The organism is Chloroflexus sp. MS-G (assembly GCF_000735195.1).
Classification (GTDB): domain Bacteria; phylum Chloroflexota; class Chloroflexia; order Chloroflexales; family Chloroflexaceae; genus Chloroflexus.
Genome location: NZ_JPIM01000015.1, coordinates 1 through 55,112, shown reverse-complemented (window position 1 = coordinate 55,112; position 55,112 = coordinate 1). Strand labels below are relative to the sequence as shown.

Here is a 55,112-nt window from a genome sequence, read left to right as displayed (position 1 = left end):
TAGATTGTCAGGAATCTTGTTAACGCGACGGTAATCGACGGCACGGCGACCGTTCCACGAGCGGAAGACTGCGGCAATCGCAGCGCGCAACTGCTCGAACGGGTCTTCGGGAAAATCTACGCCGACGTCTTCTTTGATAATCGCCTTGAATTTTTCTGCCAGCGCGAGCAGTTCCTCGGTGGTCAGATCGGTATCTTGCCGTTGCCCGTGGCCTTTTGCCTCCTCCATTTCGTGCTCGAAGCGGTCACCGTCAACGCCAAGCACAATCTTGCCGAAGAGTTGTACGAACCGGCGGTAGGCATCGGCGGCGAAACGTGGGTTATCGGTAAGACGGGCCAATCCTTCACGGGTCTCCTGGTTCAAACCGAGGTTCAGCACGGTATCCATCATACCGGGCATCGAAAACTTTGCCCCAGAACGGACTGATACCAGCAATGGGTTGGACGGATCACCGAATCGCTTGCCGGTTTGAGCCTCGATGTCTTTCAAGCCTTCCAACACCTGCTCCCACATCCCTTCGGGGAACTGTTGGCCGTTCTCATAGTAGGCATTGCATGCCTCTGTTGTAATAGTAAAACCCGGCGGCACCGGCACCCCGGTTCGTGTCATCTCGGCAACACCAGCCCCTTTGCCGCCCAAGAGATCGCGCATTGAAGCGTTTCCCTCACGGAAGAGGTAGACCCATTTCTTTGTCATAATCTGGTTCCTCCCTAATGCGTCTTTTGTTGAAATCGTGATAGCTGCGCACGCTAGAAAGTGCTCCCTTCCCCGGAACAACTCGGAAGTAGTCTCAAAACAAATTTTTCAGTTGGCCGGTTTGGTCGCACCCCCATGGTACGACGCTGATCTAAGAACGCAATTGTAGATAACGCAACTATACCGCGCTGTATCGCAACTGTCAAAAGATGAGGACGATGTTGGGAATGGGCAGGCAGCCTATACCGAGCGCTAAGGCACGTCAACGTTTTACCAGGTAGTGATAGCGAAGAGGGGAATAGGTGGATACGTTGCTGCCTGCGACCTTACTGATAATGGGAGTGTGAATCTCAAGCCCGTCCGGTGACGTATAATGTTTTCAAAAAGAAAGGAAAAGCTAGCCTATGCAACTCGATTGGGAACGCATCCGATTACCTGTCGGTACGATACAGTTAAGGACCATCGATGCCCACGCTGCTGGTGAGCCATTGCGTATTGTGACTGCAGGGTTACCAGAACTTGTCGGCCACACGATGCTAGAACGGCGTCGCTTCATGCGCGACCACTTTGATTATATTCGACGGGCTTTGATGTGGGAACCGCGCGGACACTACAACATGTATGGTTGTGTAATCACACCTCCGGTAAGTGCCGAAGCTGATCTCGGCGTGCTATTTATGCACAATGAGGGTTACAGCACGATGTGCGGCCATGGCGTGATCGCACTGGTTACCGTGCTCGTTGAGAGCGGTGCGGTGAAGGGAAATGACCACCATGCTTCAGTGACGCTCGACACTCCCGCTGGGTTAGTTCACGCAACGGCAGATATTGAGCAGGGCCATGTGACAAGGGTGTCGTTCCGCAATGTCCCATCATTTGTGTACAGGCGCGATCTCGTCATCGATGTGCCAGGCTACGGTCAGGTCACATGCGATATTGCCTGGGGTGGTGCGTTTTACGCTGTACTTCCCGCGGCACAGCTTGGTTTGCGCGTTGAGCCGACACAAACGGCAGCACTTGTTGCGGCAGGCGAAGCGATCAAACAAGCCGTCAATGCCGTATTACCAGTTCAGCATCCGTATGAACCTGATCTGAGCTTTCTGTACGGAACTATCTTGACCGATAACGCTGAAGACCCTACTCATCACAGTCGCAACATCTGCGTCTTTGCCAATGCCGAAGTTGATCGCTCACCAACGGGAACTGGTGTCTCGGCACGTCTGGCAATTCACTATGCCAGAGGTGAGATCGAGCTTGATCAGACGATAGCCGTGGAAAGTATTCTCGGTCGGCGTAGTATCTTCAGTGGGCGAGTTGTCGCACAGACCCAGATCGGCTCATATCCGGCTATTATTCCCGAAGTGAGCGGGAGAGCTTTCATTACCGGTCGCAGTGAATTTGTCATTGATCCGCGTGATCCACTCGGTGAAGGATTCTTAGTTGATCAGGTTATGATGTAACTTTTCAAGGCAGGTTCTCGCCTCTTTGATCGGGAGGTGAGTCAGCAGTTTACGCTTCCAGAGTACAGGTGCATCGTCTATTCCCTTCTTACGAGGGTGTATTCAACCGACGTGAAATCAGGCAAATAATTTCATCGGCGCTCTCTTCAATCGATTTATCGGTAACATCAATCGTCGTCCAACCATTCTTGCGGAATGTTTGTCTGGCCCATTCCACTTCCTCGTGGGCTGCTTCGAGATTGGTGTATGTGCCACCGAGGTTGACACCCATGCGGCGTTGGCGCCAGCGCCGACGGGCAGCAATCTGCTCGGCTTCGACGATTAACCCGATCACTCGCCGTCGATCAATCTGAAACAAGGTCTCAGGGAGCGGAATATTGCGTACCAGCGGCACATTGGCGACTTTCCACCCCAACACTGCCAGATACATACTGAGCGGGGTTTTGCCGACACGCGAAATCCCAACCAGCACAATATCGGCCTGATGGAGTTCGTGTGGTTTGTTGCCGTCGTCATGGGCAACGGTGTATTCAATTGCCTCCAACCGTTCAAAATAGGTCGAACGGCGTGGTTGATACAACCCCGGCTTGCCAATCGGTTCTTTTTGCAAGACGGTCGCTAATCGTGACAGGACACTTCCCACCAGATCGATTTCGGCTACCCCCATTTCGCGGGCCAGGCGCATCAGTTCACGTCGCAGCACCGGTTCCATCAGCGTATGTAAAATCGTGCCATTGTTTTGGGCAGCCTGTGTTACGACTTCGGTAATCTGATTCAGATCGCGGACATTAGGCACGATGATGAGTGGAACTTCAGCTCCTTCAAATTGGGAAAGTGTCAGGCGAGCAACCTGTTCACCAACCGCGCCCGCACCACCAGACACGATATAGAGGGGTGGCGCCGTTTGAGAGTTTGAGAGTTCGCTCATTCGCAAACGTTTCGTAATCTACAAATGGTCGCTTGTTCGGCACAATGACTCGTAGACGAAAGGGTATAGTTATTGGTATGATACCACTAAACTAGCGAGCTGCGCAGCGGGAATGAGGTATGGAAATCTTTTCAATTGACGGTGCACAGATTCATGCGATTGATGTCGGGCCGCGTCATGCGCAACTGGCCGTGCTCATTCATGGCTGGTCAAGTTCATCATTTGCAATGTCACCACTGATTCCCATACTGAGCCGTCGTTTCCGCTGTGTAGCTGTTGATCTTCCCGGCTATGGTGAGTCACCACCACTGCGTGAACGGGCTACCATTGGGCGATATGCGCAGATTATTGGTCGCCTGATCACCGGCTTGAGCGAGCACCCGGCAGTGTTAGTTGGTCACTCAATGGGTGGCATGATCAGCGCCACGCTTGCATTGCAGGTTCCGCAACTGGTTGATCGGATGGTCCTCCTCTGTCCAACCATCTCTGGTCGTTTATCGTTCTGGATCAATACATTCGTCTCACCGATCACGATGATCGAGCGTATTCCGCTCCTGGATCGGTTTCTTTCGTTGCTTGAACCATCGATGCTGTACGTCACCGATAGCCTAATGAAACCGGCGTCATTTGCCGAGCGTTCAGCAATCAGTGAAGCCGATTACTTGCGCCTGCGCGCTGATGCTCGCCGACCTGGGCAGGGTCGGGTACGGGCTGAATGTTTCGTTGCGATGCGCAATCAGGATTTAAGTGGGCGGTTACGTGAGCTTGAGACGCCAGCGTTAGTCATCTGGGGGGCAGAAGACAATACGGTGCCTTTGCGCGATGCTGGTGTCATTGCCGATGAGTGGACTTCTGCCGATCTCCGCATCATTCCGAAAGCGGGTCACTGGCCACATTTCGAGACACCAGAAGTGACAATGCGCTATATTGCCAGTTACCTGGGATTACCGTCAATTATCGGCGAACCGGATGTGTTAGTGCAACCGGCAGAAGTGACGACCCAGATCGCCGAGTTTCTCGCGAATTCGCAAATTGGTAATGGCTTAAACCTTGCGCAGCGTGTCCGGCTGGCGGCCCATTTAGAGCGCCGACGCTACGCACCAGGGACACTGGTGGATCGGACAAATCAGGAGTCAACCGATCTGTATCTGGTGCAAGAAGGATCATTAGAGATCTGGAGTCCGCCGATAGAAGGTGATCCCGATAGCCAGCGCTTGTTGATGACTGTTGTCAGTGGGCAAATTACTGGCGAGATGTCGTTACTCGATGGTGGCAGGCGGAGTGCTGATCTGCGGGCCGGTGAAGATGGGGTGACCCTGCTGGCATTGCGACGGGAACGACTACGGGCACTGGCTGAAGATGATCCTGCGCTCGGGAATGCGGTGCTGTGGAATATAGCCACTGCCCTTGCTTTACGATTACGCCTGGCTAACTGGCAACAACAAGGGTTGGTGCGGCAATTGCAGGTGCTGCGGCAGGAGGAGTTACAATAGTTTTGTCTAAAGCCAGAGCTGTCAGTTCGCTCGTCAAAGAGAAAAGGCACGATCCTATGGCAAAGTTAACGTATAAAACGGGTGAGCATTCGTGGTTGCAACAGGGGATTATGGTTGGTGGGGATGGGTTGGTCTTTCTGATCTTTGCCTTACTCGGCCGCAGTTCGCATGGCCTGGTCGGTGAGCATCCGCTGTTGGCAGCAGTGCGCGTAGCGTTCCCATTTTTCCTGAGCTGGCTGCTGGTTGCGCCGTGGATCGGTGTCTTTCGCCAACACCCGCCCTCGCGCATGATCAGGCTCACACTGCTAGCCTGGCTGATCGCCTTGCCGGTGGGTCTCGGTTTGCGGTGGTTTCAACTTGGACGGCCAAGCCCGTTCAGTTTTGCGCTGGTTACGTTCCTGACAGTGGCCATCTTGCTCGTGATCTGGCGTGGTGGCTACAGTTGGTGGATGACGCGCCGCACAGGGTGAACAGAAATAGTCATACCGACCACCACAGCGGGGTCTGGCAATCATAGAAAGAATAGGTGCAGGCGAACGATTAGGTACACCGGGGCGGGAAGCTTGGCAACCCGCCCCACGGAACGATCTAGGCAGCGCACTCATTTTTCAGCTACACACTTACCTCTAGTTCGAGCGGTAAGCGTTCATCGATCCAGTAGCGCAAACTGGGGTAACGCAGCTCGATTCCCAGATCATGGCGCATACGAGCGTTACTCAATCGCACCGAAGAAGTCAACGCCCCGATCACCGAGCGGTCGATACCGGCGCGGATACCGATGCTGGGATCAAAGGTGCGTGGCGGTAGCATACCGAGCCGACGACGTACCTCACTGACAATCTCAATCAGACGTAGAGGTTCGTCATCGCCAACGTTGTAAATAGCTCCGATCTGACCAACCTCGGCAGCACGAATGAGCACTTCCAGCGCATCATCAATGTGAATATGGGGAACAAAATTGCGCCCATTCCCATAAATCGTCAACTGACCGCTGGCAATCGCCTCTAGTGGATCGCGATCAGGTCCGTATACCGTTGCCATCCGCAAGATGATTGCTGGAAAGCGATACGCACGCACCGCTTGCAGCACCATCTGTTCGGCAGTGGCCAGAATCGTACCAAGAGGGTATGAAGGTGCAACCGGACTGTCCTCATCTACCCAACTTTCACCCTGATCACCGTAGGGGGCGATGCCCGACGTCCACAGATAGGTACGCACAGTGCGAGCACGGACAGACATCGCGATCAGGTGTTGGTTGCCATCAATGTACAGTGCACGGAGGAGCGCTGAGCCATCGATCAGCATCCGATTGGTGAGGTTGAAAACGACTTCTATGTCGTCGGTAATACCATCAATCGTTTCGGGGCGAGTAAGATCGCCGATCCAGACGGCCATTCCGCGAGCGGCAAGACGCTCAACAACCGGGTCTTCGGCGCTGGAGACAAGACCGCGCACGCGATGGCCGGCAGCCAGGAGGCGGGCAGCCAATCGCGAACCGATGTATCCCGCTGCGCCGGCAATCAGATAATTCGTCATACGTCACCTCGTCGTGTGGGGGCGGGTGACTTCGCTGACACCGCCCAACTTATAGCAGGCTGCACATCGGTAAGTGCGGTGCTTGTCTGTAAACGTGCAGCAGGTTAGTGTTCATTGTAACACCGGCAAGCGCGCATGGCTAGCGGAAATTTACCTGGCAAAAGGTGGGCAAAGAGTGAACGAACGATGAGGGATAGTATGATGGGTAGGCAAAGGCATGACCTCTGCCTCCCCATTGCAAGGTGCGGTAACGAAGGTTGTGCTTATCCTACGGGAGCCGCTCGTAAGCTGGGAGCGTCAAAAATTCAACAAACTCGGAGTCGGTTGTAATTTCATCAAACAGCTCGGCAGCTTCTTCATAGCGGCCATCTTCGTAGGCGGGGCCGAGAATCTCGCGTACTTTCGCCAATTCTTCAGGCAGCATCTGGCGGAAGAGTTCTACCGTAACCTTACGACCATCCTCGAGCACACCCTTCGGACTACGGATCCACTGCCAGATCTGGGCGCGCGAAATTTCAGCGGTAGCAGCATCTTCCATCAAGTTGAAGACGGGAACACAACCATTCCCGGCCAGCCAGGAACCGAGATACTGAATGCCAACATTGATGTTCAGACGCATGCCCTGTTCAGTAATCGGTCGTTCTGGCCCAAAGGCCAGCAGATCGGCTGCGGTCACCTGCACATCATCACGCTGGCGGTCAATCTGATTGGGTGTGGGCATCAAGCGATCAAAGACTTCCATTGCCACCGGTACCAGGCCGGGGTGCGCCACCCATGTACCATCGTGACCATCGGACGCTTCACGCTCTTTGTCAGCACGCACCTTCGCGAGAGCGGCTTCATTTGCAACTGGATCATTCTTAATCGGAATCTGAGCGGCCATGCCACCCATAGCGTGCGCACCGCGGCGATGACATGTCTTGATGGCAAGGAGTGAGTACGAACGCATAAAGTGTGTTGTCATCGTCACCAGGGCGCGGTCGGCCAGGCAGAAGTTAGGATCGTTGCGGAACTTCTTGATACACGAGAAGATATAGTCCCAGCGTCCACAATTCAGACCGGCCGAGTGCTCACGCAGCTCGTAGAGAATTTCATCCATCTCGAAGGCGGCGAGAATGGTTTCGATCAAGACAGTAGCCTTGATCGTACCACGTGGAATACCACGCAGCTCTTGAGCCAGCACAAAGATGTCGTTCCACAGTCGTGCTTCGAGATGGCTCTCTAACTTGGGTAGATAGAAATAGGGACCACCCTGGATGTCAATTGCAGTCTGGGCATTATGGAAAAAGTAGAGGCCGAAGTCGAAAATTGAACCAGAAATCGGTTCGCCATCAACCAGCATATGCTTTTCGTTGAGGTGCCAGCCACGGGGCCGTACAAACAGGATTGCCGGATTGTCGTTGAGGGCGTAGTACTTACCTTCGGGACTCGTGTAGGTAATGGTGCGACGGAGAGCATCACGCAGATTGATCTGACCTTCGATCTGGTTCTCCCAGGTCGGGGTATTGGCATCTTCGAAATCGGCCATAAACACCTTTGCCCCCGAATTGAGCGCATTGATAATCATCTTGCGGTCAACCGGACCGGTAATTTCGACCCGACGGTCTTCGATCTGGTGTGGAATCGGAGCGATCGTCCAATCACTCTCGCGAATATGGGCGGTTTCAGCGAGAAAATCGGGTCGCTCACCAGCATCAATAGCCCGTTGCCGTTCGGCGCGACGGGCGAGTAATTCGAGACGGCGGCCATTGAAGTGGCGGTGAAGCGTAGCGAGGAACTCGAGAGCCTCTGGTGTAAGTATTTCAGCGTATGCGGGTGTTATCGGCGCAGTAATCGTGACTCCGGCGGGGAGTGGTTGGGTGGTCATGAAACCCTCCTTTCATCATGCGGAAAACATTTCCGTTGGTTATTATACCAGAGAAAGAAACAGTCTATGTCGAGGTGATGTCAAGCAGGAAAAAAGGGAGAGAAGAAGCGATTGGGCGAACGAGGGATGCCGGGCACATTCCGCAGCACGAACCCTGGACTTCCAAAATGGGAATGCCCAAGACTCGTCGCTCAGGTCCGTCACCGACCGTCGGAGCGGCGTCTATACCCGATCTTCAACAGCGCTGACCGCATCATTGGCGCGAGAACGGGGGACTGACCATAGCCACCGCACGCTCCACAGGTTGCTCACTCCGCTCTTGTCTCTCTTCAATCCCACTACAGGATCAGGTAAAACGTTGAAAATCTCTGCAACCCAGGCAGATGGGCTTGACGGGTAACACGAAGAATGATAGGTTGTAGAACAAAAGTTCGTTCTTTCAGGAGGTGGATGATGAGTAGTCAAACCGTGATGACCACACCAATCGTCTACCCCGATAGTGATGGTATGCCGATGGCCGACAATACGAAACAATTCCGGGCAATCGTCACCATTCAGGGTAATCTCGATGCCATCTTTCGGGAACGGGATGATGTTTTTGTCGCCGGCGACCTGCTCTGGTACCCCGTCGAAGGTCGGCCTGACATTCGCCGTGCGCCTGATGTGATGGTTGTTTTTGGGCGACCGAAAGGTGATCGCGGTTCGTATCGCCAATGGGAGGAAGACGGAATTGCACCCCAAGTCGTGTTTGAGGTGTTATCGCCAAGTAATACGTTGACCGAACTGGCGGCTAAGCAGGAGTTCTACGATACATACGGGGTTGAAGAGTATTATCTGTACGATCCTGACCGTGGGGATATGAGTGGCTGGCAGCGGCGTGATGGGCGGTTACGAGTGATTCAAGAACTTGATGGTTGGGTCAGTCCGCGGTTGGGAATCCGGTTTGTTCGCACTGATCAGGGAATGCAACTGCACTGGCCGGATGGCCGCCCATTCGTCAGCTTCGTTGAGCTACAGGCACAAGCCGAGCAGGAACGCCAACGCGCTGAGCAGGAACGCCAACGTGCCGAGCAGGAACGTCAACGTGCCGAGCGCTTAGCTGCTCAACTGCGGGCACTCGGAATTGAACCGGCTGAGGAGTGAGTGCTGTCTCTTTGGATCAGTGCAGCATATCCGTAAGATGGGCAGGATGTCGTTCTAGTACTTCCCGGTTCGTGAATGGTAGAAGGAGCATAGCAGCACTATCCCGCTGTTATGATGGGTATAGTACATATACCGTCCAGCAGGGAAATGCTGCAAGCTACATCACGCTTATCTGAATATGGCTTCAGGCTCGTGGCGACGACATTTTCTCTTTCTCGTCCTGATCGTTGAGATCACGCAGAATATCGTCGTCACTAAGGTTGAGCGGTACCACCTTATCCCGCATCTCCGCCGGCTCCTCATCATCTGCAGGTTCATCCAACGGTGCGACAGTTGTATCTACTTGAGCAACGTACTTTTTGAGGGTCAACAATTGCTTCGCCAGAAGCGGCGCCTGTTCGGCAGTAAGTGCTCGTGCGAGTTCAACATCAAGCAACGCCGAGGTTCCGGCGCCAGGTAAGACCGTCGCACGTTTAACCGGTGCTCCGAGACGGGCAAGCGCATTAAGTGCCTTTCCAACAGCACGATTGTCATCGTGCAGATGAATACGCAATCGACTCACCGGACGACCAAAATTGAGCTTGGCTTCGAGCCATTCAAGTATCATCAGTGTGAAAAGAAAGAGAACTGTGCTGACAATTGCTAACCAACCTAATCCCGTTGCTACAGTCACACCAATACCGGCACATCCCCACAATGTGGCTGCTGTCGTCAGACCACGCACCGTCGTTCCGTGCCGCAGGATTGCACCAGCACCAAGGAATCCAATCCCTGAAACAACATAACTGGCAACTCGCAGTGCATCGCGCTCACCGGTTAGTTCGGGAAAGCCGTATGCACCCGCCATCGTTACCATACAGGCTCCTAAACCGACCAGAATATGGGGACGGAAACCGCTCGCTCGCTCGTGATTCGAGCGTTCGAGACCGATTAATCCGCAGAGGATCATGGTCAGAATGAGCCGAAAAATCAAGTCGAAATTAGCCGGTCCAAGTAAGCGCACTAACTCGATGACTACGTCTTGCATTAGTGTCTCTCCTCTACCTCGGAGTACTGCTATAGGCCACGACCTGCTGATACTATGCGAGGACCTCACGATTTTATGATAATCGATGATTTAACCCAACAATACCGAAAGTTGCATTCAGCAACGACTGAAGTGATTGCTTACGACCCAAAGTACAGCACTAATGACGGGCATGATGTCGTAACAAGTAGCAATTGCAGCGTTTCGATGACTAGAACTCTCTCTCGGAACATGGGTTCTGGCGAAATTCAGAACAGTTAACCGGCAGTGACGCATAGGATACGTGCAGGCAGTTTACCCTCCTGACACGAAGGTTATACAACGGTGCGGCATTATGCTATAAGAGCGTAATCAAAGATCGCGGTTCGTCGCCGCATCATACTGCCGATGGTCGTGCCTAGGCAGTGCCCACAAGTGGGCGCCGATGGGTATGATGCCAACCACGTGGTGCCGGACGCCGGAATGGGTACAGGGCAGGTGCAATGCTGAAACGGACGATGAACGGTAGGGGTGAAAAAATTTTTTTTCGCCCCTACTGTCCGTCCATCCCGCCAATCCCGTCCATCCGTTGACCCAATTGATACGGACGATGCAATGGGAACGATTGGAGCGACGATGTCAATACGATCACCCTGATTGGCGCCGCACCCACCAGCGACAGCGGATCACCATCATCCGATGACTGGATTGATCACTCGATGATTGCGTCGGATCGTATGTGACGAATGCCAGCACATCATATCGAAGTTTTTGATCAGGCTCTACCGATGTGTATCAGTATAAACCCGATAAACCTCATCGCCATAAAATCGAACGGCGTCATCCGCCATTCTCCGGCAACCGGAGCCGTCCCTCTCGTGCGTCATACTCAAACAGTTCGGCATAACGTCCCCATTCAATTGCAGTATCAAGGGTACGGGTAGCCTCTTCGGTACCCATAAAATCTTCCAGCTCCGTGAGGAATCTTTCACGGGGCGCACGGTGGTCGGGGCGTGTGGAGAGGACACGCCGGATGTGTGCTATCAACGGAACGCGGTTAATCAGGTGTTCAGCAAAGATCACTTTCCGTTCCTGAATATCGCTCCGGGCCAGTTTCACACCTTCCGGCAACAGGTTAATATCCCCCTCGCGAATCTGTGCAAAGCCCAGTAACTCGGCTGCATCGATAAGCGGGAACAGGTCATCCACGTCGAGTTGCATACCTGCAGCCAATGCTGGCAGATCGCCACGTCCCTGTCCTGAACCTGATTCTACCTGTTCGATGAGACCGATGATTTGCGCTACGTCTGCTTCCGGCAGACGCATTCCCAAGCTCGTATGCTCGCTCTCAACACCGACGGCGCCAACAACTGTTGCTATCGGGGTCGTCATTGCCCGATAGATTGTCTCGACCCTGGCGAGAAATGCAGAATCATTGCGATCACGTGGTCGAGGTAAATCAATCTGTTCGTTGCTGATGATCCGTCCGGGGTTGGAACTGAGAATGAGCACCCGGTCAGCCATCAGAACCGCTTCTTCAATGTTATGCGTCACCATCAGAATTGCCTGCGTCGGAATGAGCCGCGCTTCCCAGAGATCAAGCAGCTCGGTGCGCAGATTTTCCGCCGTCAGCACGTCGAGCGCTGAAAACGGCTCGTCCATCAGCAGGACGTCGGGGTTCGTCACCAGCGCGCGGGCGAAGCCGACCCGCTGGCGCATACCGCCTGACAGTTCTTTCGGGTAGGCGCTTTCAAACCCATCGAGACCGATCAGGTCGATTGCGGCCAGCGCCCGCCGACGGCGCTCCCCCTCTGGCACTCCCATCGTTTCCAGTCCCAATTCAACGTTCTCCAGCACCGTCAGCCACGGGAAGAGCGCAAAGGACTGGAACACCATCGCCATCCCTGGCATCGGACCGGTTACCAGTCGGTTGCGATAGCGTACTTCTCCGCTCGATGGTGAAATCAACCCGATCAGACAACGGAGCAGCGTTGATTTGCCGGATCCGGAACGTCCCAGGAGAGCGACAATTTCACCTTCCGCCAGGTCCAGATTGATGTTGTCGAGCACCAGCAGATCGTTGCCTTCGGGCGTTTTGAAGAGTTTATGCAGATTGCGGACGCTCAGGATCGTTTTCCCGACGCCAGCTGTCGTCTTCGGTATCAGGGTCGTCGCCATTGTGGTTCTCCTTTCGACTAATCCAGACGGAAGCGCGTCTCAGCCAGCGCGTAGAGTCGGCGCCAGAACAGACGGTTGAACGCCAGCACGAGCATGCCCATCACCAGCATGCCCAAACCGACGTGCGGGTTGAACTCGCCGGTGCTCCAGTAAGCGATATAGGCGCCCAGACCGGTCAGGGTGAGGGTCGTTGCGCCCCACGACACGACTTCAGAGACGATGGACGCATTCCAGGAACCGCCCGACGCTGTAATTCCGCCGGTGACGAACGCCGGAAAGATTGCCGGAATGATCAGTTTGCGCCACCATGCCCACCCTCGCAGACCAAGCACCCGGGCAGCCTCTTTCAGATCGTTTGGAATGCTGATCGTGCCAGCGATCACGTTGAACAGGATGTACCACTGCGCTCCCAGAATCATCAGCGGCGCCTGAAACAGGTTCTGCGGCAGCGCATAAGTGGCGATGAGCACCACCGCAATCGGAAAGAGCAGGTTGGCGGGGAAGGCAGCGGCAAACTGCGCCAGCGGCTGCACAAACTGGGCGACTCGCGGACGCAACCCGATCCAGACTCCAATCGGAGTCCAGACCAGCGTCGAGATGCCGATCCAGATCACCACGCGCATGGTCGTGAGCAAGCCAAGCCACAGGCACTCCAGGACCTCTGACCAGGATACTTTGCCCGCAGGAACCATGGGTGCAGCGCAGGCGGCGGCCAGATCGTCCGGCGCGCCGACGCGCTCATCACGCAGCACTTCCGTCATCTCCGCACCGACTCTCGTTCCGCCTGCGGTCGCTGCGCACACATCCGACAGCCAGACCGTGTGATCGGGGTTGACCGTGACTCCGACGGCAGCAAAACGGCGGGCAATCTCCGGATTGAGATCGGTATTGACATTTGGATTTGCCGCCAGAATCCGACCATTATCGAAACCCAGCCCCGGACCGAACATATACGTCGCCAGGAACCATACCGCCCACAGCGCCGCTGCGATCACGAGCGCATACCAGATCCGGTCAATCGCACGATCAATCGGTCGCAGCGATGGTTGCGGTTCGACGCGCGGACCAGGATGATCACCCGTCAGCCGAACCGGAATGCTCTGGCGGATCGCGGCGCCAAGCGCACCCAGGCTGCTGGCGGTCCCCGACCGCTGCAACAAACGCAGCATCCACGATTGTGCAACTTCCTGCGCCTCAGACTGCTCGAACTTGAATTTTTCAGACCAGGCGACGATAGGGCGGAAAATCAACTGGTCGTAGATCAGAATGATTATCAGTAACGTCAGACCGGCATACACCATCGCCGCAACATCCGCCTGCTCAATCGCCAGCCCGACATACGAGCCGACTCCAGGCAGATACTGATCATTGTCGCGCCCGACCACCGAGATGACCTCAGAGGCGACCACAAAGAACCACCCGCCCGATACTGACATCATCGTGTTCCACACCAGACCGGGCATTGCGAAAGGAACTTCCAGCTTCCAGAACTTTTTCCACGGCGAGAGCCGTAACACGGCAGCAGCCTCTTGTAGCTCTCTGGGCGTGGTGATCAACGAGTGATAGAAGCTAAAGGCCATATTCCACACCTGCGAGGTAAAGATTGCAAAGATACTGGCCGCCTCCAGACCGAGCAGGCTGCCGCGGAACATGCCGAGAAAAATCGCCGTTGTCACCGTCAGGAACCCCAGGATCGGCAGTGACTGGAGGAAATCCAGCGCTGGAATGATAACGATCTCAGCGCGCCGCGACTTGGCTGCCAGGGTCGCCACGGTGAACGTGAACAGCAGGCTCAACAGCACGGCAAGGAACATGCGGAACACCGTCCGCAACCCGTAATAGGGCAGGTTGGCAGGATTTAGAGAAACAGTTAGATCAGGCGTCGTCTCATCGAATGGCTGCGATGCGCCCTGAAACGCAACCGTCAGCAACAGGATCGCCACGATCACCAGCGGGACGACCACAAGGTCCCAGGGCGTCAGCTTGAAGCGCGGGCGCAGCACGCCAGCGTCAGGAAACGTCACGCGCATACGTGTCCTCCTGAGATAGTCAAGGATTTAGCAACGAGATTCCATCATCGAACACAACGTCGTCGTTGTCAGGAGGCTTCTCACAGCCGGTATGGTCTCCGATAGCTGCGCAGGATCAGTGCTGCGTTTAAGATTGCCTGCATATCGCGCTGCTCGATCCACTCAGCACAGCGCAGGGTGACTGCAATGCCACAGCGCGGCAACAGCCTGATGAGGAACCGGTCAAAAAGACTGGTCTCCGTCTGCGGCAGTGGTGCGTTGAGTCGCAGCAGCATCTGTTCGTAGCGTTGCTGTTGACGTACTTTTGCCGCCGCCACTTGAGCCAGCAAACTTGCATGCTGTTCATTGGTTGTTTGGGCAGCGAGGCGCTGGTAGAGCAGCGCAATGGTTTGATGGTGCAGCCAGGCACGCTGCAGTGCGTCGATCAGCAACCAGCGAATCGCTGCCCGGTGTCGGATGGAGACGACTGGCAACATGACATTTCCCCGTCGGAATACCTTACTGTTTCGCCCTAGTTGGTGCCGATCAGGATGCTGACCAGATAGAAATAGAGTGCCAGCCCGGTGAAGTCCTTGATGGTCGTGATAAACGGATCGGCGCCAGGTGCGTGATCCAGTCCAAGTTTCAACATCAGCCAAGGCAACATGAAACCCAGAAATGTGGCCAGTGTCACTACTGCGGCAAGCGATAGTCCCACTGCAATGCCAAGTTGTGGCAAACCATTTGGGAGACCCTGCCAGAAATATGCAACAGTGCCGCCGATCAAGCCCAGGACGATCCCCATCAGTGCACCGATTGAGACCTCGCGCACCAGATGCCGTCCGAAGCGTTGCATATTGATATGCCCAAGCGCCAGTCCGCGTGCAAAAATGGTGGTGGACTGGGTGCCCACATTACCGCCCATATCCATAACCAGTGGAATGAACACTGCTGCAGCAATAATAGATTCCAACACCTCCTGGAACTGTTCGATCAGGCCACCAACCGCAAGCCCACCGAGCAGCGTCACGAAGAGAAACACAATGCGTACCCGAATGGGATACAGGATTGAACCCTGGGTCAGCTTTCGGCTGTACACTTCGTCCTTACGGCGCAAAAGATCGCCCACGCCAGCTTTGAGGTACATCGTTTCGGATGTGTCACGTTCAATCAGATCGATGACATCATCGAACGTTACTGCACCAACCAGATGCTCTTCACTATCCACCACTGGGATGGCCGACAGTTCACTGAATTTGAGCAAACGCGCCGCTTCGAGATCTGGCGCAGTAGCTCGAACGAAGAGACCCGTGCCGGAAAGAAGTTCGCTCACTGATCGACTAGGTGTCTCTCTGATCAATTGACTCAGACGCACAGAGCCGCGATACCGCCGATCAGCGCCTATAACGAAAACAATATCAGTTTCGTCCTGGTGGCGCGGCGAGTCGCGCAACGCCGAGAGTGCATTAGCAACAGTCGCATCTTCACGAACTGCGATATAGTTTGGGGTCATGATCCGCCCGACGCTTCCTTCGGGATAGCCAAGCAATTCACTTACCGCCTGACGTGCATCTGGGGTCAGTGTCTCTAGCAGACGCTTTGCGACTTTTGCCGGTAGTTCTTCGATCAGGCGAGCACGATCATCCGGTTCGAGTTGCGTAAGCAGTTGGACACTCTCTGGATCGCCAAGCGCTTTGATCAGATCCGCCTGGTCGGGTGCATCGAGATGCTCGAAAAGTTCCAGCGCTTTCCGCTTCTCCAGCATACGAAAGATGGCGACTCTGGCGCGTACATCCAGCTTATTGAAGGTTTCGGCAAGTTCGACCAGTGACATGCCGTTGACGGTTGTCTTGATTTCTTCGGGTTTGCTCTTTGCGATGACCGCACTTGTCAGGTTCTGCATGGAAGTTCTCCTTTTATGTTCGTTGTTTAATGTAGCCGTAACGAAATTGTTGTTCTGAACGGAGGTGTAACGTTGTGTGCGTCCTTTCCCCGTTTTCTAGCAGCAAACGCCTGTGAGTTGCATTCAACAATGAGACGGCGCTGCCATACTCCGATCCGGCTGTGCGTCCAGCGTCTGCGTTGTCAGTCGATCATTGGTCGTCACACCGTCCGGTGTTGAGCCGTTCTGCGCAAGAGCATTCTTCTGGATCACCTGTCGTACTTCGGCATACGCAAGGCGATACGGTTTGTTCAAGCGAACAAAAGTCATAACCAGCCGTCCCTCCTGATCCAACGTCCAGCGAATGGTCAGCATTGTGGGTTCCTCCTCTCGCCTTCAAATCGAAAAAAGCTGCCCAAGTGGTTTGCTGAAAAGCACAATAAACCTTGCGCACGATCAGATGATCGGCGCCGACCGATATGCACGCCTGATAGAGAGCAAACACTCTCCCTTCGTCTGCGGGTGACGGGCAGACGATTGCAACGTACAATCGCAGATTGTTATCAGAAACTGGAGAGACAGCAGCGCAACGCCGAAGAAGGAAGGATGCAGATACGTTGGTGCGTATCCATCGGGCTTGCGCTCAACAAACAACCCTGGCGAACCCGTCTCGCCAGGGTATCAGGAGGGATGACAGTGAAGGCTATAAGATACTGGCGAGAGGGCGATGCGTCTGGATTGTTATTGCGGCGCGGCGCCGCTGACTACGATGACTACCGTCGTCCATATACACCTCGAACAAAAAACCCTCTGATTGCATCAGAGGGATTGAACGCTTGTGCGAACACTCCCCCTCCGCTTGATCTTAAGCTATCACACAACGTAACGGCCAAAGCGTAGTTACTTTGGCAAAGCCCTTAAGCCGAGCTTGCTGTATGCCCCTAAGCGTCTTTCGACGGGTCGGAGCAGTAACCTGTGTTTGTGTGAAGCCGCGCCTACCAGGGAGCAACTTCTCAGTTGGCGTGCTGAGTATATCACATGATAATATGCAGTGTCAATACTAATTTTTGACTCAATTTTGGGCCGCCTGATAAGATACTCCCTCCCTGACTAATGGTTTTGTTTGCGTGTCATCGTTCGCGTCACAGGTAGAAAAAACGGGTACAATAGAGGCGATGTACCATAACACGAGGAAGTCTATGACAGAGTATATCGCCACAATTGGCCTTGAAATTCATGCGCATGTGCGCACGCTCTCAAAGATGTTTGATGGATGTAGTACCGATTATGCCGGTGCGCCGCCAAACACGCGGGTGTCCGTTGTGAGTCTTGGTTTACCAGGCGCGCTACCGGTGCTGAATGCTCGCGCAGTGGAATTAGCTGCCCTCTGCGGATTGGCCCTGGGGTGTCGGATCAACGAACGCTCGATCTTTGCCCGCAAATCGTACCCCTATCCCGACCTACCAAAGGGTTTTCAGATCACCCAATATGATGAGCCGCTGTGTAGCGATGGCGCCATCGAAATTCGGACGGCTGCCGGTGAAGTGCGGCGGATCGGCATCGAACGACTCCACATCGAGGAGGATACCGGACGCCTGATCCACAGTCCTGATGGTTCTTCGCTAATCGATTACAACCGCAGTGGAATGCCGCTGATGGAAATCGTCACCCGTCCCGATATTCGCACTCCTGAAGAGGCACGGTTAACGTTTGAGAAGATTCGGCAGATTCTGGTCTGGATCGGCGCCAACAGCGGAAATCTTGAAGAGGGTGCTTTACGCTGTGATGCGAATGTGAGTGTACGCCGTGCCGATTCTGATCGTTTTGGTGCTAAGGTCGAGATCAAGAATATTAATTCGTTCCGTTTTGTTGAACGAGCACTGGCCTACGAGATCGAACGCCAGATTCGCATTCTGGAAGCTGGCGGTGTAGTTGAACAAGAAACGCGCGGCTGGCGCGAGGATCTTGGTCGGACCGAGGGGCAACGCTCAAAGGAGTACGCTCACGATTACCGCTATTTCCCTGAACCTGACATTCCGCCGCTGGTGCTTTCTCCCGATTGGATCGCTGCACGGAAGGCTGAACTGCCTGAATTGCCCGACGCCCGACGCATGCGCTTAATGGAGACTTACGGCCTGTCATGGCAGGACGCCGACTTGCTGACGCAAGAGCGACCGATTGCCGATTACTATGAGGCTGCCGTTGCTGCCGTTCAGCGACCTGACGGTGCGAAAGAGGTTGCTAACTGGGTGTTGAACGAAGGCTTTCGCCTGTTGAAAGATCGGGGTGAGCCACCAACAGCGCTCATTGAACGGATGCCGGTGCAGCGGTTGGCTGCGCTCATCGATCTGGTGCAGCGTGGAACGATCACCCGTGCCGTTGCTAAGCAATTGTTTGAAGAGGTGTTCAATACCGGCGCTGACCCAGAAATCCTGGTTGCAGAACGAGGGCTGACCCAGATCAGCGATGATGATGCGTTGCTGGCAGCGGTACGTGCAGCGCTGGCCGATGAAAAAGCTGCTAAAGCGATTGCCGAGTACCGCAAGGGGAAGACGACGGCAATTCAGTTTTTAGTGGGAATGGTTATGCGGGCAACCAAAGGCCAGGCCAACGCCCAGCGAGTACGTGAGTTGTTAGAGGCAGAGCTGCAATGACCCTAACCGGCGATGAGTCTGCCGCGCTGAATCCACTCACCCTAATGGAATCGGCGCGGGAAAAATATACACTAGCACGGGCGCGACGCGAGGTGCCGGAGCTGGCGTTACTCAGCATTCACGGCGCAATCGAGGATACTCTACGGGCACACTTGCTACGGATCGGCTCTCCGGTGGCACTTGGTTCGTTTGCTGGAGTCCTGGAGGCAATGCAAGAACTGTCTCAGGCACCGCTGAGCGCTGAAGAGGCTGATGCAGTGCGACGTCTGCACCGGTTACGTGGTCGCATCGCTCGTGGTGAACATCTCGCGGTGACCGGTGAGACTCTGGCGGCGTACCAACGTCTGGCAGCGATCATTTTGCCACGGTATGGTATCCAGGTACTGCCACCTGCCGAGCAACCATCGCGCTCACGGCCAACCCAGCCGATGCGTGCGCAAACGACGTTGCCCGACGATGAGCCGGTTCGGGTGCGCCTGCGTGACCGCCATACGGTCTATGACGAAGCACAACGTATTCGTTCACTCGGTGACCAGTACAGCACAACTTCTGCCACACGGGTACCGGTCGTTCCATCATGGGTTGCCCCGGTGCTGATCGTGGTCAGCATTTTCATCATTGGGATAGCCGTTGCGTTATTGATCCAGAATCCGGCCCCACAAACATTGCCAACGGTACCGCTAGTTGGTGTATCACCACTTCCAACCGAACAGGTATCGCTAGCAACGGAAACTTCGGTAGCGTTACCAACATCGGCGCCGGTACCGACATCGTCGGGGAGTTCTGGGCTAACAGAAGGCTCGTCAACCGCTGTACCGGGTGGTCTTTCAGTTGGCAGGAAAGCTATTGTCAGCCGCGACATCCCTGCCCTCAATCTGCGGGTTGAGCCGGGGATCAACGCTGCCATTCAAGTCATTCTGGCTCCGGGAACTGAAGTTGAAGTAATCGCTGGTCCACTTGAACGTGATGGCCTGACCTGGTGGCAGGTGCGAAGTGCAGGTATCGAAGGGTGGTGTGCTGGCGAATTTTTGCAGAGCATTGAGTGAGGGGAAATGGTACGAAGGTATGGACGCGACGGACGGCTAGCGATCTTCGTCGGTAGTATGCTAAGGATGGATAGATTTGGCAATCCGAGCCGATGATGCAGTGGCCGGATGTAACAGTCATACGTGTTTTAAAACTGGCCGGTATGATCCGCTTATAGGAATCTCACATTGCTACGGTCAGATAGCTGCGGAGCTGAACAGATTGGTCTTCATCCGCGAAGGGGGATCAATACGATTGAACGTCGTGAGTATCATTACCTTAGTATCTGTCTGATGGCACATTTGAGAACAGATTGGTAAGTTGCATTCTAACGCCTCTCTTCGCTATTGCTGCATGCCTATATTGCCAGATCGAATGGCAGATCAATAATGTCGCGCAATCGTTTACCATCAATCAGGCTCCGCAGCATCTCGTGCTGATCTTTGTTGGACATAACTACAATTTCCAGTTCGTGGAGTGCGATATGATACACACAGTCTAGATCACCGGTTCCGAGAGCCAGAGATGCAATACGTGTTGGTAGTGGTTCAGCAGTAACTGCAACAATGTGTGGGGTGTGACCTTTACGATTCCGGATCAAATTCATCGCCTCTGTTCTGATGTTCTGACTTCTATCACTTCTCATTGTCCACTTGCAGGAAATACTAGCGTGAAGAATTGGTTTTGAACCTTCTTTCTTCCTGAGGGGAGAATACTTAACTATAGCTTGAGCAGGGTCTAAAAGTGTTTCTTCTGCATTAATCTCGTCATCCGAAACTGGGACTCTGGCTATGATGATGTCGGGTTTAATAATATAGTCTACTCCAAAAATAGAAGCGAGTTCTCTATTTGCACGTACTATTCTTTCAATATCTGCTAAATGCTCATATTGATCAAAGTTTGATATAGTTTTCAGATGAGAAAATCCATTTTCCAGGTCTCAAATGGTTGAGGAGACTAAAAGCCTCTGAAATAAAATCCTTCGTAACCTCTTCAAATAGCTTACCGGTTTGTTGATCGGAAATGGGGTCTTGTCTGAAGACACGACACCCCATTTCTTGCAGAACAGCGGATGCAATGTCTTTGCTCGACCTGCTGCTTGCGTCGGCAAAGTTTGGGTAGGATCCTCCAGGTTTTATCCAGACAATCTGTGCACAGATCCGCTCGTGATACTTCTTTCGCAAATCAAAAAAGTTCAAACGTCTTGCGTTCTGCGAAGTTTATAACCCCTAGCCCCGTTCCGCTTCCCCACGGGAAGCGGAACGGGGCAAAGTGGGGGCTGGAGCAAAAGAATATTGAACCCCTCCCACGCAATGGTTGCACGGGCGCGGTACGCGCCCAATGAGAAATCTGGGTTCTTGATCAGGCTCTTAGATCTTACAAATCAGCAGAATGGCGTGATGGTTCATCAGTTCTTGTCTTCTTCTGTGCTCGGCTCTGGGTGCTTCTCCTATACTTTTATGGTAATCCAGGCGTAGCAATGTTCGCCGTTTGTCAACTCGCAAGAGTATACAATTGCCGGCGGGCAAGTTTGGAACCCAATAGGCGGATTGGGAAACCGACTTGCAGTAATCTGTACGCCGACTCACACTAATCTGGTATACTGGCGCCATAAGCGTGAGGAGTCACCTATGAAAAGAGTTGTCAGTATTAGTCTTGGCTCGGCCCAGCGTGATTATCACATCACTGTGCAGGTGCTGGGGCAGCACGTCGAGGTGCGCCGTATCGGTACCAATGGCGATGTAGCCCGGGCAATGGCACTGGTACGCGAGTTTGATGGCAAGGTCGATGCAATTGGTCTTGGGGGGCTGACACCGGTCTTTCGCATTGGTCGCGCTCGTTATCCGCATCAAGAGGCGATCCACATTGCGGCGCAAGCGCAACGAACTCCGGTAGTAGATGGGGGGGTCGTGAAGGCAACGCTTGAGCGGTGGGCGATTGCGCAGGCAGTACAGCAGATTCCTGCTCTGCTGCGGTATAAACGAGTATTAATTACCAGTGGCATCGAGCGGTACCAACTGGCCGCTGCGATCAGTCAGTATGAACCGGAACTGCGTTTTGCCGATCCGATCATTCACGCTGGCATACCCTTTCTACCACCGCCACGTTCAATCGCACAGCTCGAACTGTATGCTGCAACGGCGCTTCCGATTCTCGCGCTCCTGCCTTACCGCTTTATCCATCCTGTCGCACTCGGTCAGGAAGGTTTTGACGGACGTGCCGTCGATCTTTTCCGCTGGGCCGATGTGATTGCCGGTGATTTTGCTTTCATCCGGCGTTTTGCGCCAAATGATCTGACCCGCAAAACCATTATTACTGATGATCCATCACCTGCCGAGATTGAGGATTTACGGCGACGCGGCGTGACGACATTGGTAACGATGACCCCACCGCTGAACGATCAGCGACCGTTTTTGGCGGCTGATGTGCTAGAGGCGATCATCACGGCCATTACTGAAAGTCCTCGTCAGCCTGCTGATGGGGAGGTGATCGATTTTATCACTGCTGCGGGCTGGGAGCCGACGGTACAAGACCTCAATCCTCGCCCCAAGCCTCGCTTTGCATTTGTGATCCATCCGTTGCGCACTGAACTGATTGCGAGACATAAACTTTTTCGCTGGACGCGCTATCTCCCACCGCGTCTGGTAGAGGTGGTCGCTGCCCATTTCCCACCCCTGTACCTCTCGCGAATCCGTGGGATTCGCTCGAAAGCGACCGGTGAAGAGGTTGAGGGTATCTTGCTCACGTTGGGGGCAACGCCACGCGAAATGATGCTTCGCCCACCTGGCTTTACCTACCGTCGTTTGATTAAGGCGGCTCGCATGGCCGAGCGGATGGGCGCTCAGCTTATGGGGCTGGGTGCATTTACCTCGGTGGTGGGGGATGCCGGTATTACAGTCGCGCAGAAGGTGAATATCGGTATCACATCGGGCAATTCATTGACAGTGGCTGCCACGCTTGAGGCGGCAAAGCAGGCTGTATTGCTGATGAAAGGTGGTCGGCCAGAACACGTGCGAGCAGTGGTGATCGGTGCAACCGGTTCCATTGGCGCGGTGTGTGCCCGTTTGCTGGCGCAGGCAGTGCATGACGTGGTACTGGTGGCTCCGCGTGCTGAACGACTGATTGCCTTGAAGAAGCAGATTGAAGCCGAGACGCCCGGTGCTCGTGTGGTGGCGGCAACGTATGCCGATGCCTATCTCGGCGATGCCGATCTGATTATCACGACGACCAGTGCGCTGACCGGTAAGGTTATTAATATTGATAAAGTCAAACCTGGTGCTGTTATTTGCGATGTTGCGCGTCCGCCAGATGTAAAAGAAGAAGACGCCCGTCGGCGTCCTGATGTGCTGGTCATCGAGAGTGGAGAGATTATTCTCCCCGGTGAACCAGATTTTGGCTTCGATATCGATATGCCACCCGGTACCGCTTATGCCTGTTTGGCAGAGACGGCGCTCCTGGCGATGGAAGGCAAGTTTGAAGACTACACGTTGGGGCGCAATATCGAGATCGAGCGGGTTAAAGAGGTCTACCGGTTGTGGAAGAAGCACGGCTTGGAGCTGGCGCGTCTGCGTTCGTTTGGCGTGTATGTTACTGATGACATGATCGCCGAGAAGCGGCGGTTGGCCGAAGAACGCCGTCGCCAATTGGGCCTTCCTGCTGAGCGCGTGTTGGATCAGTCGTCGTGAAGTCGCCGCAGCTCGAGTGGTTGACCGTTCAGCCCCCATGCCCACACGCAGCACCGCCAGTGGTGTTGGTGCATGGCGCCTGGCACGGTGCCTGGTGTTGGGTCGAGCGTGCGCTACCTGATCTGGTAGCGCGGGGCTTGACGGCGCATGCCATCAGCCTGCGCGGTCACGGCTCTAGTTCACGAGCCGGACTGTTGACTACCATTTGCGATTACGTGCAAGATGTACGAACGGTGGTGAACGCACTACCTCAGCCACCAATATTAGTTGGACATAGTGCCGGTGGTTATGTTGTACAACTATGCTTAAGTGGTCGGTGCGGCTCGGCGCCTAGGGCTGCCGGTGCCGTGTTATTGTGCAGCTCACCAGTTTCCAGCCCAGCTTACTTTTTACGTCGTTGGCGCGAACGGAAACCAATGGTTGACATCCGCTCCCTGTTGCGACGAGAAATCAGTGCAGTACGAGCAGCTCTCTTTCGCCCAGATATTGCTTTAGACGATCTTGAGCGTTACCGCCGACAATTGGTCAGTGAGCCGCCGCTCGTAACCCTGACCAGTATGCTGATCCGCCCGCGTCCGCATGTCGTGCAGGTACCGGTATTGGTCATTGCAGCCGGAAATGATGCTATCTTCGATCTCCCTGCTCAGCAAGAGCTTGCTGCTGCATATCGTGCTGAATTGCTTGTTATCCCTGAAGCCGCGCACGATCTTATGCTCGACCCGGCCTGGCCAATGGCAGGTGCTGCAATTGCCCGCTTTGCAGTTACGGTTGGGCAGGCCATTCCAGGTGGTTAGAGTGGCTAAGCGATGTTCTTTTTTCCCGTAAGCTGGCCTACATCTTGTCGTGTCACCTGTGCATATTTTCACGAGTACGCTAGTAGCGGCGGGTGCCCAACCCGCCGCCGTCACTCGCTCACAACACCACTACCGGGCAGGGAAAAACGGTGAACACCGCTAGATGCTGGCAGAACACAGGGTATGCTCTTTGTCAGTCTTCCCGCTCTCCCTGGTTAAGTAAGTTGTTCAGCAGGTGTTCAGGGACCTGTACGGCCACGACTTCACCCTGCACCGTTGTCTCACCATTTGCTTCGATCCACGCTTCAACGATCACTTTGCGACCAGACATCTCTTTGACCCGTCCGTGAATGACCAGTTCGGGTCCGAGTGGTGTCGGGCGCAAGAAGTTTACTCGCAACGATGCCGTGAGATAGCGTAGGTACGGCGCAGTACCCGGTTCACGCCCGGCGGCAGCATAAGCTGCTGCTGCTGCCGTTCCGGTACCGTGACAGTCGATCAGTGAAGCCAATAGTCCACCGTAAACATAGCCGGGTACTGCTGTATGGTACGAGAAAGGTGTAAAGCGTGCAATGGCTTCACAACCGTTCCAGACACTTTTGATCTGTAAACCATCGAGATTAAGACGGCCACAACCGTAACAGTGACTCAGTTCATCGGGATAGCTGTCTTGAATGGCGTTCATGGTTTTTCCTAATGCTGATAACGACACATTAGGGTCGTCGGAGATAAATCCATGCTGAGGGGCCTCGTTGCCCCATAACAACAGTCTCACCAGGTACAAATTGTTCGATAATGAACCGCGATTGAAGTGCTGCTAGGAGTAATGTCTGTTCGATGTGAGTTTTCAATATCGCCGCATCAGGTGTGGTTGGGGTACGCAGATGGGCGAAGAACGCAAACAGGCCACCTGGTTTGAGCAACCGCCGCACTTCATCAAGGTAAGCGTTGAGTTCTGGTTCGCTGAAACCATGACCACAGCCGACGTCGATTGCCAGATCGTAGGGTTCGGTTAGAAAATCCAGACGAGTGGCATCGGCGACAAAGAGACGTACCTTATCAGCGACACCAGCGGCTGCCACCCGCTCGCGAGCGATAGCAATCGCTTCAGGAACAAAATCAATTCCGTCAACCTGCCAGCCGGCACGGGCCAACCAGATGCACGCTCGTCCGGTGCCACAACCGAGATCGATAGCCCGCCCAGGGGGTAACTCGTTGCTTAAGGTAATAATTTCAGGTGGTGGTTCTGAATGATCCCAGGGAATCTCTCCTGACAGGTAACGTTCACGCATGCGATGGAAACGATCAGACATACCTGTACCCTCTGAGCACTATTGGCGTGATCGCTTTAAGGCTCGCTCAATGTCTCTTGCCGCATCGCGGCGGGCAATATCCTCACGTTTATCGTAAATCTTCTTACCACGCGCCACTCCAAGCTCGACTTTGGCCCGTCGTCCTTTGAAATAGACCTTTAGCGGCACGAGGGTCATTCCCTTCATCCGTACCAGCCCATTGAGACGGTTGATCTCACGTCGGTGGAGTAAGAGCTTGCGTGGTCGGAGCGGATCGTGATTAAAGTACTTGCCCGACTGTTCGTAAGGAGCAATGTGAGCGTCGTATAAGAATACCTCGTCGTCAATCACACGGGCAAAACTGCCGCGCAGATTAACCCGTCCGGCGCGTACCGATTTGATTTCGCTGCCGGAAAGGACAATGCCGGCTTCAATTGTCTCTTCTATATCGTAATCGTGGCGTGCCTTGCGATTTTCGGCAACCACTCCCGAATGATGTGTTTTCGCTGCCACGTTTCACTCTCTCAAAATAACGTTTGATGTGTCAATGGTACCGATTACCTGTTCTCAGTAAGCATTCCTCGCCGTGATAGGTTTCCTATCCCACCTTCCTTCACTCATGCCAGGGAGATATGTTCCAATTATGGATTGGTAAAAGAGTTTTCGTTGTCTGCTCTGGCTCGATTGTGCGGATAGGCCCGCAACAGGTCAGAGGGAAGGGATGGGTGAACGCATGTCTCAATAGCACTCCCCAGGCCAACCGTTGCCCAAAAGAGGGTTGCCATATGGCTAAACTCGATATTGAAAAAGTAGTGGTCGGCCACTCCCACAGCCAGTGCTGCCACTAACGCGCCCTGACAACCAAGGAGCCAGCTAGCGAGTTCGTCGTCGAGTGCGGGCAACAATTGCAGACTGCGCGTAAACCAGAAGCCGATCAGACCGAGAAAGACTGCCAGCCCGACCAAACCCATACGCTGGGCAATTGCCAGATAGATACTGCTCACACCGGCTGAGAGATCGAGATCGGGTGCCTGACCAAAACCGATCCCGAATACTGGGTAGCGCTGGATAATGGCAATCGCATTGGCGTATTCGCCGAGTCGCATCTGTTGGGCCTGATCGCGAAATTGGATACCGGAGAGCACTCGTTGGATGAAATCATCAGCGTACCCCAAACCGACGAGGAGCACCGCACCGACGGTACCTACCACTATCATGTACCGCCAGAGACGAGGGTAGCGTACAGTGGCGAGAAACGCTGCTGCAATAATCAGACCAAACAGGGCTGCCCGTGAGAAGGTCAGCAAGAGGGCCAATACCTGTAATCCACCAAGCGTAGCCAGTACCCAGCGGGGGAGGATTGGTTGCGGTGTAGCCAGTTGCGTCAGCGTCAGCACTGCTACCAGCGCCAACATGCCACCAAAGCTGTTTGGGTCAACCCCCAACCCAATTGCGCGCTCCAGCCCATTAGGATCGTCTTCGATGTACCGTAGCACGCGACCGCTGGTCGGATAGCCGATCCGACCAAGTGAAACCAGGAATTGGAGCGCTACGGCATCTGGTAATGTCCATAAGACCAGCCCGATGAGCGCCGATATGCCGCTCACAACTATCAATGCACGTATCGTGAAACGGAGCGTAGCGCGATCCCGAATGCAATTAATTACACTGAAGTAACAACCTACCCCCAATACAAACTTCGCGTAATTATGGAGCGTTTGCGGGTCGGGCAAACCACGCGCACCCAATACCAGCGAGAAGAAGGTTAATCCTAAAAAGCCGATGAGCGGGACCCCCAGCGAGCCAAGCCGTACATCGTAGGTGTCAGAACGGGCCAGGGCACGGAAAAGCCAGACAGCATTCAGAGCCACCAAAACCAGGGTGAGAAAGTTCGGCGTAATGATGGCTTTAAAGGGCAACGTGCCAAAGGGGATAATGGTAGCAATTGCAAGCGTAGCGATCAGGCCGGTCTGGACACTCACCAGCAAAGCCGTAACGACGAAGAGAGCCAGCACACCGGCCGCAGCATAGAGCGGCCCGAGAGCGGTAATGCCCCCAATCAGGCCGCCGGTTATTAGAGCCAGGCAGGCTATCAGTATTGGCGATTGCACCAGCCGGTCACGCCAGGTTGGTTGGTGTAACAAAGGGTTAACGAACATACGGCATATCAGAAATGCGCATCAATTTATCCCAGCGGTGTGTTGCATCGATATACCGCACCGTTCCCGAACGCGAGCGCATCACTACGCTGTGCGTGCGTGCACCGCCGCCAAAATATTCTACGCCGCGCAAGAACTCGCCCGACGTAATACCGGTTGCTGCGACAACAACATTTTCTCCGCGCACCAGATCGCGAGTCGTCAGCACTTGCTTCGGATCGATGCCCAACTCGGCGAGCCGTGCCCGTTCTTCGTCGTTACGCGGCCAGACTTTGCACTGAATCTCACCGCCTAGACACTTAAGCGCAGCAGCGGTCAAGACTGCTTCTGGAGCGCCGCCGATCCCCATCAGGAGGTCGGCAGGTGGATTTTCAATACTGGTCATAATACCGGCGCTCACATCGCCGTGGGGTATCAGCTTGATGCGGGCGCCGACCTCACGAATCTGACGAATCAGATCACGGTGGCGGGGACGATCAAGTACAACTACCGTCACATCTTCGACTTGCTTGTTGAGGGTGCGGGCTACGGCACGAATGTTGTACGCTACCGGAGCATTAATATCGATGACGCCTTTAGCCCGTTCGCCAACGGCCAGCTTATCCATGTATGGAATGCCGCGCCAGTTGTAGAATGAATGGCGTTCAGCAACTGCGACGATGGCAATTGCGCCGGGCATTCCTTCTGCTAACAATGTAGTTCCTTCCACTGGATCGACCGCAACATCGAACTCTTCGCCTTCACCGGTACCTACCCGTTCACCGATGTAAAGCATCGGTGCCTCATCTTTTTCGCCTTCACCAATAACGACAATCCCATTCATCGGTACGCTGTTTAGCGCCATCCGCATTGCATCAACTGCAGCCTGATCGGCGCCATTCTTATCGCCCCGACCCATCCAGCGCCCCGAACGTAGTGCCGCAGCTTCCGTTGCACGTACTAAATCCATGCCAAGGTTACGCTCCATCGCGAACCTCCGTTCTCTTGCCGGCAATCCCTGCATACTGGCGCGCCGACTTCACGCCTGACGTTAATCTGAATTGTAGCATAGATGAAACGGTTTTGAGATCAGCGACACCGGGCGAGACAGCGCTACGTGGTGTTTTCAGGTGATGTTCGCCGAAAGACGTTGTTCACCCTCGTCATCGGAAAGCGCTTTTGTGCGATGTGTTTTGTCTGATGAACTTCTTGACGGTTACGTGTTATAATCTTGCCGTAGAGGAATAGGTTTAGATGTGTTTGGTAAGTGAGGCTACCGATGCAGAACTTGTGGCACGATCTGGAACCCGGACCAGACGTTCCGAATGTAATTCATGTCGTGGTCGAAATCCCTAAAGGGTCTCGCAACAAATATGAATTTGATAAGCGAATTGGTGCATTTCGCCTTGACCGGGTGCTCTATTCCGCAGTACAGTATCCCGGTGACTATGGCTTTATGCCACAAACGTACTATGATGACGGTGATCCGCTCGATGTTTTGGTCATGACAAACCTGCCGACCTTTCCCGGTTGTATTGTCGAAGCACGACCGTTAGGTCTGTTCCGCATGCTCGACAAAGGTGAACCTGATGATAAAGTGCTGGCAGTGTTGCAATACGATCCCTTTTTTGCCGATTATCACAACTATACTGCCCTGCCGGCGCACTATCTGCGTGAAGTTGAGCACTTTTTTACCGTTTACAAAGACCTCGAAGGATCGCGGGTTGAACCGGTTGGCTGGGAGTCGGCAGATGTCGCTCGCGAGCGGATTCAATACTCAATTGATCGCTACTGGGACATGCGTGCCGGTCGCGTGCTCAAACGTGCCTGAGCAAACATCCATGACGTCACGCCGTTCACTTTCGCATCGTACAGCCTATTCGGCTGGCGGTGTTATATACCGAATCGTTGCCACGCAGATCGAAGTGGTGCTTATTGCAACCGACCGTGGTGAGCGTTGGGGCCTGCCAAAGGGGCACGTCAACCGTGGCGAAACAGCGGAGGCAGCGGCCGTGCGTGAAATTGCCGAAGAGACGGGGTTGGAAGGTGTGGTCGAGCGCCATCTAGCTACAATTGAATACTGGTTTCGCTCGGGCGCTAGTCGAATCCACAAGTATGTCGATCTGTTTTTAATTCGGTACGTGCGGGGTGAGGTGCGTCCTCAGACTGGTGAAGTTGATGATGCGCGCTGGTTTCCGCTTGATGAAGCCCTTCGACGGGTTTCCTTCGAGCGAGAGCGCGAGGTGTTACTGTTGGCCGGGCAGTTGCTCGGTAGGGCGACCGATCATTCGTAATTGATGTCCGGTAGACCGGCGTAAAAAAGATTGAGCGAGTAACATCTGGACTGCTGAAGCATCGCTCTAGCAGTCCAGAAAATCTGATGCTACATCCCGACGTAGCTCAGGCAAGAGATCATGTTTTAAACTCACGTTAAAACCGTTCTGCGTTGGCAGGGTGTTGGCAAGAGTATCATCGCTCCTGCGGACTAGTACGTATGCAGTATATCATTGAAGTTCAACTTGATGAGGGCATTTCTGCCGATACGGCACTCATCGAACGCGCCGCGACTGCCGTGCTGACGGCTGAACAGGTTCCTTACGGTTGCGAGATCGGTATTCGGGTAACGACCGATGCGGAACTGCATCGGCTTAACCGCGATTTTCGGGGAGTTGATGCGCCAACTGATGTGCTTTCGTTCGCCGATGATGGTGGCGCCAGTCCTTTTGTGACTGCACCTGATCAACCCCGGTATCTCGGTGATATTGCGATTTCGTTCGAGCGCGTTTTGGCTCAAGCTGTTGAGCATGGTCATAGCCCGGCGCGTGAACTGGCCTATCTGACCGTTCATGGTGTACTTCATCTGCTCGGTTACGATCACGAGCGCAGCCCTGCTGAAGCGGCACGCATGCGCGAGCGTGAAGAGGCTGTTATGGCAATCCTCGGCTTACCTCGTGTATAGTTGGCTTACCTGCTATCGCTACGAAGGTGGCCGACGTGTAGCGTGGCTAACGTCGGCCAAAGAGTTTGTCTACCCCGTAGTCAATAACCAGGTATATTCCAACCGCCAACAAGAGCAACCCCCACCACGGCATCTGCACAAAGATCACGACGTGCAGCCGCGACCAGATGAGCCAGAAGACAAACAGAATGATTAGGGTGCTGATCAATGAACGAAGTTGGTGTGGCATAGAGTGTTATCTCCACCAGTATAATATCAACCCTTATCATACCCTATATTCCAAAGAGATGGTTGAAAGGGTGTGCAGTTGCGTTCGTTCTAGGTGTTTACGTTCATTCCGTATAGCAGAGAAGGTGAGGGTGATCGATCACCAGCATGGTTAGAGGTGCGCCAGCTCGCGTTAGCACCGATCCGAAATCCCTTGTTCCGAGCAATGTAAGGTCAGCGCAGGTCGTGCTCAGCCAGATCAGTGTGTTATCCGAAAGCGTCATCTCTCTGTGGTCTGTGGTGCGACAACGTTCGGTAGCACCGGCGCCGTGATCATCGTCGTGGACACCGGTAGGGGTGAGGCGTCGCCTCATCCCTACCGGTAAATCGTCTTGCCTCCATCGACAAGGTTCATCCGTCGTGAGGTGATGATGGATTGTTTAGGTAGGCTCTTCATTGCGCTTCGTAGCGGTAAATGCAAGCGTGTGTCGGGTGGTTCTCTTTACCGCCTGTTCAGCACAAACGTTGTTACTGATCTTGGTGTCGTTTTCCTGACAAGTGCTCAGGCAGGCTGGCCGCTTACTACTCGCACAACTGACCATATAACAGCGATAATGATCACAAGCCAGATGGCAACCACCATGATTGCTCCGGCCCGACTGATCGGTTTTCCTTGCTGCAACAACACTTCAGCTTTCTGCCGGGCATCACTCATTACTTCAGATGGTATCATTCTTAGGGCCAGTGCAATTCCCAGCGGTGTGATAACTATGTCATCGAGGTAGCCAAGGACAGGAATAAAGTCTGGGATCAAGTCTATGGGGCTAAACGTATGTGCTACCACCAGACCTACGAAAACCTTGACGTACCAGGGAACTCGTGGATCACGAGTGGCTATGTACAGAGCGTAAGCTTCTCGTTTTAGAGCACGAGCACGATGTTTCAGTTTGGTAAGCAAAGCGCTTCTCCGGGTGCGGGTAAGTCACCGTTGGTCTGCCAGATTTCGGCAACGTTTTCAGTTTTTGGTCAGGGTTGATACGCCGATCATCTCCAGCCTGTGGTTTTTTCTGAGGTTATGATCAAAAACCCAGATTTCTCATTGGGCACGTACCATACCCATGCGACTATTGCGTAAGGGGGTACCAACATGCTTTCGCGCCAGCCACACTCCTTGCCCTCTTCCTCACTCTCAATCAGCTTCTTCATCTGGCGTTGGTGTCGATAGTGATTTCACCTCACCGGCCACCCGAATATGTTCACAAATAGTAGCTCGCTGACCGAGCACGAACACCCGATGCCGTGCAACCGGACGCAATACCGGTGCTGCCTGTGCCCGTACTTTATCAAGCAGTTGCTGATCGGCAACGAGGGTTACCAATCGTCCGCCGGGCTTCAGCACTCGTGCAATGTGGTATAGCACGTCACGGTAGAGTTCACCCAGGTCCTCCCCCTCGCTAATCTGATTGCCAAAGGGTAAATTGACCGCCACCTTATTCACACTGGCGTCGGGTAACGGTAATCTGATCGCGTTCCAACGTCGGATCACGACGTGACCGCGAACATGCCGAAGATTAGCATTCATTGCAGTCACCGCCGCCGGACTAATATCGCCGCCGTAAAGTGTGGTAAAAGGCCCGGCTGCTGCTCGTTCTAGCAGCAGTGTGCCGGCGCCGGCCATCGGATCGAGAAAGATGTCATCAGCTTCGGGATGGGTAAGCATCACCATCGCCGCCGCCAGTGCTGGACGCAGCGAGGCCGGTAGGTGTGCAACCTTCTCACGTTGTCGCATTGAGCTGTCTGTTAACCGAATTGCGATGATCAGCTCTTGTTCAAGCAGTGTGGCCCACACTTCCAGTTCGGCTTCTTCATCTACCAGTTGCCAGTGTCCAGGCCAGCCGTCACGGATCGCATCGGCTACCGCCCGGCCAACCTCATACCGGTGGAAGTTGTGTTTGCCTACCATACGGGTAACGACGCGAAAACGCCCGTTGCGTTTCTTACCGTTGAGGCGCTGCCAGAGTTCCAGTGCCGGTTTGATCGTTTCTTCGTTGCGCGTAGCGGCGTGTATCTGGCGTAACCCCCGTTGATCGGGTGCGATTTTGAAGCCGCGTGCAGCGACTACGAAGACATCTTCGATGGTTCGTAGTGCCATAAGCGAACGGATTGAACCGCGATGATCGAGCAAGATGAGATCGTTGCGTGCTGGTACACCACGCACACCGAGCTGACGGGGTGCCGGTCGGTCGGCGGTGGGCCGAATCGTCTGTTCCACTTCTCGCCACGTGAGCGGGGCCAGTCCAGGCAGAGTTTGTAATATGTAGAGCATAAGAAGCTGTGATCCTACAATGTGTCAATATAATCGGTGATGATGTGATACAGCGTAGTCAAACTGGCAATGTCAACCCATTCTTCTGCCGAATGCAAGCCAGCGCCAATCGGGCCAAGGCAGATTGCCGGAACGCCAATGTGTGAATAGTAACGGGCGTCGGTTGCAAAGTGTTCGCGGTAGAAACGTGGTGACTGGCCGGTGTGGCGCTCAATAATGTCGGCTATTCGCTCAACATCGGGGTGTTCAGGGTCAGTACGTAAGCCAGCACTTGCCATCACGCTAACAAATTCCGCATCTGGGAAGGCTACTGCTAAATCCGCTTGAATGGCTTCTGGCGTGGTGTCGGCTGTCCAGCGAATGTCGAAAGTTACCAGCGCCTCTGCCGGTACCTGATTACGCGAACCGGCGCCAACCCGAATTTCGGTGGGGGTTACCGACGTGCGCCAGTCGTTCGGGCCAACCGGTGGTGGATACCGTTCATGGATCGTTTGAATACCCCGGGTCAGTCGGTAGATCGGATTATCACCTTCCCAGGGCCGCGATCCATGAGCAGCGCGACCGGGGATCCGTAGTTGTGCCCACATGCCTCCTTTGTGCTCGAACATAATACCGAGATCGGTTGGTTCAAGGCAAAGCATAAAATCGCACCGCCAACCCTCGTCGCGCAACCGTCCTGTACCCTGGCGTCCACCTATCTCTTCATCGGTCACGAACTGAAAGCCAATATCCGGTGGCTGCGGTAGTTGCGCTAGATCGCGGATCAGCCGCATCATAACTGCGATACTGCCTTTCATGTCCTGGCTACCACGTCCGTAAATACGGCCATCGCGAACTTCGGGTATAAATTGGTTCGCTTGACCGACTACCACATCCAGATGACCGTTGATCATCAGCCGTGGTGAGCGGGTAGGTTGTAGTGTCACGACCAGCGCTGGCTTATCATTGGCACTACTTCGTTCAAGATGAACCTTCGGAATATTAGCCAGATAGGTGGCAACGTAATCAATCGCTGCCTGTAATTGATCGGGCCGGTCGGCAATCGTCTCAAACCGGATCAGGTCACAGGTGAGACGGGTTAGTTCAAGATCAAGATCATTCATAGAGTGTTCCTGTCTTTATATCATATCAAGTCTGGATTATAGTATGTTTTTCTGAAATGCACTACCTGGCGGTACAAGCGAGAGGGGGGCAATGTCCTTAGCTTCGGTTTGGCTTCAAAATGCCTCTCCGGCAATGCTCCCTCTTCCTCAGCCCGTGTAGAAGCTGAAGGGAGAATGTGAGGGGCAGCAACTGCATCTACCGTAACACTCCCCCTTTCTTATCATAAAGGGAGCGAAAGGGGGAAGGTGTTGTGTGCTGGCTTCACTTACCCTGCGACCAATCGACTGAACGGAGGCAGGATTCCAGGCGCAATTTCAGCAGTCACTCCATAAAGACGGGCCTTCCAACTGGGATATATATCGCGCTGACGGGCAGCGATCCCGTTCAGACTGGCTTGTACAACAGGCGCCGGTTGATCGAGCAACCAGGTCGGTACACGTCGTTTGGAGCTAACTCCGTACTGTGGTGCATCGAGGATGTCGGTTTGGGTGAAGAAGGGATACACTGTACTGACACAATAGCCGTCGGCGGCAAGACCGTTGGCAAAACCGCGGAGCCCAAATTTTGCCGCGCAGTAAATGCTGATATTCGGTAGTGCTGCACGACCGAGAATTGACGAGATAAACACTATCTGACTACGTGGCTTAGTGCGCAGGGTTGGCAAGAGTGCAGCGGTGAGGCGGATTGGTGCATACAAGTTGATCCGCAACAGACGCTCGGCAGCGTCTATCGGAATTGCGTCAAGTGGTCCGTACAGCCCAATACCGGCGTTATGAATGATCAACTCGAGATCAGGCGCTATCTGTTTGACTTGCTGAGCCAGTCGATCACAATCGTCAGCATCGCTGAGATCAGCCGGCAACAAGGCACGAATCCGCCCCGCGCCTGGTTGTAATTGATGTTGGGCTGCGAATTCTGCGGCAGTGCGTAACCGGTGTGGGTTATGACTACTCAAGATGAGTTCTGCTCCTGCGGCTAGTAACTGACGGCTGAACTCACGCCCAAGTCCACCACCGGCACCGGTAATTAGCACCACTCGCCGGGCAAATGCCTTCATGCCACATCCTCATCATCGGTTGTCAGACTATCGATCTCCACCAGACTCTGTTGGCACGCCATTTCAAGCCGGTTGAGGCGACGTTGGAACTGATTGATCGCGAAGGTACTGAAGGTTTCAATCTGTAAATTGAACGGCATCGGTTCATAACTGGCGAAAATCTCGTCGATGACCCCCATTGCGTAGAGCACTAGCTCGTTCATTCGTTCGACAATATGATCCCAAATACTCCGGTCGGTCGCGATCAGTCGTGAGAGGAGATAAATGCCGTAAGCGATATGACGTGACTCATCTTGTTTAAGTAGCCGAATCCCTTCACGAGTGCCGGGCATGATCTTTTGGGTATCGAGAATGGTGAAATAGGCGTGGTAGCCGGTTTCGGCCAGCACACCCTCGACAATCATGTTGTACGTGAGCGATGCCTCGGCGAGATTGCGCGGCGAGGGGTCTTGATCGAGGCGGTGCATAGTTGCCGGTAATGCTTCATAGATGAGTGCACGATAATTGGCGGTGTGATAGCGGCTGAGATCAGGGTCAACGCGGGCTACTTCACTGATGAATCGGGCAAAGAAGTCGGTATGTTTGGCTTCTTCAAATAGAAAGGTGGTGAGGTACAGTTCCTCTTCGAGTCGACCTTCGCTGGCGATAGTCCGAATGAGCGGCAACAGATCGAGAGTAACGGCCTCTTCACCAGCCTGGAACAGGGCAGTCAGTCGGAGCAGCAGATCGCGTTCGTCGTCTTGTAGCTGTTCCCAATCGCGGGCATCACGGCTCAAATCGATAAGTGACGGATTCCAGATGCCAAAGCGCTTGGCTTTCTCGAACAGGCGCATTGGCGGACTGTGACGCTTCAGGCCACGGCTTGTCGTAATGAAATCGGTGTGGGTCACTTTGTTTTCCTCCTGTTCACATGGGGCTGCCTTATCGTTCAGCTTGCTCAATTGGTATCAGACAGGTGAGTAAAGCGCTACCTGCCCAGAGGTCAATTTCAGGAATTGACGAAGTTGCCAGGTTCGTTAAGGCATTGCGTGCAGCAGTATTGCCTGCTGTGCAGTTGCTGACGATCGCCATTACTGCTGCATATCGAACTGAAAGCGGTTGGGTTTCTGCCTCGGTGGCAAGTTGGGCTAAATCCTTGATCGTTGCTTCATCGGCTTGCTGCGCGAGTGCTCTGATAGCAAGACAGCGCAACTGCTCTGAGTGTTCAGGATGGATGGCCACTGCCCGGATCAGCGGATCAGACGGTGTATGTGTACTCAGGTGTTGGACAGCCAGACTCTTAAGTACTTCGGGCGTATTTGGATCGGCAAGCACCTGGCGTAAGGCCGGATGATGCGGATCGATGGTTGCCAGCAGCGTAAACGCCTGGGTTTGCAACGCCGGGTATGGTGCGAGCAGCCCTTCAATGAAAACAGGGAGAACGTCTTCGGTTGCGGTATCACGCAATGCTGCCGCAGCGGCCAATCGAATGCTCAGATCGGGGTGACTGCGAACAATACGCAACAGGATTGGGGTCGTAGTTGGGATTTGACCGGCGAGCGCATCAACCGCAGCTAGGGCACAGGTTCGGTCGGCGTCGAATGCCATGCGATGGAGGAGGTTCACTGGCGCCGGGCGATCACTGCGCTTGAGCGCATAGAGGGCAGCACTCCGCAGTGGTTCTGGGTGCGTTGTGATAATGTCAATGAGGCGTGTAACTGGAATCGCAGTAGCTGCGTGGAGTGCAGCTATCCGAATGTCTACCGCTTCATGCTCGTTATCAACAATGGTCATCAGAGTCGGCGTTACTGTCGGATCGGAGCTTCGCCCCAGTGCCTGCAATGCGGTAAGCCGTATAACCGTCTCAGATGAGCTGTTGGCGAGCCGTAGCAATGCGTCACGAACCTCAGTGGAAAATGGTGGTCGTATCTGGTCAAGTGCGTTGCACGCTAGATCGCGGTCGGTCGCTTCAGCCAATTGGATCAGTGTTTGGGCACCATCAGGGCGGTCGGCAATAGCACGCAGGGCAATCATGCGGAGGGGATGATCGTGCACTGCCTCGCGGGCCAGGCGTGCCAATTCAGGCGTAGTGAAAACGGCCAGTAAATCGGTTAATGGTCGCGGAGCACTTGCATCGTACAACACGATCTCAAGTAGAGCTTTGGTCGCCGGGTAGAGGTGTGGGTGAAGTTGACCGATCTGCGTAACCGCACGAACAGCAGCACTGCTTACCCGCAACACGTGATGGGCAACGAGGACAGAGGGTCGATCAAGAATGCAACAACTTCTATTAGCAACCGTATCTGAGTGGACGATTAAGTCGGCCAGGATGGCGCGCGTTGACTCAGTAGCCGCCGACAGCCAGCGTTCCGCCGGGCCAATCAGGGCTGGCAGAGTTTTGATCCATTCTTGCAGGACATGCACACCGTAAATCGGTGCCAGCAGGTACCCAAGCGTCGTGATTGCTTCAGCGCCACCGTACTGTCCGAGGGCAGCAATGATTGTGATCGTCAATTCGCTATCGATGTCGGGCTGGTAAGCAAGGTCGTGCAATATCTTGCGGGCTGCTGCCGCCGCCGCATGATTCTGAGCGGCTATCTGAGCGAGGGTCTGGACTACTGCTCGTCGCAGCAGTGGTGGGTGCTGATAGCTTACATACGATTGTAAGAACGGTACTGCTTGTGGATAATGCACAAACTGATAGGCAGCCGCTGCGCGTACTATCGTCAGTTCGCTTTCAGTGTCTAACAGGCGTTTGAGCAGCATCTGCCCGCTGTCTAAACGGTGGAGGAAGCGAATGGCCCGCAACCGTACATCGAGTGACAACCGGTTACTCAGGGCAAAGCCAATCAGAAAAGACTGTCCATCCTTATCGAGCGTTAGGTCAGCCAACGCTTCATCGCGGGCAACCCACGGTTGATGGGTTTGCATAATAAATCGTGCTACGTGACCAACCTGTCCTGTACGTAGCCAGACGGCGCGGGCTGCCCGACGGACTTCAGCCGCCGGATCGGCCGCTGCCCGTTCGAGGTCGGTCGTAGAAAGGGCAGCGGGTGCCAGTGCCCGGATAGGGGCCGGCAGTTCGGTATGTTGCAAGAGATAGTGTGCGATAGTACGCTGACGTTCTGTACCGGCAGCGCCACTCAACAGTAATCGCAAGCCGAGCTGGAGGGCCGGATTGGTCAACCACGAATAAGCATTGCCACTGCTCACAGCCAGAAGACAACGCCCTGCCTGACCGATCAGATCGGTGTACTCTGGTAGTGGTGGAGGCGTCATCTGCTGCTGACATAGCAGGTCAATTGCATGCCAGCGGAGTGGTGGTGGGGCATCGGTCGCATCAAGGAAGGTCATGAGCAGTTTATGGCTGGCTTTCGGTGCTAATTGTGCCACAATCCGTTCCAGCAACAGTGTTACCTGACCAGACTGCGTGCGGCCAATATCGGTCAGAATAATTGGCAATGCCGGCACCAGCATGTTCAGTGCCTCACCGCCGTAGTGACACATCTCTTCGAGTAGGGGGCGGCTCAGGGCAGGATCAAGCCGCGGTCGTTCGCGGAGTGCTCGTGCCAGTAGCAGGAGTCGCTCTCCGTTTGGCAGTTCAGATGCGGCGAGGGCTGTGATCAGTGGTTGCGGGTCAAGTGTCACCCCAAATGCTAACGGCAGGCAAAAAGCCCGCCATTGCGCGCCGGCACTCCGAATCGTTTTCGGTTCTAGCCGCGACTGGGCGGCCAGTTCGACGGCTTGCTGATAGACATGACGAGCGCTAGCTCCAATCCGCCAGCCTGCCTGATCGTTTGTTGTAGCCAGAATTGGTGTCGCAAACGCTGCCATCCGCTCATAAAGCGCTGCGCGCGAAACCGGCCATCCACTGAGCGGTTGCGTCAGGGCGAGCATAATGAGCTCTGCCGGTCGTTCACGGAGCATCACGAGCGGATCACGCTCGAACAGCGGGAATAATGTCTGCGGATCGCTGTGTGGAAAGAGGATCTGAATCCATGTCGCAAGCTGTTCGTCTGAAAGCGGAGCAATCGCTCGATGGGTAAAGCCTGGCCATAGCTCACCGGAAGGCAGGGCAATGACCACACGTGCTTTCGGCCAACGCTCAGACAGATTCACCAGAAATCGTTGCCAGATTGCACGACGGGCAAGCGGCAATTCTTCCCAATCATCAATGATCAGCAAACAGGGCAGATTATGCTCAAGCGGATTAGGGGCCAGATTTCGTCGGGCCAGTGCCCGCACAACGATAGCGCGCGGCGTCAGACTCGGAATATCAATGTCGCTCAGTAGCAGCCGTACCAGTGGTACTGTCGTCTGGCTATTCAGCCATTGCCGGGCAATCTGCGCTAAGGCCAGACTTCTCCCACTCGCCGGTGGCCCCACAATTGCCAGATGTCGTGCGTCAGCCAGTATGTGTGTCAGATTGAGTTCGGGTAGCAGTGGAAGCTCGAAGGCAGCAGGGAGCAACCGTGAGAGTGGCTCGGCCTCGAGCCACTGCTCAATTGCTATCCGTACTTCGCGAGGCAGCCGACGTGGTAAAAAGAGATCACGGAACGCCCGCGGAACAAATTGTAGTTCAGGACGTTCGGCGCTCCGTTCACTCATAGGTTACCCTTCATGCTGACGCAGGCATCGTGTAGAGACATACAGGAACAAATGCCTAGAAAAATCCACGACCGGCACTCTTCGAGAGGCGCGGATCAAGTGTACCGGCAAAGGCTTTCAAGCTCTCTGCGTCGAGACGCTCGAGCGCCTCAAGCTCTTCCTCAGTGAGATCGTACCCGGCGCAGGCAGCCCGTGCGTCCGCGATGAGTTTTTCGCGAAACTCCGGATCGACCACTGCACGACCGATGATCTGTTCTACGGCGGATTGTGACACGGTACCCCTCCTTTGTCATTGTGTTCATCGGGCTAATCGGCGCAACTCGCCGTGCGCGCCGATGGATGCCAGTTCTTGTCTGGCCTGTTCTATGTACGTATCTGCTTCGGAGAAGTTTCGCCTCTGTAGGGCAAGCCCAAAACGTGCAATTGTGCATGCGTGCTCAAAACGACAATTAATATGGCGAAAGATCGTGATCGCTTTGGTGAAATAATCTTCAAACGGCTCATCACGTTCAGAGGCAATTTCACCGATTAAGCGTAACGCCATTGCTTCATCGAAACGACTGCCGATCTGACCGGCCAACGTTGCCGATCTGAAAGCGTAACTCCCGGCTTGTTCGAGGAGCGATGCCTGCGACAGCGGATCGTTTAACTGCTTACTCTGCACCAGTAATGCCTCTGCCGCTGCCCATAGTGCTTCGACCGTCAATTGTGGTACCTGAATCTGCTCGCCGATCTGGCAGGCCTCTTCTGCGTAAGCGAATGCTGTTTTCGGATCACCGTTGGCAGTCGCGGCTAGTGCTGCCAGCGCCAGTGTGTTTCCGTACTGGTATTTACTCTGTTGCCTGGTATAGATGGCTAGTGCCTGCTGATAAACATCCAGCGCACGCCGATATTCGCCACGGGCATACGCAATGATACCGAGCGTATCGTTCGCTTGCGCGACACCGAGCTGATCACCCATCTCTTCACAGAGCATCAGGGCATCACGGCAAGCTGCTTCCGCTGCATCGTAACGTGCCAGACGATAATAGGCATACGCTTCATTGAGTAAAACGCTTGACAGCGCATATTTTGCACTGACGCGGCGAGCTAGCTCTTCGGCCTGGGTATAGTGCTCGACTGCCGCCGCATAATTGCTCTGTAATTGTGCTAGATAACCCAAGTTGTTGTGGGTTCGCGCCTGACCGTAGAGATCGTCAATGGCCTCTTGAGCACTGAGTGCGTTCAGGAAGTGGTAGCGGGCCAGATCGTAACGTCCCCGCATGCCGTAGATCATGCCTAATTGTTGTTGAAGCTCGGCTTCAATCCGTTCATCCTCAATACTGCGTTGATCATTGCGAATTCGGGCCAATCCGGCTTCGCACATCGCCAGTGCTTCATCGAAGTTGGCCAGGCGGGTCAGAGTTTGCGCCAGATCAGCAGCAATTGCCGCCAGCAGCAACGGTGGTACTTGATTAATCGCTGTGTTGGCAATAGTCTCGGCGCGGCGAAGTTGGGCAAGGGCTTCCTGATACCGACCTTGCTTTTCAAGGGCTGCGCCCCATGATCGCAGCACTTCCGCCTGCACAACCGGTGGGATACGCTCACCACCTAACGAGAGGATCTGTCGGTAAACCGTTTGCGCCTCGTCGTATTGACCAATTGCGGCCAGCGTTTCCCCCAGTGCCTCCATCGCTTCCCACAGTCGCGGGTCATCACCGTGTTCGCCAATAATGTCAATCGCCCAGCGGTAATAGGTGATAGCCTGTTGATTGGCATACTCGTCGCGGGCCAGATGACCGGCCAGCAGAAGGTACTGGATTGCCCGTTCTGGTGTGTCGCTCAGTCGGTAGTGATGGGCCAGCAGGAAGATAGGGTTGGCTATCGCCCGTACTGTGCGCGTCGTTAATGGCCCATTACGTCCAATCTGCACAATCTGGTATTGGCGAACAGAGGCAAATTCATGGCGCAGCCGTGCCAGCTCGTCACTGTACTGTTGCTCGAGGTATTCGCCGATCCGACGGTGTAACTCACGCCGACGGGCAAACAGCATGCTCTGATAGGTTACTTCGTGCAACAAAGCATGCCGAAAAGAGTGTACTCGTTCGGGTGCTTCCCGCTCGAGCATAGTTAATTCCTGGGCATCGAGCTGTGCGATAGCATGAATCAGTCGGCTTGGCTCCTCACCGTACACTGATTGCAGGACCGGAATCGGAAAGCGCTGCCCAACCACGGCGGCGACGCGCAGGAGTGCTCGTGAACGTTCGTCGAGTTGATCGAGACGAGCGAGCAATAGTCCGCTCAGACTATCCGGCAATTCGTCAAGCGAAGTGTGCCCTCGCTGCACTGCACGTACCAGCTCTTCGATGAACAGCGGATTACCAGCAGCACGTTCGATGATTTGCGTCCGTACCTCTGCTGGAAGTTGGGCACCGGCGAGAATAGCAGCGATCAGATCGGCGCTGTCACTTGCCGATAAGGGCGACAGAGTCAGTATTTCAGCGCCATCACCGACCGGATCATCATTCCAGTACAGCGTGTCACGATGCATGCCCAGCATCAAGATTGGTTTGTGGGTCAGCGAACCGGCAATATAGCGCCATAAATCGAGCGAAATCTGATCGGCCCACTGGAGGTTATCGAATACAATCACCAATCCACGGCTGCGTGCAGCGGCATGGACGATGGCCCGGATCATTTCAAACCGACGCTCCTGACGTTGCTGTGGGTCAAGAGTACGGGTGAGCGGATTATCATCGAGATCGAGCTTAACCAGATCGGCAATAATGGGTAACCAGTCATCACTGATCCCGGCACTCGCCAGGCTCTGCCGTAACTGCGTGGCGCGTGTCATCTGATCGGCACCGGCTGGGATCGTACAGAGCGCCTGGAGAAGGTCACTCCATGGTGCGTAGGGTGTGCTTTGCTGGTAAGACAGACAACGGACGCTCACAATCCGTGGCTGATGTGGCGCACTGGTGATCAGGAGTTCGGCGACCAACCGCGTTTTGCCAATACCTGCTTCGCCGTTTATCCGTACTACCCGCCCTTGACCACCAAGCGCAGCGATGAGCCGTTCTTGCAACCAGGCCAGCTCGCGCCGCCGGCCTAACAGGGCATGCTTGACAACCGGTGGCGGTGCTTCTCGTTCACCGACTACTCTGAGCAGTTCGAGCGGCTCTCGTTTGCCACGCGCACTAACAATTCGTGGATCGGTGAATGTGATGGTAGTGCCTACATTCACCGCGAAGGTTGTCGGCGCACGGATTTCCCCCCAATCACTGTGCGCCATCACTCGGGCTGCCACATTCACGGCGTCGCCCATAACGGTGTACTCTTTGCGTTCTACATCACCAACATTCCCGGCAAAGACGTTGCCGCTGTTTAGCCCAATCCGTAACCGCAACTGACCAAGGTTGATCCCTGCCGGTTGGGTGTTAATCAGGGTAGCAAACGCACGCTGGAGATCAAGGGCCGCACGGGCCGCACGTTCGCTGTGATCCTCTTGTGCAATGGGGGCACCGAAGATCGCTAACAATTTGTTGCCCTCGGTTGAAAGGTCAATTTTGTTGACATAACCACCGTAACGTTCGATTGCTGTAAAACAGACCCGCCATACTGCATCAATAAGGTGTGCTGCCGTCTGGGGTGACAGACGCTCAACAAGCGATGTCAGTCCTTCGATTTGGGCAAACAGGATCGATACTGGCCGTAAATCAGCTTCCAGATGGGGCCGTTGTGGATCGTCAAGTATCCGATCCACGAGAATCGCCGGCAAGTAGGGACTGAGCCGTTCTATCATCCAGAGCAGATGAAGCGCGGTCTCACGACTCGGTGGCGGCAATTCAGTGTGGGTTGACGTGGTAGACACTGCACCTTGCCCGGCAACTGCATGAATTTTTACATAACCGTCTGCCAGTGGTTCACCCTGGGCCTGCCCGACCAGCGCCGACCATGCGTGTGGCCCGACGACAATCTCGCCACGACCGCCCAATTCTTCTGCCCGCGCAACCCGCTCAACGCAAGCACCCATAGCACAATAGCGCAGCGACTCCGGACGACCGGCACTGACCAGCGCAATCTGGCCACTCTCAACACCGATGTGCATCGTGAGGGGAAACGAGCCAACACCCGGTACTTCACGCACGAAATTTGCCTGTGATTGCAGAAGATCATGGGCCACGATGGTTGCGGTGTAGGCGTGATCGGGATCGGTAAATAAGACCAGTAGCGCATCGCCACCGAACGTTATCAGATCGCCGCCAGCGTGTTGAATACGCCGAATCAGAGTGCCAAAGTAGGTGTTGAGAGTATCGGTAACAATCTCAATGCCTTCCCGACCAAGACTACTGAGTCGTTCGGCAAGGGCAGTTGAACCGCTTATATCGGCAAAGAGTAACGAACCATTCACCACCTCTACCCAGGGTTGATTATCGGTCGTTGACAATCGATACGCAACCACCCGTCGGGGTAAATACGTTGTCAAGGCATATTGAGCACTGGTGAGTCGGGCGCACAAGGTGTAGAGTTCGTGTGGACGCATGCGACCCTGCCAGAGTGCCTGTGCCTGATCAGCACCGATGTATCGTGCGATACGCTGCTGATCGATCTGAAAAGAGCTATATTCCGACATCGGTAAGCCGATCCTTGTTGCGTAGAAACGCTTGACTGATCACTACTAGTTGGCAGTTTCTGAACAGGCTTAACCTATGATAATGGTGCGTTGCTCTCTCATTATAGCAGAGGCAGGTGCGGAAACATAGGGCAGATTGAGAAGGAATAAGGGGATTCAACATTTTCACTCTACCCGGCAAGAGGATAAAGGTGAGAGGAAAGAGGAGAAACGCGGGCGGACAGATAGATTGCCAATATATTTGCAGCGCGTAAGGCGCCACTCTGCTTCCCACTCCGACGGATGGCTACAGCCGCGCCCCTGCTGTCTCTTGGGTTCTGCCCATCAGTGCAGCGGTAGGGGCGCATTCATCCTCCCCGCTTGCGGTGTGCTGGGAGGTGCCAGGGGGGATGTGTGATGCTGATACGCCAACCGATGAGACCTAACCGTACAACTGCATAACACGGGCCAGCGTCCCATGTTCCTGGGAATCCGCCTGGGTCGGGATTCAGTGAGTGCGTAATGTTCGTCGGTGTCACTCCGACTCTGCATTGTTGGGTCATCTTCGATGACCCAACACTGAGCACTCTGAAAATCTTTAGCTAAAGGAAGAGAAGCTCGGTTAACCCCGTTCTCAATAGACAAATTCTTCAATGTGGTAAATCACCACTTTGGCGCCGGGGCCAGCGACCATTCGTGCTCCCTGTTTAAGCTGATTGAACTGTTCGAGGATAGCATCCTCGCTCAACGGTGGGCTGTCGAAGGCCTGCAATTGGGCAAGATAGGGCGTGTCAGTTGGGATAATCAGTGGTGATAGATACACGATGTCTTCCGGTCCCAGGTTCATCGCGGCAATTGCGGCCAGCGAACGTTGTACATGATCATGGGCGAAGCGTTCACCACCGGCGCCAACCAGCAGGATAATCCCCACCGCAATCCCAGCCGCTTTAATGGTCCGAACTGCCTCAATGGCTTCTGCTGGTGAACCAGGCTTGTTGAGGAGCCGAAAGACCGTCTCATCACCACTTTCCAGACCCAGATAAATGCGGCGCACACCGGCTGCCGCCAGTTCCCGATACTCGTCCAGGGTTTTGCGTTCGGCGCCGAAAATATCGAGAAAGGCGTAAATGCCTTTGAAGTCGGCCTGTGGGCCGATTCTGAACTCTTCGTGTACCACTCGCAAGAGTTCACGCAGACGCGGCTGAGGAATGATCAGTGCATTAGCATCACCGAGAAAGATTGCCCTGCGCAAACCGATACCGGCGCCGACAAATTCCTTCACTCGTTGAATATGGGTGCGAAACGAGCCAGGTGAATGGATGCGAAATGCCCGGTCGCGGTAGAAGGTACAGAAATGGCAGCGATTCCAGCTACATCCTTCGGTTGCTTGTAAGACCAGCGCTCGATACTGATCAGGAGGGAGAATACTGATCGGTTTGTAGACCTTCCGAAACCGTTCACGCTCGGCTTCTAACCGATCGACATCCCAACGCCGAATCCGCTCAAACCAGTCGCGTTCGGTTGATGAGGCCGTCGCCGCGATGTGCTCGATCATCTGTTGGCTCCACGTGAGCAGCTCGGCAAGTACGCGCCGTCGTTCTTCATCGGGTAGTTTGCGCCGCTCTTTCTGACCGGGTGCCAGGACTCGTTTTTGCAGTACGTCACCGCTGAGGCCGCGTACATAATTGATCCCGTCGCGAAACGCAACAATTAGTCGACCTTCACCATCGAACGAAACAATCGTGCGCATCGCTTCGGCGATGGTCAGATGGTATGGTTGCACGTTGATGGTGATATTGGCTGCCATAAGACTGTTGCTGCTAAAGCTATTCTGGCAACAGGGTATCCCACCACAGACGGCCCTGGCGACGTTGCATCAGATCGACGTGAATATGTTTGATTTCCGTATACTCATCGAGTCCGTAACGTCCCATTTCTCGTCCGAAACCACTCTGCCGATACCCACCAAACGGTGCGTGCGGGTTGAGAACGTGGTGCTCGTTGATCCAGACGGTACCGGCGCGAATGCGGCGGGCTACTGTCAGTGCGTGCTGTAAATCACGTGACCAGACCGACGCAGCGAGACCGTAGATGCTATAGTTTGCAATCCGAATCGCTTCGCCAATGTCATGGTAGGCAATAACCGACAGCACCGGACCAAAGATTTCTTCCTGTGCAATTCGCATCTCTGGCCGCACACCGGTAAAGATGGTCGGTTCGATGTAATGGCCGTGAGCAAAGGCATCACCAAGTGGTCTGCCACCGCCAACAACCACCGTCGCACCTTCTTCGCGACCAATGGCAATGTATCGTTCGACCTTCTCACGCTGTCGTTCACTAATCAGTGGCCCAATGTCGGTTTCCAGATCCATCGGGTCGCCGATCCGCATCCCACGGACTCGTTCGACAAGACGATCAACCAGGGTGTCGTGTAACGTGTGCGGTACGAGCAACCGTGAACCGGCTTCGCACAGTTGCCCGGAGTGATAGAATGCCCCCCATAAGACACCATCAACGACCAGATCGAGATCGGCATCGGGCAAGACCAGCATTGCATTCTTCCCACCCAGTTCTAGCGTCACCCGTTTGACATGCGGCGCCGCCAGGGCCATAATCTTGCGGCCAACTTCCGTGCTACCGGTAAATGCTACTTTATCTACGGCTGGGTGAGCAACCAGATATTCGCCGACCTCTCCACCTGGTCCGAGCACGAGATTGACAACACCTTTCGGGAGGAGATTGAGTTCGTGAATCGTTTGGAAAATCGCTAGCGTGCTTAGCGGTGCCAGCGACGAAGGTTTAAAGACCACTGTGTTACCGGTTGCCAGTGCCGGGCCGAGTTTCCATGCGGCCATACAAAAAGCGTAGTTCCACGGAATAATCTGGGCGCAGACACCAATTGGTTCGCGCCAGACAAAATTCCACGATACTGTCGGCAGCTCGTTCCACGGCAGCGGTTCGTAAGGATGTTTGCGGGCCAGTTCGGCACAACCACGCAAAATTTCTAGCCCCAGGGTAATGTCGTTGTAGGTGGTTTTCCGTAATGGAACCCCGGCATCTCGCGATTCGATCTCGGCAAGTTCAAAGTTCCGTGCTTCCAGGGCATCGGCAATTGCGTGGAGAATTTCGGCCCGCTGTGCCGGTGAGGTGTGGGGCCATGGCCCATGGTCGAAAGCGGTACGGGCCGCTGTTACTGCCCGATCAACGTCGTGAGTAGTCGCACTTGTACATGTTGCAAGGGGCTGGCCGTTGGCCGGATCGTAAACGGTAAAGGTCTGACCGTTCGTAGCCGGTTGCCATTCGCCATTAATATACAAATTGTAATGGGGTAGTTCGCCTGTGGAGTGTTCTTGCACCATTGCATGACTCCTTGAATATCCGGTGGGGGTTGCTCAAATGCTGCTGTGCGTCAATAGTGTAACACGCCGCGTTATAAAACTCAAGTACGATACCGGTGATAGATGACTTTTCAACGTGCTCAGCCGTCCGACAGCAGTGAGATGAGAGGGGAGCGGTTGAGGAGCGAGCGCAGTAGTGCAATTCGCAGGCTATCCGAGATACGTGTCGAGGCGCGATGCGACCCGTACTGACGAATAGCTACCATGCCCGTCGCCGTATGGCAGGGGTAGTCCCACGAGTAGGAGATAGCGTGCCGCAAAGATGGATACACCTGCTACCACTGCTCCCAAAGGTTGTGGACTGCAAACCTGTACCCGCAGGGAAACCGAACCTCAGCACGTGAATGCCCTTCATCGCTGTTATTCCGTCCGCGGCTGAAAACGTTAAGAATCACATAGGGCGAAGGTGAAGGGTTCGAGCCGCTCTCGAACCGGAATTAGGGTATAGCGCAACAGTTACAATTCACGGGCAGTAGCGATAATGTCTCCTAACACACCGGCTGCGGTTACTTCAACACCGGCCCCCGGCCCTCGCACGACAAGTGGGCGATCGTGGTAGCGCCTGGTTGTGAAACTAATCATATTGTCCGGTCCGCGTAAACTGGCTAGCGGATGGTCGAGAGAAAGTTCGCGCAGACCAACTTCAACCCCGTTGTTACGGCTGATGCGGGTCATGTAGCGTATGACTTTACCGTTTGCCCGCGCGGCCTGGAAGCGACTCGTAATCTCGCTTTCAGCTTCATCAAGACGTTGCAGAAATTCAGTGATACTGATTTCTGACAGTGCTGGCGGGAAGAGTGCTTCTGCGCTTACCGCGTGCGCCGGGATGTTCATTCCACAGGTACGAGCCAGGATGAGTGCTTTGCGGGCGACATCAGCTCCGCTCAGATCATCACGTGGGTCTGGTTCGGTGTAGCCAAGCCGGTGTGCCGTTCGTACTGCCTCAGCGAAGCCAGCTCCCTGTTCGAGTTCACTGATCAGGAAGCCGAGCGTTCCACTCAACGCTGCCTCGATGGAGACGATCTCGTCGCCACTGTCAATCAGGTTTTGTAGCACACTGATCACCGGTAGACCGGCACCGACCGTTGCTTCATAGCGCGTTGCACCGCGTTCGGTCAGGGCGGCGAAGAGATCAAAACCTTCGCATAGTGGTCGCTTGTTCGCTAGGACAACTCGATGTCCGGCTGAGATAGCAGCCGCTAGCGGTGCAGCGTGATTGCCAGCCGCCGTTACATCAACGACAATGGCAATGGTTGCCGGTAACAACTCAAGCCAGTGTCGGTCAGTGATGGCGCCGGTAAGACTATCAAGATGCTGTCCAGCCTCTTTGGCTGCCAGAATGTTGTGTACCTGTGTATCGGTAAGCGCTGGATCACCGGCGAGAGCGCCGTGACTGTCAACCAGCGCAACATAACGCAAGTCGATACCGTATCGGCGACGGATCGTGGGCGCGACGGTCAGCATTTGTCGGGCAAGTGCCCGGCCAACGCCACCCAGCCCCAGTTGAATAATTGGAGTCATACTGCCCCCTGCTTACGCTGCAATCTGCGCCTATTGTATCACAGGGTATCTGCTGCTTCGACAGGTTGTAGCGCGTTGTTCGATTTGACGGGCTACCGGTGCCAACGTACAATAACAATCTGTAAAAAATGACTCGTCAGCTTTCAGAGGTTTCTATGCAGTGTGAAGTACAGAATGGCGACCTTCTGGCGGTAGCATCCGACCTGGCAGTGCTACTCTATGCTGAAGATGAGGCGTTACCGGCTGCGGTGACTGCCCTGTGTGAACCGACTGACGTAACCGGGCGTTGGAAACAGCAGACGCTCATTTATCCTCACGGCACGTTGCCGGCCCGTCGGTTGTTGTTGATTGGTATGGGTAAGCGTCAGTCGATCACGTCCGATACGGTGCGGCAGGCGGCGGCGCTGGCTGCTCAGCGTGCGCAAGAGGTGAAAGTTGCAACCTACCACGTGGGGTTCAACGGTGATTTACCCCTTACGCCCGCCGTGTTTGGTCAGGCATTTGCTGAAGGAAGTGTGTTAGGTTCGTATCGGTATACTCGATACAAGAGTGATCGAGAAGAAGTACCAACGGCCAACGCAGTGCTTCTGCTCGGTGCCGATGGTGATGAGGTGGTTGCTGGGGTGCGCCGTGGTCAGATTATTGCGCGGGCAACAGCTTTTGCTCGTGACCTGGCTAACGGCCCTGGTAACGAGGTGACACCGGCTTTTCTCGGCCAGACTGCCCTCGCATTAGGTGAGCGGCTCGGTCTAAAAACGATGGTGCTTGATAAACCTCAACTGATCGAGCAAGGTTTCGGGGGCATTCTTGCGGTCGGTCAGGGATCGGCTAACGAGCCGCGCTTTATTGTGATGGAGTACGGTTCGGCTGATCAAGGTCCTACGATCTGTTTGGTTGGAAAAGGGATAACCTTTGACACTGGCGGGATCAGTATCAAACCGGCCGAGAAGATGGACGAAATGAAGATGGACATGAGCGGTGCGGCAGCGGTATTCGGTGCTATGCAGGCCGTCGCTGAATTGCAGTTACCGCTTCATGTGGTAGGGATCGTCTGTGCAGCGGAAAATATGCCGAGTTCAACAGCGTATCGCCCTGGTGATATTATTCGCACCCTGAGCGGCAAGACGGTTGAAATTCTTAATACCGATGCTGAAGGTCGGATCGTGCTGGCCGATGGTCTATTCTACGCACAGCGCTATCAACCCGCTGCCATTGTCGATCTGGCTACCCTGACCGGTGCGATTATGATTGCCCTTGGTCCACACGCAATCGGATTGATGGGGAATAATCAAGAGCTGGCAAACCGTCTGATTGCTGCTGGTGAAGCGACAGCCGAGCGTGTCTGGCAGTTGCCGCTGTGGGATGAGTACCGCGAAGCAATGAAGAGTGAGATTGCCGACCTCAAGAATACCGGTGGGCGTTACGGTGGCGCTATTACGGCAGCAGGTTTTCTGGCCGCATTTGTTGGTGATTATCCCTGGGCGCACCTTGACATTGCCGGGACTGCCTGGGTCGAGAAACCGAATCGCGCCTATCAATCGCGTGGCGCTACGGGTGTCGGTGTTCGCCTGCTGGTCGAGTTGCTGCAAGGATACGTTGGGTAGGAAGCGAACGAAACTCAGCGTTGGCCCGCGTTCCGGGTATTCAGGTCTTCTGCTGAATGCCTCAGAACGCGGGCCTCTGGCCTGTTCGTCCAGGTGATTTTCAGACATCCTCTACGATGAGCCGGCTAATTCGGACGTAACACTAACCGTTCTCCCTCAATCTCGCCGCTAAAGCGCATCGGAACATCTTCACCTCGCTGCCATAGTGCAAGATAGTCACTGTACCGGTTGCTCAGTACGTTCCCTGACTGACCGGTGGTGTGAATGAAGCGTGATGCGTTCAGATCGCCAAGATCGATGATCTGACGGTACGAAGGTGCATTGTATTGCAGGTAGCCTTCGTTCAGTCGCAGAGGGGCAACGTTAATGGTAAAACCATCGCCACCTGTCGGTATTCGTCGCTCGAAGATGCCGCGTAGCGCACCAACCTGGCTAAACGGATTGTGGGGGAAGACTGCCTGATGGACCCGATCCCACCGCCAGCGTGTTGGATCTTGTTCGCCTTGCGCCGTTGCCATGGCATCTAAGCCCCGACGCAATGCAGTGGCAAGCACTGTTGCACAATCCTCATTGGTGTCAATCGTCGTCACATTATCACACCAATCGTAGTGCCCTTCCAGCAACACTTGTCTTAATGCCATCGCTGCGAAATTGTGCCGATGACGATAGGTAGCAGCAAAGAAATCACGTAGCTCATCAGCAAATACTTCTTCAAGCACAGCATTATAATAACCCTGATAGATTGCTGCGGCAGGGCTATCACCGGTCATGGTGCCATCCCAATTGCGGAGGAGTTCTAAGGCGACAGTCTCACGCGGTCCGGCCGGTGTAACATCACGCAAGATCGGCAACAACTCACGGGCTTGAATCGAAAGCACATCACTGAGCATAAGACGCATATCGGCAATCGTTAGTGATGATTTCTGCTCGATCAGTTCGATGATCCGCTGAGCACGGAACGGAGCTGCCCACGAGGTTCCCAGCAGGTATGGATAGTCATCTCCTACAACTCGGTTGTTCGCCGTTACAATATAGTCTTGCGGTGGATTGTACACGTGAGGAAGGTCTTCAAATGGAATGTAGCCGATCCACTCGAACTCATCGGTCCATCCTGGTACCGGCATACGGCCATCACCATTGCGCCGGATTGGCACCGATCCCGGTGCATAGAAGCCAATGTTGCCATCCACATCGGCGTAGACAAAGTTTTGCATCGGCGCTTTGTAATCACGGAGTGCAGCAGTAAATTCCGTCCAGTTTTTGGCACGGTTAAGATTGATGAACGCACGTATTGTTGTGTCTCTATTATCAAGAGCGGTCCAGCGAAATGCCAGCGTCTCTTTTGCATCTGGTAAAACATCACTGATCACCGGCCCATGGCGTGTGATGCGTACTGTCAATGTCACCGGATCGCTGCCCTTAACGGGAATAACTTCGTTGATCAGCGTCACCGGCTCACGTGTTCCGTTATACTCGACATAATTTTGAGCGTCGATCCGTTCAACATACAAATCCTGTACATCCGGATCAGTGTTTGTGACACCCCAGGCGATTCGTTCGTTATGTCCGATCACGACGACCGGTAAGCCCGGAAACGTAGACCCAATCGCGTTGATGGTGTCACCCTTGATGTGAGCCAGGAACCAAATCGAGGGGATACGATTAGCAAGGTGGGGATCGTTTACCAATAGCGGTTTCCCGCTGGCCGTTCGGCTGCCGCCGATCACCCAGTTGTTAGAGCCGGCCAGTTGGTCACCAACCCCGGTAATGAATAACATCTCTTCCGCGAGGTCTAGCAGACGCTGCGCTGTTGCCGGTTGGATGGTAACCGTCGCTTCGTGGGCGGACGGCGCCGGTGCAGCAGCCGACGTGGGCAAAATGAGTGGCCCATCAGCGGTGTATGATGGCATCAAGAACGCTGCATCTTCGGCCCCGATCTTCGCGGTTAACGTTGCGCGCATTAGCTCGTTATTCCAGTTTCCGCCGAGATCCCAGGCCATCATCTTGGCCCACACCAGCGAGTCGACCGGTTGCCATGGTTCTGGTTGTACGCCCAGGATCAGAAATTCAGGCGGTAAGACGGGATTGGTAGCCAGAAAAGCATTGACACCTGCCGCGTATGCCGTAAGGAGATCAACCGTTGCGCGGTCGAGGTTGGCTAATGCCTGCTGGGCAGCGCGGGCAACGCCAAGCGTGCGTAAAAATGTGTCGGTACGTAACGTCGTTTCACCAAAAATCTCTGACAGACGACCATGACCAATACGGCGCTGAACTTCCATCTGCCAGAGTCGCTCTTGGGCATGCACAAAACCAAGGCCAAAGACGGCATCGGTGTCAGTAGCACCGGTAATGTGGGGGATGCCATCAGTATCGCGCACAATGGTGACAGGCCCACTAATGCCGGTTACACGGATTTCGCCGTTCGTTTGTGGCAACGAGCGCCGTAACCACAGATATCCACCACCGCCACCAATAATCAGAACGCCGATCAGCAGCAGGATGGCCCAACTGACGATTCGTATTAGCAACCTCATTGTTGTCTCGCACCTACGCTCTATGTATTCGGAATCGGGAACAGTATTATAGCAGAATTGAGAGCAGAGAGAAAATTAGGGAAGAGGAAAGAAAGTAGTAGTGAGGCCAATGCTACTTTGATTGCTCTTAACATCCGGTGACAGATAGCATGATCGCGGTTGCTCACCCCCGATCACCGCTAGGGGGAACCGATGGACACCATGGAGATGCTCTTTGCGTGTGTCGGGATGAATAAGTGCTGATCCGGAGTACTCTATCGCAGAAGAAGATCGGTTGGGGCACGGCGCCGCTGTGCCCGTACATCTCAGGTTTCGTCCACCATACCGTGAGACGATTATGCGGATAGGCTCTAAGTTAGGGGATCTCCGTCCCTTTTCCACCTTTTCCCGCTGAGGAGAGACGCTAACTGATGGGTTGTCGTGCGGCTAGCGCCCCTTTACTTTCACCCCTGCCCTCTTCCTCTTACACCGAAGGCGAGGAAGGGGAAGGTGCGAGAATGCCGTAGGCATAAATCCATCCCTTCCCCCTAACTCTCTTTCCGCTATCCTCATTCCCAGGCGATTGTGCGGTCAAGGTGAGAGCTTTCAGCTCGCCAACCGCTGCCAATCTCTATCGCCTCCCTGACAGAGAGGTGCCCTTGTCCTTTACCCTTCCAGTAAAAGTGCTTCTGGGTCTTCGATCAGCTCCTTCACCTTCACCAGGAAGCGCACAGCGGTGCTCCCATCAATCAGGCGATGATCATAGCTAAGAGCTACGTACATCATCGGGCGAATGACAATCTGACCGTTCACCACAACCGGTCGTTCCTCGATCTTATGCATGCCGAGAATACCAACCTGTGGCGCATTGAGAATAGGCGTGCTCATCAGCGAACCGTACACGCCACCATTGGTAATAGTGAATGTACCACCTTGCAGCTCGGCCAGACTCAAAGTACCTTCGCGCGCTTTCTTCGCCAATTGCGCGATCTCACGCTCGATCTGAGCGAAGGTCTTGCGGTCGGCGTCGCGTACAACTGGTACAACCAATCCTTCATCAACTCCCACTGCAATCCCGATGTCGTAGTAGTATTTAATCACCACCTCTTCACCCTGAATTTCGGCGTTGACCATCGGGAAAGCTTTTAGCGCACCAACTACCGCCTTCGTGAAGAATGACATAAAGCCTAGCCCAACCCCGTGACGTTCTTTGAACGAGTCTTTGTGGCGTGCACGCAGGGCCATGACCGCACTCATATCCACTTCATTGAACGTGGTGAGCATTGCTGCCGTGTGTTGGGCTTCAACCAGACGACGGGCGATAGTCAGTCGCCGTCGACTCAGGCGCTGCCGCTCTTCGCGGCGGTCGCCATTCACCGTCACCGTTGGCGCCGGAGTTGCCGGCGGTGTTGGTCGCGGAGCAGTAGCAGCCGGGAGTGGGGATGTCGGTGCTGGTG

At 54.5% G+C, this 55,112-nt stretch carries 43 protein-coding genes and 1 riboswitch; of the genes, 12 read left to right on the top strand and 31 right to left on the bottom strand.

What is annotated here, in order from left to right:
• A partial coding sequence (locus JE47_RS0104545; RefSeq protein ID WP_031458607.1) for a PEP/pyruvate-binding domain-containing protein occupies positions 1-696 on the bottom strand: 696 nt, incomplete at its 3' end.
• Between the two features lie 404 nt (positions 697-1,100).
• Here JE47_RS0104545 and JE47_RS0104540 point away from each other — a divergent pair.
• The gene (locus tag JE47_RS0104540) at positions 1,101-2,156 is read left to right on the top strand and encodes a proline racemase family protein (RefSeq protein WP_031458606.1); all 1,056 of its coding nucleotides are present in this window, start codon (positions 1,101-1,103) and stop codon (positions 2,154-2,156) included.
• A gap of 88 nt (positions 2,157-2,244) precedes the next feature.
• Here the strand turns inward: JE47_RS0104540 and JE47_RS0104535 are convergent, their stop codons facing one another.
• Entirely contained in the window at positions 2,245-3,084 is an 840-nt protein-coding gene (locus JE47_RS0104535; RefSeq protein WP_031458605.1) for a pyruvate, water dikinase regulatory protein, read from the bottom strand.
• Positions 3,085-3,203: 119 nt separating this feature from the next.
• On the opposite strand from JE47_RS0104535, the gene JE47_RS0104530 reads away from it, so the two are divergent.
• Together JE47_RS0104530 and JE47_RS0104525 are read left to right on the top strand one after the other, a co-directional pair.
• The gene (locus JE47_RS0104530; protein ID WP_031458604.1) at positions 3,204-4,577 is read left to right on the top strand and encodes an alpha/beta fold hydrolase; all 1,374 of its coding nucleotides are present in this window, start codon (positions 3,204-3,206) and stop codon (positions 4,575-4,577) included.
• Positions 4,578-4,633: 56 nt separating this feature from the next.
• Positions 4,634-5,047, top strand: coding sequence for a DUF3054 domain-containing protein (locus JE47_RS0104525; RefSeq protein WP_031458603.1), 414 nt, complete (start codon positions 4,634-4,636; stop codon positions 5,045-5,047).
• Between the two features lie 142 nt (positions 5,048-5,189).
• On the opposite strand, the gene JE47_RS0104520 is transcribed toward JE47_RS0104525, so the two are convergent.
• Entirely contained in the window at positions 5,190-6,113 is a 924-nt protein-coding gene (locus JE47_RS0104520; protein WP_031458602.1) for an NAD-dependent epimerase/dehydratase family protein, read from the bottom strand.
• Between the two features lie 268 nt (positions 6,114-6,381).
• Positions 6,382-7,980, bottom strand: a complete 1,599-nt coding sequence (gene aceB / locus JE47_RS0104515; protein WP_031458601.1) for a malate synthase A — start codon at positions 7,978-7,980, stop codon at positions 6,382-6,384.
• 453 nt (positions 7,981-8,433) lie between these two features.
• On the opposite strand from aceB, the gene JE47_RS0104510 reads away from it, so the two are divergent.
• Complete coding sequence (locus JE47_RS0104510; RefSeq protein ID WP_031458600.1) at positions 8,434-9,123, top strand: Uma2 family endonuclease; 690 nt, start codon at positions 8,434-8,436, stop codon at positions 9,121-9,123.
• Between the two features lie 184 nt (positions 9,124-9,307).
• Here the strand turns inward: JE47_RS0104510 and JE47_RS0104505 are convergent, their stop codons facing one another.
• The 6 genes from JE47_RS0104505 to JE47_RS0104480 form a co-directional block, all read right to left on the bottom strand.
• The gene (locus tag JE47_RS0104505) at positions 9,308-10,150 is read right to left on the bottom strand and encodes an MgtC/SapB family protein (RefSeq protein ID WP_031458599.1); all 843 of its coding nucleotides are present in this window, start codon (positions 10,148-10,150) and stop codon (positions 9,308-9,310) included.
• Positions 10,151-10,969: 819 nt separating this feature from the next.
• Positions 10,970-12,307 (bottom strand): ABC transporter ATP-binding protein, encoded by a 1,338-nt coding sequence (locus tag JE47_RS0104500; protein ID WP_031458598.1) that lies wholly within the window; start codon positions 12,305-12,307, stop codon positions 10,970-10,972.
• A 17-nt stretch (positions 12,308-12,324) separates the two neighbouring features.
• The gene (locus JE47_RS0104495) at positions 12,325-14,337 is read right to left on the bottom strand and encodes an ABC transporter permease (protein WP_031458597.1); all 2,013 of its coding nucleotides are present in this window, start codon (positions 14,335-14,337) and stop codon (positions 12,325-12,327) included.
• 80 nt (positions 14,338-14,417) lie between these two features.
• Positions 14,418-14,813, bottom strand: coding sequence for a hypothetical protein (locus JE47_RS0104490; protein WP_031458596.1), 396 nt, complete (start codon positions 14,811-14,813; stop codon positions 14,418-14,420).
• A gap of 35 nt (positions 14,814-14,848) precedes the next feature.
• Positions 14,849-16,219, bottom strand: coding sequence for a magnesium transporter (mgtE, locus tag JE47_RS0104485; protein WP_035418988.1), 1,371 nt, complete (start codon positions 16,217-16,219; stop codon positions 14,849-14,851).
• Positions 16,220-16,342: 123 nt separating this feature from the next.
• Positions 16,343-16,573, bottom strand: coding sequence for a hypothetical protein (locus JE47_RS0104480; protein ID WP_031458594.1), 231 nt, complete (start codon positions 16,571-16,573; stop codon positions 16,343-16,345).
• 468 nt (positions 16,574-17,041) lie between these two features.
• A riboswitch (M-box (ykoK) riboswitch) is annotated at positions 17,042-17,208 on the bottom strand.
• 189 nt (positions 17,209-17,397) lie between these two features.
• Here JE47_RS0104480 and gatB point away from each other — a divergent pair.
• Both gatB and JE47_RS0104470 read left to right on the top strand, forming a co-directional pair.
• Complete coding sequence (gene gatB / locus JE47_RS0104475) at positions 17,398-18,852, top strand: Asp-tRNA(Asn)/Glu-tRNA(Gln) amidotransferase subunit GatB (protein ID WP_031458593.1); 1,455 nt, start codon at positions 17,398-17,400, stop codon at positions 18,850-18,852.
• Positions 18,849-19,898: an SH3 domain-containing protein gene (locus tag JE47_RS0104470; RefSeq protein WP_031458592.1), complete on the top strand. Its 1,050-nt coding sequence runs from the start codon at positions 18,849-18,851 to the stop codon at positions 19,896-19,898. The genes gatB and JE47_RS0104470 overlap by 4 nt, the downstream gene beginning before the upstream one ends.
• Before the next feature lie 338 nt (positions 19,899-20,236).
• Here JE47_RS0104470 and JE47_RS22405 read toward each other — a convergent pair whose 3' ends face one another.
• A complete protein-coding gene (locus tag JE47_RS22405) occupies positions 20,237-20,740 on the bottom strand; it encodes an NgoMIV family type II restriction endonuclease (RefSeq protein ID WP_269077983.1) in 504 nt (167 codons plus the stop codon).
• Positions 20,741-20,771: 31 nt separating this feature from the next.
• Positions 20,772-21,062 (bottom strand): NgoMIV family type II restriction endonuclease, encoded by a 291-nt coding sequence (locus JE47_RS22490; protein ID WP_442856907.1) that lies wholly within the window; start codon positions 21,060-21,062, stop codon positions 20,772-20,774.
• Positions 21,063-21,509: 447 nt separating this feature from the next.
• On the opposite strand from JE47_RS22490, the gene JE47_RS0104460 reads away from it, so the two are divergent.
• Together JE47_RS0104460 and JE47_RS0104455 are read left to right on the top strand one after the other, a co-directional pair.
• Positions 21,510-23,564: a serine carboxypeptidase gene (locus tag JE47_RS0104460; RefSeq protein ID WP_031458591.1), complete on the top strand. Its 2,055-nt coding sequence runs from the start codon at positions 21,510-21,512 to the stop codon at positions 23,562-23,564.
• Positions 23,561-24,358 carry an alpha/beta hydrolase gene (locus tag JE47_RS0104455; protein WP_031458590.1) on the top strand — a complete coding sequence of 266 codons (798 nt, stop codon included), beginning with the start codon at positions 23,561-23,563 and terminating at the stop codon, positions 24,356-24,358. The genes JE47_RS0104460 and JE47_RS0104455 overlap by 4 nt, the downstream gene beginning before the upstream one ends.
• Positions 24,359-24,551: 193 nt before the next feature.
• On the opposite strand, the gene JE47_RS0104450 is transcribed toward JE47_RS0104455, so the two are convergent.
• From JE47_RS0104450 to glpX, 5 genes are all read right to left on the bottom strand, one after another.
• Positions 24,552-25,043 (bottom strand): PaaI family thioesterase, encoded by a 492-nt coding sequence (locus tag JE47_RS0104450; RefSeq protein ID WP_031458589.1) that lies wholly within the window; start codon positions 25,041-25,043, stop codon positions 24,552-24,554.
• A 28-nt stretch (positions 25,044-25,071) separates the two neighbouring features.
• Complete coding sequence (locus JE47_RS0104445) at positions 25,072-25,671, bottom strand: SAM-dependent methyltransferase (RefSeq protein ID WP_031458588.1); 600 nt, start codon at positions 25,669-25,671, stop codon at positions 25,072-25,074.
• Positions 25,672-25,689: 18 nt separating this feature from the next.
• Entirely contained in the window at positions 25,690-26,163 is a 474-nt protein-coding gene (gene smpB / locus JE47_RS0104440; protein ID WP_031458587.1) for an SsrA-binding protein SmpB, read from the bottom strand.
• Positions 26,164-26,291: 128 nt separating this feature from the next.
• On the bottom strand, positions 26,292-27,809 hold the full coding sequence (locus tag JE47_RS0104435) for an O-antigen ligase family protein (RefSeq protein ID WP_081909986.1): 1,518 nt from the start codon (positions 27,807-27,809) through the stop codon (positions 26,292-26,294).
• Positions 27,799-28,776 (bottom strand): class II fructose-bisphosphatase, encoded by a 978-nt coding sequence (gene glpX, locus JE47_RS0104430; RefSeq protein ID WP_031458585.1) that lies wholly within the window; start codon positions 28,774-28,776, stop codon positions 27,799-27,801. The genes JE47_RS0104435 and glpX overlap by 11 nt, the downstream gene beginning before the upstream one ends.
• A gap of 291 nt (positions 28,777-29,067) precedes the next feature.
• Between glpX and JE47_RS0104425 the strand changes: the two genes are divergently transcribed.
• The 3 genes from JE47_RS0104425 (at position 29,068) to ybeY (ending at position 30,747) form a co-directional block, all read left to right on the top strand.
• The gene (locus JE47_RS0104425) at positions 29,068-29,619 is read left to right on the top strand and encodes an inorganic diphosphatase (RefSeq protein WP_012259161.1); all 552 of its coding nucleotides are present in this window, start codon (positions 29,068-29,070) and stop codon (positions 29,617-29,619) included.
• A 10-nt stretch (positions 29,620-29,629) separates the two neighbouring features.
• Positions 29,630-30,082 carry an NUDIX hydrolase gene (locus JE47_RS0104420; protein ID WP_031458584.1) on the top strand — a complete coding sequence of 151 codons (453 nt, stop codon included), beginning with the start codon at positions 29,630-29,632 and terminating at the stop codon, positions 30,080-30,082.
• A gap of 200 nt (positions 30,083-30,282) precedes the next feature.
• Positions 30,283-30,747: an rRNA maturation RNase YbeY gene (gene ybeY, locus JE47_RS0104415; protein WP_031458583.1), complete on the top strand. Its 465-nt coding sequence runs from the start codon at positions 30,283-30,285 to the stop codon at positions 30,745-30,747.
• 46 nt (positions 30,748-30,793) lie between these two features.
• On the opposite strand, the gene JE47_RS0104410 is transcribed toward ybeY, so the two are convergent.
• The 12 genes from JE47_RS0104410 to JE47_RS0104350 all read right to left on the bottom strand — a co-directional run bounded on the left by JE47_RS0104410 (position 30,794) and on the right by JE47_RS0104350 (position 49,538).
• Positions 30,794-30,976, bottom strand: a complete 183-nt coding sequence (locus JE47_RS0104410) for a hypothetical protein (protein ID WP_031458582.1) — start codon at positions 30,974-30,976, stop codon at positions 30,794-30,796.
• A gap of 540 nt (positions 30,977-31,516) precedes the next feature.
• On the bottom strand, positions 31,517-31,912 hold the full coding sequence (locus tag JE47_RS0104405) for a YkvA family protein (protein WP_031458581.1): 396 nt from the start codon (positions 31,910-31,912) through the stop codon (positions 31,517-31,519).
• A 231-nt stretch (positions 31,913-32,143) separates the two neighbouring features.
• Positions 32,144-33,280, bottom strand: coding sequence for a methyltransferase domain-containing protein (locus JE47_RS0104395; protein WP_031458580.1), 1,137 nt, complete (start codon positions 33,278-33,280; stop codon positions 32,144-32,146).
• Between the two features lie 14 nt (positions 33,281-33,294).
• Positions 33,295-34,383 carry a M20 family metallopeptidase gene (locus JE47_RS0104390; protein ID WP_031458579.1) on the bottom strand — a complete coding sequence of 363 codons (1,089 nt, stop codon included), beginning with the start codon at positions 34,381-34,383 and terminating at the stop codon, positions 33,295-33,297.
• A gap of 266 nt (positions 34,384-34,649) precedes the next feature.
• Positions 34,650-35,441 carry an SDR family NAD(P)-dependent oxidoreductase gene (locus JE47_RS0104385; RefSeq protein ID WP_031458578.1) on the bottom strand — a complete coding sequence of 264 codons (792 nt, stop codon included), beginning with the start codon at positions 35,439-35,441 and terminating at the stop codon, positions 34,650-34,652.
• On the bottom strand, positions 35,438-36,373 hold the full coding sequence (locus JE47_RS0104380; RefSeq protein ID WP_367620646.1) for a R2-like ligand-binding oxidase: 936 nt from the start codon (positions 36,371-36,373) through the stop codon (positions 35,438-35,440). Before JE47_RS0104380 ends, JE47_RS0104385 begins: the two co-directional genes overlap by 4 nt.
• Complete coding sequence (locus JE47_RS0104375; protein ID WP_031458576.1) at positions 36,363-40,028, bottom strand: HEAT repeat domain-containing protein; 3,666 nt, start codon at positions 40,026-40,028, stop codon at positions 36,363-36,365. The genes JE47_RS0104380 and JE47_RS0104375 overlap by 11 nt, the downstream gene beginning before the upstream one ends.
• Positions 40,029-40,083: 55 nt before the next feature.
• A complete protein-coding gene (locus JE47_RS0104370) occupies positions 40,084-40,302 on the bottom strand; it encodes a Franean1_4349 family RiPP (protein WP_031458575.1) in 219 nt (72 codons plus the stop codon).
• A 24-nt stretch (positions 40,303-40,326) separates the two neighbouring features.
• A complete protein-coding gene (locus tag JE47_RS0104365; RefSeq protein WP_031458574.1) occupies positions 40,327-44,640 on the bottom strand; it encodes an adenylate/guanylate cyclase domain-containing protein in 4,314 nt (1,437 codons plus the stop codon).
• A 613-nt stretch (positions 44,641-45,253) separates the two neighbouring features.
• Entirely contained in the window at positions 45,254-46,426 is a 1,173-nt protein-coding gene (locus JE47_RS0104360; protein ID WP_031458573.1) for a radical SAM protein, read from the bottom strand.
• A gap of 19 nt (positions 46,427-46,445) precedes the next feature.
• On the bottom strand, positions 46,446-47,978 hold the full coding sequence (locus JE47_RS0104355) for an aldehyde dehydrogenase family protein (RefSeq protein WP_031458572.1): 1,533 nt from the start codon (positions 47,976-47,978) through the stop codon (positions 46,446-46,448).
• 495 nt (positions 47,979-48,473) lie between these two features.
• Positions 48,474-49,538, bottom strand: coding sequence for a homoserine dehydrogenase (locus JE47_RS0104350; protein WP_031458571.1), 1,065 nt, complete (start codon positions 49,536-49,538; stop codon positions 48,474-48,476).
• Between the two features lie 155 nt (positions 49,539-49,693).
• On the opposite strand from JE47_RS0104350, the gene JE47_RS0104345 reads away from it, so the two are divergent.
• Positions 49,694-51,142, top strand: coding sequence for a leucyl aminopeptidase (locus tag JE47_RS0104345; protein ID WP_031458570.1), 1,449 nt, complete (start codon positions 49,694-49,696; stop codon positions 51,140-51,142).
• A gap of 125 nt (positions 51,143-51,267) precedes the next feature.
• On the opposite strand, the gene JE47_RS0104340 is transcribed toward JE47_RS0104345, so the two are convergent.
• Together JE47_RS0104340 and sucB are read right to left on the bottom strand one after the other, a co-directional pair.
• A complete protein-coding gene (locus tag JE47_RS0104340; protein ID WP_031458569.1) occupies positions 51,268-53,676 on the bottom strand; it encodes a penicillin acylase family protein in 2,409 nt (802 codons plus the stop codon).
• Positions 53,677-54,321: 645 nt separating this feature from the next.
• Positions 54,322-55,112, bottom strand: a 791-nt coding sequence (gene sucB, locus JE47_RS0104335; RefSeq protein WP_031458568.1) for a dihydrolipoyllysine-residue succinyltransferase, incomplete at its 5' end; no start/stop codon positions are given.

Coding starts and splice junctions, on each gene's coding strand:
- JE47_RS0104525 (WP_031458603.1), top strand. CDS start 4,634: ATGGCAAAGTTAACGTATAAAACGGGTGAGCATTCGTGGTTGCAACAG.
- JE47_RS0104360 (WP_031458573.1), bottom strand. CDS start 46,426: ATGGCAGCCAATATCACCATCAACGTGCAACCATACCATCTGACCATC.
- JE47_RS0104480 (WP_031458594.1), bottom strand. CDS start 16,573: ATGCTGACCATTCGCTGGACGTTGGATCAGGAGGGACGGCTGGTTATG.
- JE47_RS0104375 (WP_031458576.1), bottom strand. CDS start 40,028: ATGAGTGAACGGAGCGCCGAACGTCCTGAACTACAATTTGTTCCGCGG.
- JE47_RS0104420 (WP_031458584.1), top strand. CDS start 29,630: ATGACGTCACGCCGTTCACTTTCGCATCGTACAGCCTATTCGGCTGGC.
- ybeY (WP_031458583.1), top strand. CDS start 30,283: ATGCAGTATATCATTGAAGTTCAACTTGATGAGGGCATTTCTGCCGAT.
- JE47_RS0104535 (WP_031458605.1), bottom strand. CDS start 3,084: ATGAGCGAACTCTCAAACTCTCAAACGGCGCCACCCCTCTATATCGTG.
- JE47_RS0104410 (WP_031458582.1), bottom strand. CDS start 30,976: ATGCCACACCAACTTCGTTCATTGATCAGCACCCTAATCATTCTGTTT.
- JE47_RS0104470 (WP_031458592.1), top strand. CDS start 18,849: ATGACCCTAACCGGCGATGAGTCTGCCGCGCTGAATCCACTCACCCTA.
- JE47_RS0104460 (WP_031458591.1), top strand. CDS start 21,510: ATGAAAAGAGTTGTCAGTATTAGTCTTGGCTCGGCCCAGCGTGATTAT.
- JE47_RS0104500 (WP_031458598.1), bottom strand. CDS start 12,307: ATGGCGACGACCCTGATACCGAAGACGACAGCTGGCGTCGGGAAAACG.
- JE47_RS0104345 (WP_031458570.1), top strand. CDS start 49,694: ATGCAGTGTGAAGTACAGAATGGCGACCTTCTGGCGGTAGCATCCGAC.
- aceB (WP_031458601.1), bottom strand. CDS start 7,980: ATGACCACCCAACCACTCCCCGCCGGAGTCACGATTACTGCGCCGATA.
- JE47_RS0104495 (WP_031458597.1), bottom strand. CDS start 14,337: ATGCGCGTGACGTTTCCTGACGCTGGCGTGCTGCGCCCGCGCTTCAAG.
- JE47_RS0104490 (WP_031458596.1), bottom strand. CDS start 14,813: ATGTTGCCAGTCGTCTCCATCCGACACCGGGCAGCGATTCGCTGGTTG.
- JE47_RS0104530 (WP_031458604.1), top strand. CDS start 3,204: ATGGAAATCTTTTCAATTGACGGTGCACAGATTCATGCGATTGATGTC.
- mgtE (WP_035418988.1), bottom strand. CDS start 16,219: ATGCAGAACCTGACAAGTGCGGTCATCGCAAAGAGCAAACCCGAAGAA.
- JE47_RS0104540 (WP_031458606.1), top strand. CDS start 1,101: ATGCAACTCGATTGGGAACGCATCCGATTACCTGTCGGTACGATACAG.
- JE47_RS0104340 (WP_031458569.1), bottom strand. CDS start 53,676: ATGAGGTTGCTAATACGAATCGTCAGTTGGGCCATCCTGCTGCTGATC.
- JE47_RS0104355 (WP_031458572.1), bottom strand. CDS start 47,978: ATGGTGCAAGAACACTCCACAGGCGAACTACCCCATTACAATTTGTAT.
- JE47_RS0104435 (WP_081909986.1), bottom strand. CDS start 27,809: ATGTTCGTTAACCCTTTGTTACACCAACCAACCTGGCGTGACCGGCTG.
- gatB (WP_031458593.1), top strand. CDS start 17,398: ATGACAGAGTATATCGCCACAATTGGCCTTGAAATTCATGCGCATGTG.
- JE47_RS0104520 (WP_031458602.1), bottom strand. CDS start 6,113: ATGACGAATTATCTGATTGCCGGCGCAGCGGGATACATCGGTTCGCGA.
- JE47_RS0104450 (WP_031458589.1), bottom strand. CDS start 25,043: ATGAACGCCATTCAAGACAGCTATCCCGATGAACTGAGTCACTGTTAC.
- JE47_RS0104395 (WP_031458580.1), bottom strand. CDS start 33,280: ATGCTCTACATATTACAAACTCTGCCTGGACTGGCCCCGCTCACGTGG.
- JE47_RS0104385 (WP_031458578.1), bottom strand. CDS start 35,441: ATGAAGGCATTTGCCCGGCGAGTGGTGCTAATTACCGGTGCCGGTGGT.
- JE47_RS0104505 (WP_031458599.1), bottom strand. CDS start 10,150: ATGCAAGACGTAGTCATCGAGTTAGTGCGCTTACTTGGACCGGCTAAT.
- glpX (WP_031458585.1), bottom strand. CDS start 28,776: ATGGAGCGTAACCTTGGCATGGATTTAGTACGTGCAACGGAAGCTGCG.
- JE47_RS0104510 (WP_031458600.1), top strand. CDS start 8,434: ATGAGTAGTCAAACCGTGATGACCACACCAATCGTCTACCCCGATAGT.
- JE47_RS0104350 (WP_031458571.1), bottom strand. CDS start 49,538: ATGACTCCAATTATTCAACTGGGGCTGGGTGGCGTTGGCCGGGCACTT.
- JE47_RS0104425 (WP_012259161.1), top strand. CDS start 29,068: ATGCAGAACTTGTGGCACGATCTGGAACCCGGACCAGACGTTCCGAAT.
- JE47_RS0104390 (WP_031458579.1), bottom strand. CDS start 34,383: ATGAATGATCTTGATCTTGAACTAACCCGTCTCACCTGTGACCTGATC.
- JE47_RS0104365 (WP_031458574.1), bottom strand. CDS start 44,640: ATGTCGGAATATAGCTCTTTTCAGATCGATCAGCAGCGTATCGCACGA.
- JE47_RS0104445 (WP_031458588.1), bottom strand. CDS start 25,671: ATGTCTGATCGTTTCCATCGCATGCGTGAACGTTACCTGTCAGGAGAG.